At 51.4% G+C, this 54,852-nt stretch carries 49 protein-coding genes, 5 tRNA genes and 3 rRNA genes (1 of these 57 running past the window's edge); 34 read left to right on the top strand and 23 right to left on the bottom strand.

The window, feature by feature from the left end; translation table 11 throughout:
• The 4 genes from EVX52_RS16220 to rrf (EVX52_RS16205) all read left to right on the top strand — a co-directional run.
• Positions 1 to 108: ribosomal RNA gene (locus EVX52_RS16220) — 23S ribosomal RNA — on the top strand; the annotation flags it as partial.
• Positions 109 to 245: 137 nt separating this feature from the next.
• Positions 246 to 361: ribosomal RNA gene (gene rrf / locus EVX52_RS16215) — 5S ribosomal RNA — on the top strand.
• A 49-nt stretch (positions 362 to 410) separates the two neighbouring features.
• Positions 411 to 486 (top strand) — tRNA-Thr (locus tag EVX52_RS16210).
• A gap of 36 nt (positions 487 to 522) precedes the next feature.
• A 5S ribosomal RNA gene (rrf, locus tag EVX52_RS16205) occupies positions 523 to 638 on the top strand.
• Positions 639 to 774: 136 nt separating this feature from the next.
• On the opposite strand, the gene actP is transcribed toward rrf (EVX52_RS16205), so the two are convergent.
• Genes actP through acs form a run of 3 tightly spaced genes read right to left on the bottom strand, consistent with a single transcriptional unit; the run spans position 775 to position 4,767 of the window.
• On the bottom strand, positions 775 to 2,409 hold the full coding sequence (gene actP, locus EVX52_RS16200; protein WP_205952671.1) for a cation/acetate symporter ActP: 1,635 nt from the start codon (positions 2,407 to 2,409) through the stop codon (positions 775 to 777).
• Positions 2,410 to 2,438: 29 nt separating this feature from the next.
• The gene (locus EVX52_RS16195; protein WP_129954186.1) at positions 2,439 to 2,750 is read right to left on the bottom strand and encodes a DUF485 domain-containing protein; all 312 of its coding nucleotides are present in this window, start codon (positions 2,748 to 2,750) and stop codon (positions 2,439 to 2,441) included.
• Positions 2,751 to 2,805: 55 nt separating this feature from the next.
• Complete coding sequence (gene acs / locus EVX52_RS16190) at positions 2,806 to 4,767, bottom strand: acetate--CoA ligase (RefSeq protein ID WP_129991651.1); 1,962 nt, start codon at positions 4,765 to 4,767, stop codon at positions 2,806 to 2,808.
• Between the two features lie 506 nt (positions 4,768 to 5,273).
• Here acs and EVX52_RS16185 point away from each other — a divergent pair.
• The 5 genes from EVX52_RS16185 to EVX52_RS16165 all read left to right on the top strand — a co-directional run bounded on the left by EVX52_RS16185 (position 5,274) and on the right by EVX52_RS16165 (position 10,521).
• Entirely contained in the window at positions 5,274 to 5,852 is a 579-nt protein-coding gene (locus tag EVX52_RS16185; RefSeq protein WP_129954190.1) for a fimbrial protein, read from the top strand.
• 201 nt (positions 5,853 to 6,053) lie between these two features.
• Positions 6,054 to 8,456 (top strand): fimbria/pilus outer membrane usher protein, encoded by a 2,403-nt coding sequence (locus EVX52_RS16180; protein ID WP_240783476.1) that lies wholly within the window; start codon positions 6,054 to 6,056, stop codon positions 8,454 to 8,456.
• A 48-nt stretch (positions 8,457 to 8,504) separates the two neighbouring features.
• Complete coding sequence (locus tag EVX52_RS16175; protein WP_129954192.1) at positions 8,505 to 9,242, top strand: molecular chaperone; 738 nt, start codon at positions 8,505 to 8,507, stop codon at positions 9,240 to 9,242.
• 9 nt (positions 9,243 to 9,251) lie between these two features.
• On the top strand, positions 9,252 to 10,223 hold the full coding sequence (locus EVX52_RS16170) for a fimbrial protein (protein ID WP_129954194.1): 972 nt from the start codon (positions 9,252 to 9,254) through the stop codon (positions 10,221 to 10,223).
• Between the two features lie 25 nt (positions 10,224 to 10,248).
• Positions 10,249 to 10,521 carry a helix-turn-helix domain-containing protein gene (locus tag EVX52_RS16165; protein WP_129954196.1) on the top strand — a complete coding sequence of 91 codons (273 nt, stop codon included), beginning with the start codon at positions 10,249 to 10,251 and terminating at the stop codon, positions 10,519 to 10,521.
• Between the two features lie 25 nt (positions 10,522 to 10,546).
• Here the strand turns inward: EVX52_RS16165 and EVX52_RS16160 are convergent, their stop codons facing one another.
• The 10 genes from EVX52_RS16160 to aspA form a co-directional block, all read right to left on the bottom strand.
• Positions 10,547 to 11,104 carry a FidL-like protein gene (locus tag EVX52_RS16160; protein WP_129954198.1) on the bottom strand — a complete coding sequence of 186 codons (558 nt, stop codon included), beginning with the start codon at positions 11,102 to 11,104 and terminating at the stop codon, positions 10,547 to 10,549.
• Positions 11,094 to 11,969, bottom strand: a complete 876-nt coding sequence (locus EVX52_RS16155; protein WP_129991658.1) for a winged helix-turn-helix domain-containing protein — start codon at positions 11,967 to 11,969, stop codon at positions 11,094 to 11,096. The genes EVX52_RS16160 and EVX52_RS16155 overlap by 11 nt, the downstream gene beginning before the upstream one ends.
• A 249-nt stretch (positions 11,970 to 12,218) precedes the next feature.
• The gene (locus tag EVX52_RS16150; protein WP_129954202.1) at positions 12,219 to 13,244 is read right to left on the bottom strand and encodes a S66 peptidase family protein; all 1,026 of its coding nucleotides are present in this window, start codon (positions 13,242 to 13,244) and stop codon (positions 12,219 to 12,221) included.
• 90 nt (positions 13,245 to 13,334) lie between these two features.
• The gene (locus EVX52_RS16145; protein ID WP_129954204.1) at positions 13,335 to 14,651 is read right to left on the bottom strand and encodes an MFS transporter; all 1,317 of its coding nucleotides are present in this window, start codon (positions 14,649 to 14,651) and stop codon (positions 13,335 to 13,337) included.
• Positions 14,644 to 15,804, bottom strand: a complete 1,161-nt coding sequence (locus tag EVX52_RS16140; RefSeq protein ID WP_129991650.1) for a mandelate racemase/muconate lactonizing enzyme family protein — start codon at positions 15,802 to 15,804, stop codon at positions 14,644 to 14,646. The genes EVX52_RS16145 and EVX52_RS16140 overlap by 8 nt, the downstream gene beginning before the upstream one ends.
• A 223-nt stretch (positions 15,805 to 16,027) precedes the next feature.
• Positions 16,028 to 16,103: transfer RNA gene (locus EVX52_RS16135), tRNA-Phe, on the bottom strand.
• Positions 16,104 to 16,232: 129 nt separating this feature from the next.
• Positions 16,233 to 16,808, bottom strand: a complete 576-nt coding sequence (locus EVX52_RS16130; protein ID WP_129954208.1) for a transcriptional regulator — start codon at positions 16,806 to 16,808, stop codon at positions 16,233 to 16,235.
• Between the two features lie 43 nt (positions 16,809 to 16,851).
• Positions 16,852 to 18,582, bottom strand: a complete 1,731-nt coding sequence (locus tag EVX52_RS16125; protein ID WP_129991649.1) for a protein-disulfide reductase DsbD — start codon at positions 18,580 to 18,582, stop codon at positions 16,852 to 16,854.
• 171 nt (positions 18,583 to 18,753) lie between these two features.
• Positions 18,754 to 20,055, bottom strand: a complete 1,302-nt coding sequence (locus EVX52_RS16120) for an anaerobic C4-dicarboxylate transporter (RefSeq protein WP_129954212.1) — start codon at positions 20,053 to 20,055, stop codon at positions 18,754 to 18,756.
• 134 nt (positions 20,056 to 20,189) lie between these two features.
• The gene (gene aspA / locus EVX52_RS16115; RefSeq protein ID WP_014333637.1) at positions 20,190 to 21,626 is read right to left on the bottom strand and encodes an aspartate ammonia-lyase; all 1,437 of its coding nucleotides are present in this window, start codon (positions 21,624 to 21,626) and stop codon (positions 20,190 to 20,192) included.
• Between the two features lie 374 nt (positions 21,627 to 22,000).
• On the opposite strand from aspA, the gene EVX52_RS16110 reads away from it, so the two are divergent.
• From EVX52_RS16110 to EVX52_RS16095, 4 genes are all read left to right on the top strand, one after another.
• Entirely contained in the window at positions 22,001 to 22,492 is a 492-nt protein-coding gene (locus EVX52_RS16110) for an FxsA family protein (protein ID WP_014333639.1), read from the top strand.
• Between the two features lie 216 nt (positions 22,493 to 22,708).
• Complete coding sequence (locus EVX52_RS16105; protein ID WP_009636718.1) at positions 22,709 to 23,002, top strand: co-chaperone GroES; 294 nt, start codon at positions 22,709 to 22,711, stop codon at positions 23,000 to 23,002.
• 53 nt (positions 23,003 to 23,055) lie between these two features.
• Positions 23,056 to 24,702 carry a chaperonin GroEL gene (gene groL / locus EVX52_RS16100; RefSeq protein WP_129954214.1) on the top strand — a complete coding sequence of 549 codons (1,647 nt, stop codon included), beginning with the start codon at positions 23,056 to 23,058 and terminating at the stop codon, positions 24,700 to 24,702.
• 298 nt (positions 24,703 to 25,000) lie between these two features.
• Positions 25,001 to 25,345 (top strand): DUF4156 domain-containing protein, encoded by a 345-nt coding sequence (locus EVX52_RS16095; protein ID WP_129954216.1) that lies wholly within the window; start codon positions 25,001 to 25,003, stop codon positions 25,343 to 25,345.
• 192 nt (positions 25,346 to 25,537) lie between these two features.
• On the opposite strand, the gene epmB is transcribed toward EVX52_RS16095, so the two are convergent.
• Positions 25,538 to 26,566, bottom strand: a complete 1,029-nt coding sequence (epmB, locus tag EVX52_RS16090) for an EF-P beta-lysylation protein EpmB (protein ID WP_129954218.1) — start codon at positions 26,564 to 26,566, stop codon at positions 25,538 to 25,540.
• Between the two features lie 38 nt (positions 26,567 to 26,604).
• On the opposite strand from epmB, the gene efp reads away from it, so the two are divergent.
• The 3 genes from efp (at position 26,605) to EVX52_RS16075 (ending at position 27,654) form a co-directional block, all read left to right on the top strand.
• Complete coding sequence (gene efp, locus EVX52_RS16085; protein WP_013573742.1) at positions 26,605 to 27,171, top strand: elongation factor P; 567 nt, start codon at positions 26,605 to 26,607, stop codon at positions 27,169 to 27,171.
• 114 nt (positions 27,172 to 27,285) lie between these two features.
• Positions 27,286 to 27,399, top strand: coding sequence for an entericidin A/B family lipoprotein (locus EVX52_RS16080; RefSeq protein WP_370278348.1), 114 nt, complete (start codon positions 27,286 to 27,288; stop codon positions 27,397 to 27,399).
• A 120-nt stretch (positions 27,400 to 27,519) separates the two neighbouring features.
• Positions 27,520 to 27,654, top strand: a complete 135-nt coding sequence (locus EVX52_RS16075) for an entericidin A/B family lipoprotein (RefSeq protein WP_129954222.1) — start codon at positions 27,520 to 27,522, stop codon at positions 27,652 to 27,654.
• Positions 27,655 to 27,730: 76 nt separating this feature from the next.
• Here the strand turns inward: EVX52_RS16075 and blc are convergent, their stop codons facing one another.
• The 5 genes from blc to frdA form a co-directional block, all read right to left on the bottom strand.
• On the bottom strand, positions 27,731 to 28,255 hold the full coding sequence (gene blc, locus EVX52_RS16070) for an outer membrane lipoprotein Blc (RefSeq protein ID WP_129954224.1): 525 nt from the start codon (positions 28,253 to 28,255) through the stop codon (positions 27,731 to 27,733).
• 124 nt (positions 28,256 to 28,379) lie between these two features.
• Positions 28,380 to 28,739 (bottom strand): fumarate reductase subunit FrdD, encoded by a 360-nt coding sequence (frdD, locus tag EVX52_RS16065; RefSeq protein ID WP_129954226.1) that lies wholly within the window; start codon positions 28,737 to 28,739, stop codon positions 28,380 to 28,382.
• Between the two features lie 9 nt (positions 28,740 to 28,748).
• Positions 28,749 to 29,159, bottom strand: coding sequence for a fumarate reductase subunit FrdC (frdC, locus tag EVX52_RS16060; RefSeq protein ID WP_129954228.1), 411 nt, complete (start codon positions 29,157 to 29,159; stop codon positions 28,749 to 28,751).
• Between the two features lie 11 nt (positions 29,160 to 29,170).
• Positions 29,171 to 29,953, bottom strand: coding sequence for a succinate dehydrogenase/fumarate reductase iron-sulfur subunit (locus EVX52_RS16055; protein WP_238483323.1), 783 nt, complete (start codon positions 29,951 to 29,953; stop codon positions 29,171 to 29,173).
• The gene (gene frdA / locus EVX52_RS16050; RefSeq protein WP_129954232.1) at positions 29,898 to 31,697 is read right to left on the bottom strand and encodes a fumarate reductase (quinol) flavoprotein subunit; all 1,800 of its coding nucleotides are present in this window, start codon (positions 31,695 to 31,697) and stop codon (positions 29,898 to 29,900) included. Before frdA ends, EVX52_RS16055 begins: the two co-directional genes overlap by 56 nt.
• 283 nt (positions 31,698 to 31,980) lie before the next feature.
• On the opposite strand from frdA, the gene epmA reads away from it, so the two are divergent.
• Positions 31,981 to 32,958, top strand: coding sequence for an elongation factor P--(R)-beta-lysine ligase (gene epmA, locus EVX52_RS16045; protein WP_129991647.1), 978 nt, complete (start codon positions 31,981 to 31,983; stop codon positions 32,956 to 32,958).
• A 96-nt stretch (positions 32,959 to 33,054) separates the two neighbouring features.
• Here the strand turns inward: epmA and mscM are convergent, their stop codons facing one another.
• From mscM to rsgA, 3 genes are all read right to left on the bottom strand, one after another.
• Complete coding sequence (mscM, locus tag EVX52_RS16040; RefSeq protein WP_129991646.1) at positions 33,055 to 36,423, bottom strand: miniconductance mechanosensitive channel MscM; 3,369 nt, start codon at positions 36,421 to 36,423, stop codon at positions 33,055 to 33,057.
• A gap of 46 nt (positions 36,424 to 36,469) precedes the next feature.
• On the bottom strand, positions 36,470 to 37,438 hold the full coding sequence (gene asd / locus EVX52_RS16035; RefSeq protein ID WP_129954238.1) for an archaetidylserine decarboxylase: 969 nt from the start codon (positions 37,436 to 37,438) through the stop codon (positions 36,470 to 36,472).
• A gap of 181 nt (positions 37,439 to 37,619) precedes the next feature.
• Positions 37,620 to 38,657, bottom strand: a complete 1,038-nt coding sequence (rsgA, locus tag EVX52_RS16030) for a small ribosomal subunit biogenesis GTPase RsgA (protein WP_129954240.1) — start codon at positions 38,655 to 38,657, stop codon at positions 37,620 to 37,622.
• Positions 38,658 to 38,783: 126 nt separating this feature from the next.
• Here rsgA and orn point away from each other — a divergent pair, with 126 nt between their 5' ends.
• The 4 genes from orn to EVX52_RS16010 all read left to right on the top strand — a co-directional run bounded on the left by orn (position 38,784) and on the right by EVX52_RS16010 (position 39,980).
• The gene (orn, locus tag EVX52_RS16025; RefSeq protein WP_129954242.1) at positions 38,784 to 39,329 is read left to right on the top strand and encodes an oligoribonuclease; all 546 of its coding nucleotides are present in this window, start codon (positions 38,784 to 38,786) and stop codon (positions 39,327 to 39,329) included.
• 303 nt (positions 39,330 to 39,632) lie between these two features.
• Positions 39,633 to 39,708, top strand: a tRNA-Gly gene (locus EVX52_RS16020).
• Positions 39,709 to 39,767: 59 nt separating this feature from the next.
• Positions 39,768 to 39,843: transfer RNA gene (locus EVX52_RS16015), tRNA-Gly, on the top strand.
• Between the two features lie 61 nt (positions 39,844 to 39,904).
• Positions 39,905 to 39,980: transfer RNA gene (locus EVX52_RS16010), tRNA-Gly, on the top strand.
• Positions 39,981 to 40,293: 313 nt separating this feature from the next.
• Here the strand turns inward: EVX52_RS16010 and queG are convergent.
• On the bottom strand, positions 40,294 to 41,448 hold the full coding sequence (gene queG, locus EVX52_RS16005) for a tRNA epoxyqueuosine(34) reductase QueG (RefSeq protein ID WP_129991645.1): 1,155 nt from the start codon (positions 41,446 to 41,448) through the stop codon (positions 40,294 to 40,296).
• On the opposite strand from queG, the gene nnr reads away from it, so the two are divergent.
• The 13 genes from nnr to rnr all read left to right on the top strand — a co-directional run.
• Entirely contained in the window at positions 41,447 to 42,961 is a 1,515-nt protein-coding gene (gene nnr, locus EVX52_RS16000; protein WP_129991644.1) for a bifunctional ADP-dependent NAD(P)H-hydrate dehydratase/NAD(P)H-hydrate epimerase, read from the top strand. The genes queG and nnr overlap by 2 nt on opposite strands.
• Positions 42,962 to 42,971: 10 nt before the next feature.
• Entirely contained in the window at positions 42,972 to 43,439 is a 468-nt protein-coding gene (gene tsaE, locus EVX52_RS15995) for a tRNA (adenosine(37)-N6)-threonylcarbamoyltransferase complex ATPase subunit type 1 TsaE (RefSeq protein WP_129991643.1), read from the top strand.
• A gap of 7 nt (positions 43,440 to 43,446) precedes the next feature.
• Positions 43,447 to 45,219, top strand: coding sequence for an N-acetylmuramoyl-L-alanine amidase AmiB (gene amiB / locus EVX52_RS15990; protein WP_129954250.1), 1,773 nt, complete (start codon positions 43,447 to 43,449; stop codon positions 45,217 to 45,219).
• A gap of 31 nt (positions 45,220 to 45,250) precedes the next feature.
• Complete coding sequence (gene mutL / locus EVX52_RS15985; protein ID WP_129954252.1) at positions 45,251 to 47,170, top strand: DNA mismatch repair endonuclease MutL; 1,920 nt, start codon at positions 45,251 to 45,253, stop codon at positions 47,168 to 47,170.
• Entirely contained in the window at positions 47,163 to 48,104 is a 942-nt protein-coding gene (miaA, locus tag EVX52_RS15980; protein WP_129954254.1) for a tRNA (adenosine(37)-N6)-dimethylallyltransferase MiaA, read from the top strand. Before mutL ends, miaA begins: the two co-directional genes overlap by 8 nt.
• Before the next feature lie 113 nt (positions 48,105 to 48,217).
• Positions 48,218 to 48,526 (top strand): RNA chaperone Hfq, encoded by a 309-nt coding sequence (gene hfq / locus EVX52_RS15975; RefSeq protein ID WP_095923701.1) that lies wholly within the window; start codon positions 48,218 to 48,220, stop codon positions 48,524 to 48,526.
• A gap of 98 nt (positions 48,527 to 48,624) precedes the next feature.
• Positions 48,625 to 49,929, top strand: a complete 1,305-nt coding sequence (hflX, locus tag EVX52_RS15970; protein ID WP_129954255.1) for a ribosome rescue GTPase HflX — start codon at positions 48,625 to 48,627, stop codon at positions 49,927 to 49,929.
• A gap of 33 nt (positions 49,930 to 49,962) precedes the next feature.
• Complete coding sequence (hflK, locus tag EVX52_RS15965) at positions 49,963 to 51,249, top strand: FtsH protease activity modulator HflK (protein WP_129954257.1); 1,287 nt, start codon at positions 49,963 to 49,965, stop codon at positions 51,247 to 51,249.
• A gap of 2 nt (positions 51,250 to 51,251) precedes the next feature.
• Entirely contained in the window at positions 51,252 to 52,250 is a 999-nt protein-coding gene (gene hflC, locus EVX52_RS15960) for a protease modulator HflC (RefSeq protein WP_013573766.1), read from the top strand.
• 94 nt (positions 52,251 to 52,344) lie between these two features.
• Positions 52,345 to 52,545, top strand: a complete 201-nt coding sequence (locus EVX52_RS15955) for a DUF2065 domain-containing protein (RefSeq protein ID WP_129954259.1) — start codon at positions 52,345 to 52,347, stop codon at positions 52,543 to 52,545.
• A gap of 144 nt (positions 52,546 to 52,689) precedes the next feature.
• Positions 52,690 to 53,988, top strand: coding sequence for an adenylosuccinate synthase (locus EVX52_RS15950; RefSeq protein WP_013573768.1), 1,299 nt, complete (start codon positions 52,690 to 52,692; stop codon positions 53,986 to 53,988).
• Between the two features lie 227 nt (positions 53,989 to 54,215).
• Complete coding sequence (nsrR, locus tag EVX52_RS15945) at positions 54,216 to 54,641, top strand: nitric oxide-sensing transcriptional repressor NsrR (protein WP_129954261.1); 426 nt, start codon at positions 54,216 to 54,218, stop codon at positions 54,639 to 54,641.
• Between the two features lie 41 nt (positions 54,642 to 54,682).
• Positions 54,683 to 54,852 carry the start of a ribonuclease R gene (gene rnr, locus EVX52_RS15940; protein ID WP_129991642.1) on the top strand. Its footprint extends 2,329 nt past the window's final position, so 170 of the gene's 2,499 nt are visible here — the first part of the coding sequence; the start codon lies at positions 54,683 to 54,685; its stop codon lies beyond the right edge, outside the window.

The raw sequence follows: 54,852 nt of genomic DNA, 5'->3' as shown, positions 1-54,852 counted from the left end.
TTAAGCCACCTGAAGGGACGTTTAAGACTAAGACGTTGATAGGCTGGGTGTGTAAGTGCAGCGATGCATTGAGCTAACCAGTACTAATGACCCGAGAGGCTTAACCTTACAACACCAAAGGTGTTTTTGATTTGAGAGACAGGTTCGAGAGAGTAGATTTTCAGCGGAATGTTCCTAGATTGGTTCGTATGGCGGCGCGGGGTGAGAAACCCTGATGCGCTGCGGTACGGATGAAACAGAATTTGCCTGGCGGCACTAGCGCGGTGGTCCCACCTGACCCCATGCCGAACTCAGAAGTGAAACGCCGTAGCGCCGATGGTAGTGTGGGGTCTCCCCATGCGAGAGTAGGGAACTGCCAGGCATCAAATTTGTAAAGTTTGCTTTAAGTAAACTGTTATAAGAATAAGCGTGCTGATATGGCTCAGTTGGTAGAGCGCACCCTTGGTAAGGGTGAGGTCCCCAGTTCGACTCTGGGTATCAGCACCAGTAATAAGCGTAGAGTTCGGTAAATTACAGAATTTGCCTGGCGGCACTAGCGCGGTGGTCCCACCTGACCCCATGCCGAACTCAGAAGTGAAACGCCGTAGCGCCGATGGTAGTGTGGGGTCTCCCCATGCGAGAGTAGGGAACTGCCAGGCATCAAATAAGACAAAAGCCCTGCACAATGTGCAGGGCTTTTGTCTTTTCTGCGTTTGATAAGCCTTTGATTAAAGATGCGATATTCAAAAAAGCCAATCCCTCAGGATTGGCTTTTCTTATTTCTGCGCTTATACATTAGTGATTTGAACTTTGGGAAATCCCGATACCAGTTTGGGACCGCACAAATTGAGGATAGAAGCGTTCTCTCTCTTTCTGTCCTTCAAGTGAATTGTCTGTAATTGAGAAGAACCAGGTACCAACAAAAGCAACAATCATTGAGAACAGCGCAGGGTATTCGTAAGGATAAATCGGCTTGGTATGCCCTAAGATCTGAACCCAGATTGTGGGCCCGAGAATCATTAGTATGACTGCCGTAAGCAATCCGAGCCATCCACCTATCATAGCCCCCCGCGTTGTCAGCTTAGACCAGTACATCGAGAGCAGAATAATGGGGAAATTGCAGCTAGCAGCAATAGAGAAAGCTAATCCTACCATGAAGGCAATGTTCTGTTTTTCAAAAAGAATGCCCAATGCAATAGCAACAATACCCAGTAGGAAAACGGTGATTTTCGAAACCCTTAACTCATCCCGTTCTGTCGCTTTACCGTCTTTGATGACACTGGCATACAGATCATGAGATACGGCTGAAGCACCTGCCAACGTTAAGCCTGCGACAACCGCTAAGATCGTTGCAAAAGCCACGGCAGAGATAAAGCCGAGGAAGAAGCTCCCACCGACCGCATCCGCTAAATGCACGGCAGCCATATTATTGCCGCCGAGTAATATGCCGCTGGCGTCTTTAAACGCCGGGTTTGAGCTGACCAGGACGATAGCGCCGAAACCGATAATAAAAGTCAAAATGTAGAAGTAGCCGATAAAACCAGTGGCGTAGAACACGCTTTTTCTGGCTTCTTTGGCATCATTCACGGTGAAGAAACGCATCAGGATATGCGGTAAACCGGCGGTGCCAAACATCAGTGCGAGCCCCAGAGACAGCGCAGATATCGGATCTGAAACTAATCCTCCCGGACTCATTATTGCAATCCCTTTAGAATGGACAGCAACCGCCTGAGTGAAGAGCGTATTGAAGTTGAAGCCTACAGATCTCATGACCATGATCGCCATGAATGTCGCGCCAGCCAGCAACAGAATAGCTTTGATGATTTGTACCCAAGTTGTCGCCAGCATCCCGCCAAACAACACGTAGAGCACCATCAGGATACCTACCAGGATCACCGCGACATGATAGTTAAGCCCAAACAATAGCTGGATTAACTTACCGGCACCGACCATTTGTGCGATCAGATAAAGCGCGACAACCACCAGCGAACCGCAAGCTGAAAGCAGCCGGATAGGTTTTTGTTTCAACCGATATGACGCGACATCGGCGAAGGTATATTTCCCTAAGTTACGCAGGCGTTCGGCAATCAGGAATAAAATAATCGGCCAGCCGATCAGGAAACCGATGGAATAAATCAGGCCATCATAACCTGATGTATAAACCAGTGCGGAGATACCCAGGAAAGAAGCGGCAGACATGAAATCGCCGGCAATCGCCATACCGTTTTGCAGGCCAGTGATGCGGCCGCCAGCGGTATAGTAGTCCTGACGAGAGCGGGTACGCTTTGCTGCCCAATAAGTGATGTATAAGGTCGCGCCAACAAACAGCACAAACATGACGATAGCTTCAACGTTAAGAGGCTGACGTTTAACTTCCCCGGCGATGCCCTCCGCAGCAAATAAACTGGACGGGAAAACGAGGGATAACATCAATAACAGAAACGTGCCGCAGCGTGCCATCATGGCTGCACCTCGCGGATAATGTCTGCTGTCAGACGGTCAAATTCGCCATTTGCACGAACGACATAAATCCCGGTCAGTACGAATGAAATAACGATCAGCCCAACGCCTACGGGAATGCCACGGGTAATGGTGGCACCGTCATAAAGAGGTGTTCCCAGCCACTGCGGATCGAACGCAATCAATAAAATGAAAGCGACATACAGAACCAGGGTGATGCCTGACAGTAGCCAGGCAAAACGACTGCGTTTTTGCACCAGTTCCCTGAAGCGCGGATTACTTACAACTCTCTGATAAATGAGATCATTCATCTCAGTGACTCCTGTGAGGCATTGATAGAGTTCACCGCGCCAGGGCGGTGAAAAATTATGACGGCACTTTCATTGATTGTTTTTCTTCCAGCAATTTATCGACTACGCCTGGATCCGCCAGCGTAGAGGTATCTCCCAGATTGCTTGTGTCTCCGGCTGCAATTTTGCGCAGAATGCGACGCATAATTTTGCCGGAACGGGTTTTTGGCAACGAATCTGTCCAGTGAAGAATGTCAGGTGTGGCAATGGACCCTATCTCTTTACGCACCCAGTTGCGTACTTCGGTATAGAGTTCCGGTGACGGTTCTTCGCCGTGATTCAGTGTGATGTAGGCATAAATAGCCTGACCTTTAATGTTATGTGGAATACCCACAACGGCAGCTTCTGCGATTTTAGGATGAGAAACTAATGCTGACTCAATTTCAGCCGTCCCAAGACGATGGCCAGAAATATTAAGCACGTCATCAACACGGCCGGTTATCCAGTAATAACCATCTTCGTCACGGCGCGCACCGTCACCACTAAAGTACATATTTTTAAATGTAGAAAAATAGGTCTGCTCGAAACGCTCATGGTCACCGAAAAGAGTTCGTGCCTGGCCTGGCCACGAATCAGTGATCACCAGATTACCCTCACACGCCCCCTCCTGCGGAACGCCTTCGTTATCTACCAGAGCAGGCTGAACACCGAAGAACGGACGTGTTGCCGACCCTGCTTTGAGCTCAGTGGCACCCGGCAGCGGGGTTATCATGAAACCGCCGGTTTCTGTTTGCCACCAGGTGTCGACGATCGGGCATTGGCTGTTACCGATAGTTTTGTAGTACCACTCCCACGCTTCCGGGTTAATCGGTTCGCCAACCGACCCCATGACCCGCAGTGACTCACGGCGGGTGCCTTCAATAGCTTTATCCCCTTCAGCCATGAGTGCACGGATCGCCGTAGGTGCGGTATACAGGATATTCACCTTATGCTTATCAATTACCTGTGCCATACGGGCTGGTGTCGGATAATTGGGGACACCTTCAAACATCAGGCTGATGGCCCCGCATGCCAACGGGCCGTAGAGCAAATAACTGTGGCCCGTTACCCAGCCGACATCGGCCGTACACCAGTAGATGTCGCCGTCATGGTAGTCAAAGGTGTATTTGAACGTCAGGGCGGCATAGACCAGATACCCTCCCGTGGTATGCAATACGCCTTTCGGTTTACCCGTAGAACCGGAGGTATAAAGAATGAAAAGCGGATCTTCTGCTTTCATTTCTTCGGGCGGACAATCTGCAGAAACGCCTTCAATCGCATCATGCCACCAGATGTCACGCCCCTCTTTCCATTCCCCCTGTTTGCCGGTACGTTTGAAAATGATGGAATGTGTGATGCTGGTAACCGCCGGATTCTTCAGCGCATCATCCACATTTTGTTTCAGTGGAATGGTACGTCCGGCGCGCAGGCCTTCGTCAGCGGTAATGACCAGCCTGGCGTTGGAATCTATAATGCGACCGGCAACGGCTTCCGGGGAGAAACCGGCGAAGATAACGGAATGTACGGCACCGATACGGGCACAGGCCAGCATCGCGACAGCGGCTTCCGGTACCATGGGCATGTAAATAGCGACAACATCCCCTTTTTTAATGCCCAAACTCTTTAAGACATTCGCGAACTGGCAAACATCATGATGAAGCTGTTTGTAGGTAACGTATTTGTTTTCAACTTTTGGGTCATCACCTTCCCAAATCAATGCGGTCTGCTCACCTTTGTCGGCTAAATGACGATCCAGACAGTTGGCTGCGAGATTCAGGGTGCCATCCTCAAACCACCGGATATCGACATTTCCCGGCGCAAATGAAGTGTTTTTCACTTTTGTGAAAGGTTTAATCCAGTCGAGTACTTTGGCCTGTTCCCCCCAAAATGCATCAGGGTCCTCAACAGACTGTTGATAATATTGCTGATATTTCTCAGGTGTGATCAGGGTACGCTCTGCCACAGAGGCAGGAATAGGGTGCTTATAAACATGGCTCATGGTTTTCTCCTTTAATTTGTTAATGATATGTCAATCAAAGGTTAAGTGTAGTTTGCGGTATGGCTTTGTTTGTTTTCTGGGGGGCAGATCACGCAAGCGGAGAAAAAACAGCAGGATATATTCATCCGACATGCGGAGCAGTCCACATAAGTCTGGAGAGAAGAGAAATAGCGGGAAAGGTTAAAAATAATGATTTTTAATGTAATTAAAGAGTTAAATAAAGCTTAACCTGAGCTCTGACAGGGGGATTTTCTTATCGATTACGGAACATTTAATATCAAATATTTTAACTTCTGAGTTAATTTCCTTTCATAAACCTCATGTTTAAAGATTAATCTGAGATTAAAATTCTTAATATTGCCAATTGACAAATTATTATAACGTTAAATTAAAAATATCAGTATATTGATCTGGCAAGAGAGGGGTGCTCTCTTCGGTACAGCGAAAAATATCGCTTAAAAGCTGCTTAACGCTTAATAGCTACCGTTAAATCTCAAGGACTCATTATGTTTAACGCCAAAAAAAAGACACTGATTATCGCTTTATCTGCCTTTATTTCTGTATCGGCTTTTGCGGATGATACTACACCTCCGACAGGAACCGATCAGGGTTCAGGCCGTATTCACTTTACCGGGACGGTGATTAATGCACCTTGCTCAATTGCAGCAGGTGATGAAGACATTAATGTAAACATGGGACAGGTTGCGAATAAGGTGCTCGAAAGCGGCAATAAATACTCTCAAAATGTGAATTACACTATTCATTTGCAGGATTGCAATCTGACCGCACAGACTGCGGGCGCAGTGGAATATCCGGCGATGTCCAAAGTTGCCGTTTCTTTTGCCGGTACGCCTGACAGCAGTGCCTCCGAATTACTGGCTAACACCGGCAGTGCAAAGGGTGCGGGCATCCGCCTGATTGACGCCAACGGTGACCTGCTCAAAGTGGGTGACACCTCGAAAGATATAAACCTGGTCACAGGGAATAATGAGTTGGTATTTGCCGCCCGTGTGGAAGCTAACTCTCAGCCTGTTTCAACAGGTACGATCGTTTCTCAGGCGACTTACGCGCTGAATTACAAATAAATATCGCTGCTATTTAGGGGAGTTCTCTCCCCTTTATTTTTTCGGTTGTGCCCGCACCGGGGAATGGTGTGGATGACTATTTTCGTAAGAAGTGATTTTATTATGTCGTTTGCGATGAATAGAACATCGGCTGAAATGAAGAGTGCCTTATGGTTTATTTTTCTTCTGTCGGGATGCTTTATTTCAGTCAGAAGCTTCGCAGTGGAATTTAACGTTAACTTCATTGATTCTGCCGATCGCAATAATGTCGATCTTTCACGATTTCAGGTTGCTGATTATATCGCGCCCGGCGAATACCTGCTGGATGTGGTGCTCAATGGTCGCACGCTCGGCGAACAAAGCGTGATTCACTATGTTCCCGCTGCGGATAAGAAAAACAGCCGTCTGTGTTTACCGCCTTCACTGGTAGATAAATTCGATCTCACCAAATACGCGCGCGAAAAACTGACTTTGTGGCATCACGGCAAATGCACATCACTCGATCAGCAGCAGGAAGTCACTGCACGTTACGATCAGGAAAGACAAACGCTGAACATCAGCATTCCGCAGGCCTGGCTGACCTTTCATGATCAAAACTGGGTGCCGCCTTCGCAGTGGGATGATGGCGTCAACGGTGCATTACTCGATTACAATCTGCTCGGCAGCAAATACATGCCGCAGTCTGGCGACAGCACCACCAGTTTCAGCAGTTACGGCACCACCGGTTTTAACTTCGGGCCGTGGCGTGCCCGTGCCGATTATCAATATTCTTCGTCGCGTACAGCAGGCACGCCGGCCAGTGATAAGTTCACCTGGACGCAGACTTATTTGTACCGCGCACTGCCTTCTATTGGCGCACGCCTGACCGGCGGGCAGACCTATTTCAGTTCAGATATTTTCGATTCATTCCGTTTTCTCGGGGTTTCGCTCAACAGCGATCAGCGTATGTTGCCGCCGTCGCTGCGAGGGTATGCGCCGCAGGTTACGGGCATCGCCAAAACCAATGCCAAAGTGAGCATCAGTCAAAACGGGCGGGTGATCTATCAGACCAACGTGTCACCGGGTCCCTTTGTCGTTCAGGATCTGACCGAAGCGGTACAGGGCGCACTGGACGTCAAAATTGAAGAAGAAAATGGCAGCGTGACGACTTATCAGGTGACCACCGCGACCATTCCGTTTTTGACCCGCAAAGGTCAGGTACGTTTCAAAACCGCAATGGGCAAACCGACCACCGGCAGCAGCAATCACGTCTTACAGCCGGGTTTTTACAGCGGCGAAATGTCCTGGGGGGCGCTGAATGATTTCTCGTTGTATGGCGGTCTGATCACCACCACCGGGAATTATCAGGCGCAGGCCATCGGTGTTGGGCAAAACTTGCAAAAACTCGGCGCCGTGTCTTTTGATGTTACGCGTTCCTCGGCAACCGTGCCGGTGGCAGGGAAACAAACCGGACTGAGTTACCGCGCCAACTATTCCAAGCGGTTTGACTCGACCGGCAGTCAGATTACGTTTGCCGGATATCGCTTCTCGGAGAAAACGTTTATGTCGTTCAGCCAGTTCCTGGACAAGGTAAATGGTGACGGTTACTCCCGCGATGACAAACAAACATACACCGTGACGGCCAATCAGTACCTGTCCTGGCCCGCCATCACGCTCTATCTCTCGGCGACGCACAAAGTCTACTGGAATGAGAGTGCGAGTAATAATTACAGCGTATCGGTCAGCAAGATTTTCGATATCGGCCGCTTTACCGGCATCTCAGCCACCTTTTCCGCCAGCAAGCTGAATTACCGTGATACCGATGAGAACCAGATGTTTCTGTCGTTCAGTTTGCCGCTGTCGTCAGGGCAGCAAATCAGTTACGACGCCCAGCAGGATTCGCAAAGTGGTTTCTCGCAAACGGCGTCGTATTACAACAGCCAGGATCCGAACAATAGCTGGCGTGTGGGCGCGGGCGGGAGCAGCCCGGATCTGCAAAAAGGCAACGGCGTGTTCCGCGCCAACTACCAGCACATGTCGCCGTACGGCCAGTTTGGCGCGAACGGCAGCGTGAAAAATAACGATTACCGCTCGGTGAACGCCAACTGGTATGGCTCGTTTACCGCGACGGCTGCGGGTGCAGCATTGCATCAGAGCAGCGCAGGCAGCGAGCCACGCATGATGGTGTCGGCTGGCGTAAAAGGCATTCCGATCAGCGACGGTGCGTCAGTCACCAACGATTACGGTATTGCAGTCGTGAACGGCGTGTCCAGCTACCAGACCTCCGATATCCGTGTTGATGTGAACCACTTGCCGGACGACGTGGAAGTTTACAACTCGGTGGTCAGCAAAACCCTGACGGAAGGTGCAATAGGCTTTCGCAAAATCCGCGCCATTAAGGGCGAACGGCTGATGGCAGTGATCCGCCTTAAAGATGGCAGTTACCCGCCGCTGGGCGCTGCCGTAACGGACAACAGTTCAGGTTTTGAGGCGGGGCTTGTCGGCGACGGCGGTCTGGCTTATCTGGCCGGGGTCTCAGGAGAGAAATCTTTGACCGTCCACTGGGGAGACGAACAGCAGTGTCAGATTCAGGTACTGCCGCAGCCCGTTACCCGCTCAGGGCAGGTATTGCTGCCATGCACTTAATCTTTGAACAACAATTTCACCCAAACAGCTCAGGGAAGGAATAACAGGATGAACAAGCATTTATTACGGTTTTGGGCAACATTACTGCTGATGACGGGGGCCGCTTATCCGGTTTTTGCTGCCGTTAATCTGGACCGGACGCGCATCATTTATAACGCCAGTGATAAATCCGTCAGCGTAATGCTGGAAAACCAAAGCAAAGATTTACCGTATCTGGCGCAGGTCTGGCTGGAGAATGCACAAGGCGAAAAAATCACTTCGCCGCTGGTGGCGTTACCGCCAATGCAGCGTATTGATGCAGGTCAGAAAAGCCAGATCCGCATTCTGCAGTTACCTGAAACCGCCGGTCTGCCGAAAGATCGCGAATCCCTTTTTTACTTTAACGTGCGTGAAGTGCCGCCAAAAAGTGATATGGCAAACGTGATGCAGGTGGCGATCCAAAGTCGGGTGAAGCTGTTTTTCCGTCCGGCGGAAATAAGAAGTCTGGTGAAAGGCAACTGGCAGGAGCAACTGCAGGTTAGCCGTCTCAGTGACGGATTAAAACTGACCAATCCGACGCCGTTTTATATCACCGTTGGCTATCTGGGCAAAGATAACAAAGGCAATATTCCCGGTTTTGACAGTGTAATGCTGGCACCGCTTTCCACGGAAAATCTTATTGGTGGTCAGTATGTTAGCCAGCAATACAGCCTGGGTTACATGGATGATTACGGCGGATTGCAGGTAAATGAGTACCGCTGCCAGACCCAACAATGTCAGCGCATCAGCAAAGACGCGAAACATTAAGGAGTGGTGATGGCTGGTATTTGCAGATTTCAGGCAGGCCGGATGATATTGCTCCTGCTGCTGTTATTTTTTTCCCGTAGCGTGCTGGCGCTCGATTGTGTCGAGAAAGGTAGCGGAATAGTCGACAAACCGGCCATTCCTGTCGGGCAATTGGCGATCCCGGCCAACGTGCCGCCAGGAACGAAAGTCTGGGAATCCAATGACATCAATGTCACGGCCTATTGCGACAATGTGCTGGGCTCGATCATCGACGTCGTACACTTCTACTTTAATCCTAAATCCCAGTCGATTGGCGAGGGGTTACTGCTTGGTGTCAGTTATAACGGGCAGGATCTGGAGCAGAACGAACAGCGACTGAGCACCAACAGCACACCCATCAAGAAAGGGCAGAATGTGACGGTGAATGTCACATTCCGTTTGTATATCAAAGTCAGCGGGAATGCGCCTTCCGGCGGGCATTATCAGGGAGCTGATCAGTTCACGGTATTCCAGCTCGATGGCAGCCGCGGTATCAACAAAACGCCGGGTGCAAAAAACCTCAAATACAACTTATCGGGTTTACAGGGGATCCGTTTTCTGGCCTGTGGCTCTGATCTGAAAGTTTATCCTGAGTCACAGATTGTCGATTTCGGTGCAATTCAAAGTACAACGTTGTCCCGATCGTCCGGCGTTTCACTGCCGTTTGCTATTAAAGCGGTAAAACAAGGGTGCCTGGATAACTTCTCACTGCAGGCGGAATTTTCTACCGCCAGCCCGTTGCTGGATAACACGGCAATTGACCTCGCCAATGGCGCGAAGCTGATGCTCTACAACGACCAGGATAAGGCCATCACGTTCAACCGCTACGATAACTTTGCGGAACTAAACAATGTGAATGAAGTGACTAAAAACTTTACAGCAAAACTGAGTGCGATCCCGGGAAAAACACTTTCTCTCGGGCAGTTTGATGCGTCGGTGATCGTCAAGATCAACTATTACTGACGCCAGCTTAAAAAGGGAGAACGATATGCTAAGAACGGCAAAATTGCGGGCGCAGGCACTCGAGGAACCGGTTTATTCGGCTCAGGCGCCGGAACTTATCGCAGAAACTCAAATTCACGCCTTGCTGCAAACACTGCGTGAAGATGCAGGGCTGAGTAAAACAGAGCTGGCCAGGCGGCTTGGCGTCACGCCACCCGCCATTACCCGCCTTGAAAAGCGGCCGGCGCAGGCCAGTTTTTGCACCTTGTCTCGTTATGCGCAGGCCTGCGGGTTTCAACTGTACCTTTACTATAAATAGATGACGTGCTGGCATCAGGTTGTATTTAAATACCTTTTTTGAAGACGCACAGCGTAACCGGAGACTGATTGCTTTCAATCAACAGGGTGTTATCGTCATATTTCTTCAGTGCCAGTGTATCAGTGTGGCCGGTCAGAAAAAAACTGTTCATCAGCAGAAGAGACGACATTTTCCAGTCCATATTGTCTACACTGTCGATATTTATCTGGGTACTGGTGAGCGAATATGTGCCGGAGGATTTGCCTTCGTGAATGTAGTCATAATAAATATTCCTCAGCAGTGTTTTTCGTTGTGTAATATTCCCTTGTTTGTCATATAAATAACCTGTTCCACTCAGTGAAACTAAAATTTTGTGTCCGTCAAGAAAACTGAAGTAGAGAGTCGTTACCATTTTGGCTCTCTGATTATCATATTGTGCTTCTACAATCATATTTCCACGACACGGGATGTTAACCGGAAATACCTTCCTGTCATTCTTCACCCAATAACCTTGTAAGATTAAAATCAATATTACGATTGCAGGAAGTAAAGGCAGGATAATAATCTTATTTTCCCGGATGTTGAATTTTTTATCACTGGTCATGCGTGGTCCTGTCATTTGTATAATAGCTTATGCAAATGTCAGCCTTGTGATTATCGTCTGTAATGCACTGCGCCATGAAATCCCGGACTGAACCCGTATTGACAGGCGAAGTAAAACGCTCGCTTTGAAAAATGAAAATGTTCCCCGGTTTACATTTAATATTATTTTTATGCAGAAAACTCTCTGCCAGCTGAATAAACTCGAGCTTGCGGGATACAATTACAGGCACAGTTGAATACAAATCACAGACACCTATTTTGGCAACTTTCAGCTCCGTTTTCGGATCACGCACTTCATAGTACAGAATGAGAAATGCACTCAGAGTCAGGGCTGTCGTCACCAGGAGGCTTATCATCAGATCATGGCGGAGCTTCTTTTTAGGCTTGTCGGATTCTTTTTTTACCGTTAGGGGCAGTACTGCCGGCACGCTGATTTCTCCCTCCGGCATCGCTTCTGTCAGCCCAACTTCCGGCGCTGTTTTGAACTCCCTGTTATGAACGGGTTCCGGAGAAAGGTCATGTGTGAAATATGGTTCAATAATGATTTCTTTGCGAATAGTAAAGCCAACCTTAGGAACGGTAACGATGAATTCGTCAGGATAACCTAATGTCACCATCGCTTTGCGTAATTTACTGATGCAATGGTTAAGATTGTTATTACTTGCTGTCAGTCCATAGTCTTCCCAAACTTTTTTGAAAAAAATCTCACGCTCTACAACAATACCCTGCTGTTCTATTAACAATAATAATATTCTGCGAGCAGGGTTAGAAACGGCAATCTGGTTTTCTGAATCACCCGGTAATGAAAGTGAGTTATCTTCAGGGTTGAAGACTATATGATTTTCAATCAGATAATTCATGTGTATTTTACGCCTCCCTATTGAGAATATCCTGCTCACACACATGTTCATGTAATGAGAACAATGTGTGCCCTGCGCATATGTTTCATTTATATCCCACGCGACAGGGCAGCCAGTATAAACCGTTCAATTCTAAAAACAGATTTCTGTCGTAAATGTTTACAGAGCAATGGTGTGTCATCTGAGGGTAGGAGGCACAGGGCGAAGGAATATAAATCACCTACAGATTTTTAGTAGTACGTGATTTTTTTATAATTACCGCAGATACTGGCTAACAATGTCAATGTGTCGCTCAGCGAAGTCAACAGAGATACGGGCTCCCAGCGGAAGCGTTAACATCGGATGGGTATGACAGCAGTCGAAGCCATCAACCAGCGGAATATCTTGCCCGTTAAGCACTTCCAGCAGTACGTCAGCAGGTTGCCTTGCAGATCCTGCATCATCGAACAGTTCATGTTTACCGAGCAGAATGGCACTTACACGGTCGAAAATCCCGTTCAGTTTCAGCATAGAAAAAGAGCGTTCAACGGTAGCGATATCATGCAGGCTGTCTTCGATAAATAAAATATCGCCCTGACGGATTTCAGGCATATAAGGGCTGCCCCAGATGCCCGACATCGTATTCAGATTACCCCCGATGACACGCCCCTCAATACGGCCTTTGCCCAGGAAACGGCAGGTATTGGCGTATAACGTTTTTGCCCTGACCGGTATGACATCATTCCAGTTGAGCTTTTCGTCCGTCCAGTGCTGCGGTAAAGCATAACGGTAAGGCTCTGAGTGGTGCGTCATCAGAATGTCCGAAAAAGACGCGTAGGTTTCGTTAACCAGTGGCGGGAATTCGCCAAAAGAAGCCACCAGCGCCGGGCCGTAAAAGGTGATTAACCCGGTTTGCGCATAAATTCCGGCCAGCAAAGCAGTCGTGTCGGAATAACCAATGATGATTTTCGGGTCGGCACGCAGCGCATCATAATCCAGATAAGGTAAAAGGGAGTTTGTGTTGTTACCGCCAATTGTCGACATCACACAACGCACCTGCGGATCACGGATCAACTGATTCAGTTCTTCAGCGCGAGCCTGAATGGAGCCGGAACGATAGTGATCATATTGGCCGGTCATTGTGCCCGCTTTCAGCACAAATCCTTTGTCTTCAAGGAATTTCTTCCCGCGCAAATAACGGTTGGGCGCGGTGGCAGTCACCGGTGATGAGGCAGAGAAAAAACCAATAGTGTCGCCGGCTTTTAATGCAGGGGGGAACAGCGTAAGTTCTGACGAAAGCATTTTACATCCTATAAATCTGCTCAATGTTCAACCCGCAATGTATCAATTCAATTGCAGGTTGAACAGGGCATACAGGATAAAACCGGAGGATTAATGACCGGTTGCGATTTCTTCCGGCGGTGCTTTTTTGCCAAATAATTCCGTCACTTTGCTCTGGCGTACCAGAATAGCCATTGCAATCACTCCAACGATCGCCAGACCGCTTGAGAGGATGAAGGCTGTCTGATAACCCCCGCCGTACTGGATTAAAAATCCGGTGATACTCGGGGATAAAATCCCGGCCAGATTCGCCAGTAAATGCACAAAACCGCCCGCCGTTCCGATACGGTGCGCCGGAACGATATCCTGCAACAATGACCAGCATGCCTGTGGCGTCATATAAGCAAAAATACTGGCGACTGTAATCAGCGCTACGGCGCCTGCGGTGTTGCGGGTATAAGCCGTCATCAGCACACAACCGGCAGCCACAATCAGACCTGCGAAAATCACCGCTTTACGTGAGAAGAGAAAATTCCCGCTACGTCGGAAAAGAATATCGGCGACGATCCCGCCCCCGATGAAACCCGCGGTTGCACCCAGCCAGGGCAAAATACCGATAATACTCATGCTCTTAATATCGAGATGCTGGAAATCAGTGAGATAGCTTGGTAGCCATGACAGGAAGAAATACTGGATATAGTTGAAACAGAAAAAGGCCGCAGCCACACCCAGCACCGGTTTGGAAAATACGTAATACCACAGGCTGTGTGCATCTTTTTCTCTGATATCGTTGGTGATCGGTGTTGCGGGGCGATCACGGGTAATCAGACGTTTTTCCTCCTCTGATACTTGCGGATGCTGTTCTGGTTTATCACGAAAAAAAGTCATCCACGCTGCAAGCCAGACAAAGCCCAGCGCGGCAATCACCACGAAGGCAATACGCCAGCCAAAATGCAGACCGACCAGCCCGACAATCGGCGCGGCGATGGCCGCCCCCAACGGTTGACCCGCGTTGGTAAAACCGACCGCGCGGCCCACTTCTTTGCGCGGAAACCAGTTAGAAATCGACTTGTTGGTGGTGGTCCCCATCGGGCCTTCGCCGATACCAAACATGACGCGCACGACCAGCAAATGCGCGAAACTGTTCACCAGCGCGGTTGCACCGCAAAATATTGACCAGAATGCGGCAGCGAAGGCGAAGACTTTGCGCGGACCAAATTTGTCTGCACTCCACCCGCCAATAAAGCAAAACAGGCAGTAGCCGATAAAGAAGGCGCTGAACAAAATCCCCATTTGAGCATCATTGATGTGCAGGTCACCCTTGATCAGGGGGGCCATTACCGATAGCGCTGCGCGGTCCAGATAATTGAGCATGCCGGCAAAGAACAGTAACAGGGCGATCACGACACGATAATTGGATTTACGCATGAGCGGCTCCGGCAGTCAGAGAAAGGGTTTTCGAGCTGATGAGATACTTCTTGATGACGGAAAGTGACGGCTCAAAGCCCAGCCCCGGTATGTCCGGCAACCGCATATAGGGTTCGAAATTCAGTTGTGAATAAAGCGCGTCTTGCCACTGTATGTAAGGCACTTCCAGGCTTACACTGTCATCGAGCATAGCGACCAGTTGGGCTGTGGCCATCAGGCCGGCACCATAATAAAAACAGTGCGGCACAACCCGGATTTGGTATTGCTCAGCCAGAGTAAATACTTTCAACATGGCAGTGATACCGCCGACTTTACTGACACTGGGCTGTGCGATATCGATTGCGCCGCGTTCGAAATGTTCGGCGAAGCCTTGCACGCCTGCTGCATTCTCGCCAGCAGCAATACGCGTTCCTTGTTTTCGAACTTCCGCCAGGCCGGCTAAATCATCCGGTGGCCAGACCGGCTCTTCCAGCCAGCCCAGATTAAGAGACAGCAAAGCCTGTGCCTTTTTCACTGCCTCCTCCACGGTCCAGGGGCAGTTCACATCGATCATCAGTTCAGCATCTGCAGGTAATATTTCTCTGGCAGCGGCAATGGCCGGATAAGCCGTTTCATGCAGCTTAATGGCGCGGAATCCCGCCCGATAAGTACTCAGCACTTTTGCCGCTACCCGTTCAGGATGGTTACCATAACTGACCAGGCTGGCATAAATGCCGATTTTTTGACGTTTTGCGCCCAGCATTTGCCAAAGCGGCTGTTCCCGCCATTTCGCCAGTAAATCCCACAGCGCAATATCAACAGCGGAAAGGGCAAATATCACGGGACCGGTTCGCCCGAAAGCATGAAAGTTAACCTCGGCCTGCTGCATCAGTACGGCAATTTCCTGCGGGCTTTGCGGGCAGGTTTGGCCGAGGAAAAAACGCCCAACCAGATCGTTCAGCGCAGTTTCGGTCATGGGATTACAAAGATGTCCGAAACCTTCTCCCCAACCGTGCAGACCTGTGTCAGTCGTGATTTTTACCAACAACGTTTCCATCCTGCTGAGTTCGGGAGACGCTGCGTTATAAGCCTCGGTCTGAGTCCCTTGTATTTTTTCCCTGCCGCTGCTGAACGGGATAGCAACGCGCAATACCTCAATCCTGATTATTTTCATGAGATGTTCCTGTTTTTGTAGGGCTGTGAGGATACTTATCAGCCTAAGTAAACAGTCTAAAACGCGGGAATATGGCCGTTAACGGACGTCGGCCTAACTTTTAAGCAGGATTAATCGGGAATTTTGGGCAAATGAATAAAGAAGTGAGAAGCAAGTCACGAAAGTGAGACTTTGACGTTTAGCGGAAAGCAAAAAACCCGCCATAGGCGGGTTCTTCTAAATATGGTGCCCGGACTCGGAATCGAACCAAGGACACAGGGATTTTCAATCCCTTGCTCTACCGACTGAGCTATCCGGGCAACGGGGCGCATTAAACCGTATCGGGCATGTGCCGTCAACGGCTTTGTCGTCTAAAACACATAAAAGACGTTTGTTTGCTGACTTTTCATGCAAAAAGGATGAAATCGTCGGGTAGCGAAAGGGGTAAGTCAGGAAAGTGCACCATGTTCACGGCAGCGGGCGATATTTAGAACATCCTCTGCCAGACGGCGTGCGACTTCCACATCGTTTAGCTGGCGCTTCACCAGCAGTTTACTCAGACACCCTTCGAGGATCAGTTCCATCTGCTGAGCGACCATTTGTGCATCATCCGAGCCCATTTCCTGTAAAAGCGACAAGGTGTAGTCGTAGGAGGCTCGTTTTTGCTGCTGAGCCAACTGATGAATAGGTGCATCGCTGTCAGGGAAAAACGTACAGGCTGCGATAAACAGACATCCCGGATAGCGCTGCTGCCGTACCTGCTCATCCAGTACCTTATAACGAGCCAGCAATTTCTGTGGCGCGGAAAGCGATTCATCCAGCATCAGCTGACGACGCCAGATATCAATCTGCTCACCGTGATAACGCAGGCTGTCATAAAGCAGGGCTTCGGCATCCGGCCAGAAACGGCGTAATTCGATGAGCGGAACATCAACCAGCTCGGCGACAGTTTCCAGTGACAATGTTGCAAGGCCACGTTGTTCCAGGAAATTAAGGGTTTTATCGAGAACTTGTTCACGTAGCACGTTTGCCTCCTCACAATTCGCGTACTTCAAAATGTAGTGTCGTTTACGGGCGGGCTTTCTGCAAATGCGTGCTGAATTCCTTCGCATTCATAAAACCCGTAACCCGCGACTGTGGCAACTCATGACCATCCGGCCCGAAGAATATAATTGTCGGCAGGCCAAGAACATTCAGACGAGTTAGTAACGCTTTCTGCTCAGGAGAATTTTGGGTGACATCCGCCTGGAGTAATAAAGTGTCCGACAGTTCATTCTGCACTTCTGGTGCCGGGAAGGTATACTTTTCGAACTCTTTACAGGCTACGCACCAGTCGGCGTATAAATCCAACATGACACGTTTTCCCTCCGCGCCCTGAAGGGCGGTATCCAGTTGCGCCACGTTATGAATTTTCTGGAAACTGAGTGCATGTGTCTGTGTCATTGTATTTTCCGCGGGTGCAAATGCCCAGTCCTGCAACGGCCGGCTGATGATCAGTACTGCAGCAAGAAACACAATTTGCAGGATGCGTACCACCCCAAGGTGACTTTTCAGGCTGAGCAGCAATGCCCAGCCGAAGAAGGCCATGCCGAGCAGGCTCCACAAACGCAACCCCCAGACATCGCCAGTCACACGTTCGAGCAGGAATACCGGCAGCGCCAGAATGACAAAGCCAAACCCTTCCTTAACATATTGCATCCACGGCCCGCTTCGGGGCAGCAATTTATTGCCGAACATCGTGGCGATGATAAGCGGAATACCCATACCCAGCGCATAGAGATAGAGCGTGCCTGCACCAGACAGCAGATTGCCGCTCTGGGCGATATACAGCAGGATAGCGCTGAGTGGCGCGGTGGTGCAGGGAGAACAAATCAGTCCGGCCAGTGCGCCCATAATAAAGACGCCGGGCAGTGAACCGCCTTTTTGTTCATTGCTCCACAGCGCGAGACGGGTCTGCACCGAAGAAGGCAATTGCAGGCTGAAGACGCCAAACATCGACAAGGCCAGCGCAATGAATATCATCGAAAGTACAATCAGCACCCACGGGCTCTGTAACGCGGCCTGGAACTGTAAACCGGCTGCGGCGACGACCATGCCGAGCAGCGTGTAAGTCAGCGCCATGCCCTGCACGTAAACCAGCGACAGCAGGAAAATGCGTTTCATGCTGTGAGGGCGCTTACGCCCGAGTATGATGCCGGAAATCAGCGGATACATCGGCAGAACACAGGGCGTAAAGGCAATCCCAATGCCGATCAGCAATGCCCACAGCGGAGAAAACGGCAGTGGTGTGGATAGCTTTTCGGGTGTCGCGATAACCGGTGCGATATCCGGTGCAGGCATGATGACACGCGTCGGTTCGGCGACGGCATTCAGCGGCACTTCACGGGTTTCCGGCGGGTAGCAGAATCCTGCGGCGGCGCACCCCTGGTAAGTCACACGAACAGTCGCATCAGCGCTGGCCTGTCGCAACGGAACCGTCAGGTTCAGGGCATTTTCATAAACTTCGCTGTCACCGAAAAATTCATCATGATGATCACGTCCTTTTGGCATCAGGAATGCTGCCAGCCGGGCATTTTTGGGCTCCAGCTCAATTTTGCTGCGATACAAATAGTATCCGTCACGGATTTGCCAGTTCAGTTTGAGATCGTGCCCTTGCTGCTGAAAATCAAAGCTGAATGCCTGATCGACGGGTACAAACTGCGCCGCGGCGGGTTTGCCAAATAAAGAGGCATTCGCCTGAAACGGCAAAAGACACAGGCTGCAAAGCAGGAAGAAAATTCGAAGAATGCGGTGATCCATGCGGAGTACAGTTCTCTTTGTCGCGGCAGATGAACAGCCACTGAGTGAATCGACAGAAGATGCGCACGGCGTCATGCCATCGCGCGTTGATGAATTGTGAGTATACCCTGACCAATCGCTGAGCAGAAAGTCCCGCAGTGCTTAACAGGGGCCGCAGCCCCCGGAAAACTGTCAGAGAATAATACTGCCGAAACCGAATCCGAAAAGTACCGCGAGGAATACGCCAATGGTGCCGGGGATAAAGAACGGATGGTTGAAAACGAAGCGCCCGATGCGGGTGGTGCCGGTGTCATCCATCTGCACGGCGGCAACCAGTGTCGGGTAAGTGGGCAGAATGAACAAACCTGACACGGCAGCAAATGAACCTACGGCAGTCAGGGGGGATACACTCAGCGCCAGGGCCATCGGCAGCAGGGCTTTGGTGGTGGCGGCCTGCGAATACAACAGCGCTGAACTGAAGAAGAAGATCACTGCCAGCAGCCACGGATGTACCTGGATCAATCCGCCCGCCGTTTCTTTGATCCAACTGAGATTGGCCTGCACAAAGGTGTCACCCAGCCAGGCCACACCGAGAATACAAATACAGGCGCTCATGCCGGATTTGAATGTGCTGGATGTCAGAATGGCGTCGGTATCAATACTGCACAGCAAGGTGATTAGTGTGGCGACACTGAGCATGATAATCAGGATGGCACTGTTAGTGGTCATCACAGGTTGCGCGACCCAGCCCAGGCTAGGGCTGTTAATGACCGCATAAGCGACCACCGTCAGGACGCCGAGCAGGAACAGCAATACCGAAAGTTTGGCGCCGCGTTTGATTTCCAGCGCTTTATTACCACGCAGTTGGATCAGGCCTTCTTCATACCGTTTGAGATAAACCGGGTCATTGGACAGTTTCGAGTCAAAGCACGCGCTGACAATCAGTGACATCAGGATCACTGCGGCCAGCGTGGACGGAATCATCACCATCAGCAGATGCAAATAACTGACGCCGTGACCTTCCATGGTGGAAGCCATGTACACCACTGCGGCAGAAATCGGCGAGGCAGTAATTGCTATCTGGGCAGCAACTACGGCGGTGGAAAGCGGGCGACAGGGTTTAATCCCTTGCTCTTTGGCGACTTCAGAAATAACCGGTAATGCTGACAGTGAAATGTTGCCAGTGCCCGCCATAATCGTCAGAAAATAGGTGACAACAGGTGCGAGGAGGGTGATGTGTTTGGGATTTCGGCGCAGCAATTTTTCGGTTTGTTGCACCAGATAATCCATCCCGCCAGCCACCTGCATGGTCGAGATCGCGGCGATCACGGCCATGATGATGGAGATGACGTCAAAGGGGATAGTTCCCGGTTTAACGCCTATCAGGGCGAGCACCAGAACGCCAAGCCCGCCCGCGAAACCAATGCCGATGCCGCCTAAGCGCGCACCGAGGAAAATCGCCGCCAGTACGATAATAAATTCGATAATTAACATGGTTGTCCGTCCCTATTCCCCGCATTCCTTAAGGAATTGATAATTAATTGTTGTGTAATTGTTGTGTCGTGCAAAGTAAAAAGGCCCGCTGTTCCGCAGAACAACGAGCCTCAAAAGGTCAGCAGTGAAATCTGTTACTGTTCATTTTCATCGGTATAGCGTTTGGCTTTGTAGGCCGGATGTTTCAGGTTTTCGATAGAGAAAATATCGTCCAGCTCCGCCTCTGTCAGCAGGCCACGTTCGAGCACCACCTCTCTGACGCTCTTACCGGTTTCAGCACAAATCTTGCCGACGATATCGCCGTTGTGATGGCCGATGAACGGGTTAAGGTAGGTGACGATGCCGATTGAATTGAAAACGTAGAATTCACACACTTCTTTGTTGGCAGTAATACCGTTGATGCATTTTTCCAGCAGATTGTAACAGGCGTTAGTCAGGATATGCACTGACTCAAACATCGCCTGACCAATTACCGGTTCCATCACGTTCAGCTGCAACTGGCCTGCTTCAGCCGCCATCGTGACGCAAACGTCGTTACCGATGACTTTAAAACACACCTGATTCACTACTTCAGGGATCACCGGGTTCACTTTGGCCGGCATAATGGATGAGCCCGCCTGCAATTCCGGCAGGTTAATTTCGTTTAAACCCGCGCGCGGTCCGGAAGAAAGCAGACGCAGGTCATTACAGATTTTAGAAAGCTTCACGGCCAGGCGTTTCAGTGAGCTGTGGACCATCACGTACGCGCCACAGTCTGAGGTCGCTTCAATCAGATCTTCTGCCGGTACGCAGGCCAGATTGCTGACTTCTGCCAGCTTTTCTACCGCCAGTTGTTGATAACCTTCTGGTGTATTCAGGCGTGTACCGATTGCCGTCGCCCCGAGGTTGACTTCGAGCAGTAATTCGCCGGTGCGCATCAGGTTGCGGGTTTCTTCTTTGAGCAGCACGTTAAACGCGTGGAATTCCTGACCGAGCGTCATCGGAACGGCGTCCTGCAACTGTGTGCGGCCCATCTTGATGATGTTTTCAAATTCTTTCGCTTTACGCTCAAAACCATCCCCTAACTGGGAAATAGCATCAACCAGCTTTAGCAAAGACGCGTACACGGCGATACGAAAACCGGTCGGGTAGGCATCATTGGTCGACTGGCATTTGTTCAGATGATCATTTGGATTGAGGAACTGGTAATCGCCTTTCTGGTGTCCCATCAGTTCAAGACCGATGTTCGCCAGCACTTCATTCGTGTTCATATTTACCGAGGTTCCCGCGCCGCCCTGATACACGTCGATAGGGAACTGGTCCATGCATTTGCCTTTATCAAGCACTTCGTCGCACGCCTGAATAATGATATCCGCAATATGGCGTGGAATGGTGCGCAGTTCTTTGTTAGCAAGAGCCGCAGCCTTTTTCACCATCACCATGCCACGAACAAACTCAGGGACATCGCTGATCTTGGTGTTGCTGATGTAGAAGTTTTCAATCGCCCGCAGGGTGTGAATGCCGTAATAAGCTTCTGCCGGAACTTCGCGCGTGCCCAGCAGGTCTTCCTCGATACGAATGGTGTTTGACATGAGAACCTTCTCTTCGGTACAGAATGTGTTATGCGATGTTTAAAATTATGTTACTTGCCGTGATAAATTTAAAACGATCAACCGTTGTTTTAGCAACGAAGGCGATCATATGCTGCTCCAGATGAATTGCACGTACTAAGATCACTATCCTGCCCTATTAGTGTGCATGTTTTTAGTATCTGTGAGAATTCTCACAATTCATTTACCGGCTCAATTAAATCAAGCCCGGTGCTTGAAATGATAATGAATGAGCACCATCTCAGTGTAGTCAGCCTGCATTTCTTTGATAGCGAAGATCCCAAGCAGGCCCTTATTCAGGGTTTTGGAATGCCGCTGCGACAGCGCTTCCGGAGCCAAATTACAAGGAGAATGCGGTGCGCTGGTTACCGTTACTACTGTTATTCCTGCTGGCTTACATTGAAATCACCTTATTTATCAAGGTGGCTGCGGTGGTGGGCGTCGCAACAACGTTGCTGCTGGTCGTTTTCACCTCCTGTGTGGGCGTGTCCCTGGTGAAGAATCAGGGGATGAAAACGTTTATGCAATTGCAGCAAAAACTGGCGGTTGGGGAAAGCCCGGCGGCTGAGATGGTCAAAAGTGTTTCGCTGGTCATTGCCGGGTTTCTGCTGTTGGTACCGGGCTTCTTTACCGATTTCCTCGGTTTGCTGCTCTTACTACCGCCGATCCAGAAACGACTGACGCTTAAACTGATGCCTCATTTGAATATTGTGCGTTCCGGTGGTAACTGGGGAAGCAGTGCGCCAACAGGGAATACCTTTGATGGCGAGTTCCAGCGGACGGATGAAACGCAGGAACGTCTGGTTTCACCTAAAAAAGATGACGACACAGAGCACCGCGATCGCTAATCTCTGTGGCCTTAATTGTTAAAAGATTGTTGGGAAGCACTGCGGAGGTCAATTTTTAGTCATCCGTGCAGCGAAAGAAAAAGAGAAATTTTTTTCTGTTCTTCCCCTTGAAGGGTGAGGTATCGCCCCCATTAAACAAACCACGAGGCCGGGCAGGAATCTGCCAGGCATTCAATCCTAAAAATAGATATGGACCCGCTCACAGGAGAGTTATCAATGAAAATTCGTCCATTGCATGACCGCGTTATCGTCAAGCGTAAAGAAGTAGAATCTAAATCTGCTGGCGGCATCGTTCTGACTGGCTCAGCTGCAGGTAAATCTACCCGTGGCGAAATCCTGGCTGTCGGCCATGGTCGCATTCTGGAAAACGGTGAAGTTAAAGCGCTGGACGTGAAAGTTGGCGACATCGTCATTTTCAACGACGGTTACGGCGTGAAAGCTGAGAAGATCGACAATGAAGAAGTGTTGATCATGTCCGAGAGCGACATTCTGGCCATTGTTGAAGCCTGATTGTCCCCCGACCCACTTTTTTCTGAACAGAACGAATTTAAGGGAAATTAAAAATGGCAGCTAAAGAAGTAAAATTCGGTAATGACGCCCGTGTGAAAATGCTGCGTGGCGTAAACATCCTTGCTGATGCAGTAAAAGTGACCCTCGGTCCTAAAGGCCGCAACGTGGTTTTGGACAAATCTTTCGGCGCACCTACCATCACTAAAGACGGCGTGTCCGTTGCACGTGAAATCGAACTGGAAGACAAGTTCGAAAACATGGGCGCACAAATGGTGAAAGAAGTCGCGTCCAAAGCGAACGATGCAGCGGGTGACGGTACCACTACTGCAACTGTTCTGGCGCAGGCAATCATCACTGAAGGTTTGAAAGCTGTTGCTGCTGGGATGAACCCGATGGATCTGAAACGTGGTATCGACAAAGCTGTCGTTGCTGCGGTTGAAGAACTGAAAAAATTGTCTGTACCTTGCGCTGACTCTAAGGCTATCGCACAGGTAGGGACGATCTCCGCTAACTCCGACGAAACCGTAGGTAAACTGATCGCTGAAGCGATGGAAAAAGTCGGTAAAGAAGGCGTGATCACGGTTGAAGAAGGTACTGGCCTGCAAGACGAGCTGGACGTTGTTGAAGGTATGCAATTCGACCGCGGTTACCTTTCCCCATACTTCATCAACAAACCAGAAACCGGTTCTGTTGAACTTGAAAGCCCGTTCATCCTGCTGGCTGACAAGAAAATTTCTAACATTCGCGAAATGCTGCCAGTGCTGGAAGCCGTTGCTAAAGCCGGTAAACCACTGCTGATCATTGCTGAAGACGTTGAAGGCGAAGCCCTGGCGACTCTGGTCGTGAACACCATGCGTGGCATCGTGAAAGTGGCTGCGGTTAAAGCTCCGGGCTTCGGCGATCGTCGTAAAGCCATGCTGCAAGACATCGCAACCCTGACCGGTGGTACAGTTATCTCTGAAGAGATCGGTCTGGAACTGGAAAAAGCGACCCTGGAAGATATGGGTCAGGCTAAACGTGTTGTGATCAACAAAGACACCACCATCATCATTGATGGTGTGGGTGAAGAAGCCACTATCCAGGGCCGTGTTTCTCAGATCCGTCAGCAGATCGAAGAAGCAACTTCTGATTACGATCGTGAAAAACTGCAAGAGCGTGTGGCTAAACTGGCAGGCGGCGTAGCCGTTCTGAAAGTGGGCGCAGCGACTGAAGTTGAAATGAAAGAGAAAAAAGCGCGCGTTGAAGATGCCCTGCACGCAACCCGTGCTGCGGTAGAAGAAGGCGTGGTTGCCGGTGGTGGTGTGGCGCTGGTTCGCGTTGCTCATACCCTGGCTAACCTGACTGGCGACAACGATGATCAGAACGTGGGTATCCGCGTTGCTCTGCGCGCAATGGAAGCTCCACTGCGTCAGATCGTTGTAAACGCAGGCGAAGAAGCTTCTGTTATCGCCAATACCGTTAAAGCAGGCGAAGGTAGCTTCGGTTACAACGCTTACACTGAACAGTACGGCGACATGATTGCAATGGGTATCCTGGATCCAACTAAAGTGACCCGTTCTGCTCTGCAGTACGCGTCTTCTGTAGCTGGCCTGATGATCACCACTGAGTGCATGATCACCGACCTGCCTAAAGACGATAAAGTCGATATGGGCGGTGCTGGCGGTATGGGTGGCATGGGCGGCATGGGCGGCATGATGTAATCATCCCCCCCTGCGTTCATCCGCAGGTATGCGAAATCAGCGGGCTTTTTGCTCACTGACTTCATATACTGAAAAAACCCGGTCTGAAAAGGCCGGGTTTTTTTGTTTGACCCTTTTTTATCAGGTTCAGTAAGATAACTCTCATTGTCTCCGGCCTTTAACGTGTAGACTCGTTTCTACGTGGTTTTCGGATTTTTACCGTTACCGCCAGCTTAGGTATACGTGGCAACGGATGCCTAAGAAAGCCAGGTGTTTTCTGATAGGCTTTATGTGATTACAAAAACAAATGGGGAAAGTGATGCGGATTAAAATGTTACTGGGCCTGTCAGCTATCGCGCTGCTTGCCGGGTGCAGTACCACTCATCAACTGGATGCAGCGGGTCAGCAGGTGAAATTCACAGACGACAAACCAGGCGCAAATTGTCAGTTGCTTGGCCAAGTCACCGGTGCCCAAAGCAACTGGTTCTCCGGTACCGGCGGTGACGGCAGCTCCATGCGTGGCGCAGCTAATGACCTGCGCAACAAAGCGGCAGCGATGGGCGGCAACACCATTTATGGTGCTAACAGCCCGTCCCAGAATTTCCTGTCCAGCTTTGCACCGGTTGACAGCAAAATGGTCGGTCAGGTTTATAAGTGCCCATAGTCGTCGCCTGAGCGATAAAAATATTAAAGGGATGCCACTGGCATCCCTTTTTGCATTCCCCCCTTCATACTTTAAGCCGCAGGTGAGTGGGCTACGTTCAGTCACCCGAATCACTTACCTGAGTAAGCTCATCGGGACTCCATCCCTTGCCGCCTTGCTGCAACTTGAATTATTGGGGGGAGGAAGGATGTGTTAAGACTGCTTCAGGCGCAGATCCAAAATGGTTTTGCTCGGCTCGCCGCCAATCTCACGGGTCAGTTTCGGCACCATATAACCTGACACTTTACTCATCAGTTGTTTCATAATGACGCGCGCTTCGTCGTCGTTCACCATGAAATGCGCCGCACCTTGTACTTTATCCAGCACGTGGATGTAGTAAGGTAAAATACCCGCGTCAAACAGCGCGTTGCTCAGTGTGGCAAGCACTTCGGCAGAATCATTTACCCCCCGCAGCAACACGCTCTGATTAAGCAACGTCACGCCATGGCGTTTCAGCTTCGCCATACTGGCGCGTAATGCATTATCGATCTCATTGGCGTGATTAATATGCGTTACCATCAGCACCTGAAGGCGTGATTTTTCCAGGCGCTGGCAGAAGGTATCCGTGATACGTGCAGGAATAACCACCGGCAAACGGGTATGAATACGCAGCCGCTTAATGTGTGCGATGCCTTCCAGTTCACCGATTAACCAGTCGAGTTCATGATCCTTGGCCATCAGCGGATCACCACCGGAGAAAATAATTTCATCGAGTTCGGGGCGTGTGCGGATATAATCCAGCGCCTGAACCCAGTTGGCCTTATTTCCCTGGTTGTCCTGATACGGGAAATGACGGCGGAAACAGTAGCGGCAATTTACCGCACATCCGCCTTTCACCAATAACAGGGCGCGATTGCTATACTTGTGCAACAGACCCGGAACAACGCTGCGTTGTTCATCAAGCGGGTCAGTGGTAAAGCCCGGCGCGGCGATAAACTCCTCGTGCGCGGTTAATACCTGAAGCAATAAAGGATCCTGTGGATCGCCCGGCTGCATACGTGCCACAAAGGCGCGGGGCACGCGAAGCGGGAACAAACGACGGGCTTCACGCCCACTTTGCAATTCTGCATTGTCGTTAAGTGCCAGAAGAGTAAGCAGTTCATCCGGGTCAGTGATAACATCGCCGAGTTGATACAACCAATCTTCTCTAAATGGCGTGTTTAGGGTTACAATGTTTGCCATTTTTTTGGCTAATACCAGTTTAAAATTAGAGGGCCATCATGGCGACTTATTCTAGCAACGATTTCCGTCCGGGTCTTAAAATCATGTTCGAGGGCGAGCCTTACGCTATCGAATCCAGTGAATTCGTAAAACCAGGCAAAGGCCAGGCTTTCGCACGCGTTAAAATGCGTCGTCTGCTGACCGGTTCCCGTGTAGAAAAAACGTTTAAATCTACCGACTCATGCGAAGGCGCTGACGTTGTAGATACCAACATGAACTACCTGTACAACGATGGTGAGTTCTACCACTTCATGCACCCTGAGACTTTCGAACAGCATCAGGTTGAAGAGAAGACGGTTTCTGACGCCTCTAAATGGCTGCAGGACAACGCAGAATGTATCGTAACGCTGTGGGATGGCCGTCCTATCGCGGTTCAGCCACCAAACTTCATCGAAGCGGAAGTTGTTGATACTGACCCGGGCCTGAAAGGTGATACCGCAGGTACAGGCGGTAAGCCAGCTACCCTGAGCACTGGCGCCGTGGTTAAAGTGCCATTATTCGTGCAGATCGGCGAAATTGTCCGTTGTGACACCCGCTCTGGCGAATACGTTTCCCGCGTTAAATAAGTTTTCGATACTTATTTATTACGCCGGATGAAAGCTGCCGCAGAGTAAATCCTGCCGCAGCTTTCCAGCCCCAACTTTTTGAATTGGATTGTGTTTACCATGTTGAAGAAGATAATGTTTATCGTAGTTTCAGTGACGTTGCTGGCTTCGTTATCCGGCTGCAACACGGTTCATGGTTTCGGTGAAGACATCCAACATCTGGGTGGTGCGATTTCCAAAGCAGGCTGATTTCTTCAGCCTCGTTTTTTACCAAATGTCCTAAAATCCTGCCTGTTGCCTTCTATATCCGGAAAGTTAGCTACACTAACAGTGTCGTACTTTACATTCTCTTATAGGAAGGAAATTTATATGCTGAAGAAAAGTATCCTCGCTATCTTATCTGTTGTTGTCCTGTCTTCCGCGTTAACCGCCTGCAATACCACGCGTGGTGTAGGGGAAGATGTATCTGCCGGTGGGCAAGCGATCCAGAAAAGCGCGCAATAGCGGGCGGGTAATAGTAAAGTAAGTTGATGTCTGCCTGCACATTGATGCAGGCAGTGTTGTTTTTACGGCACGGGAATTAAGGCTGTTTCACCCACACCAGTTTGCTGGTATCGAATCCGTAGCCTTGTGCTGTTTGCAGAAGTTGCTGCTTCACGCGGTCATCCAGTGTTGGCGTACGGGAGAGGATCCACAGGTAGCTTTTATCCGGCCCGCATACCAGCGCGTACCGGTAATCCTTATCCAGCTCAATGACATTATAGCCGCCATAGAACGGGCCGAAGAATGACACCTTGAGTGCCGCCCGCGCCGGCGATCCGGTGAAGTAACCTTTGCCCTCACTTTCCTGCCATTTATTCTTTTGCGGATTAAACCCGCGATTAATCACTTTTACCCCACCATCATCACGCAAACTGTAATTAGCGGTGACGCGTTCCAGTCCGCTTTCAAAACTATGATCCAGTCTGGCGACTTCATACCAGGTACCGAGATAACGGGTGAGTTCGAAATTATTGACGACTTTGACGTCAGCAGGCGGCGTTACGCTGCACGCGACCGACAGAAGTGCTGTGATGATAACGCTGAGTTTTGACCAGATACGCATAGACCTTCCTTCCTTAGTATGTTCTCTAAGTGTAGGTAACAAAAAAGAAAAAGGGAAAATCAGTGCAGAAAGAATGAAAACAGCGGCCAGAGAGATGACCGCTGGAAAGGGGGATCTTTGCGGATCAGAGGCGGATCAATACGATAAGGGTCACGATACTTAAGATCGCCGCCAGACCGTAAAATACCCATTTACCGGCCGGAACGTGGATCTTCAGGTCGTGCATGGCATGGTGGATCCGGTGCAGCCCGCACCACAAAGGCAGAACGATCATCAGCAGCAGGAACAGACGCCCGATCCCGCTTTGTGCAAATGCCAGTACGCGCGGATAGCTCAGTGCGTCACCGGGGAAGAAGCCCAGCGGCAGCAGGAAGCACACCAGCAAGATCATCACCGGTGCGAAAATCGCGCTCCACATACCGCCCGCGCCAAACAATCCCCAGAACACCGGCTCGTCTGAACGTTTAGGAAGAGTATTTTTCATGTCGCCTCCTTAAAGAAACAGTGCAATGACAAGCACAACCAGCGTCACGACGATTGTCACGCCCCAGAAACCGGCAATCACCGGTTCCGGCCCCATTTTTTTGCCTTTCACTATCACAATAGAGGCTTTCGGTGCCAGTTCGAACCAGGTCTTGGTGTGCAACAACGCCGCAAGCAGGGCGATCAGGTTAATCAGCAAGACCACCGGGTTTTGCAGAAAATTCACAAAACCCGCCCAGCTTTCAGGCCCGTTACGTAACGAAAAAATCCCTGCCAGCAGTAAGAGACTGAACCACACGGCCGGCACCGCCGTGCCCTCACGCAGCATATAAAAACGGTAGAACGGTAAGCTTTTCCACCAGCTGGCTTTCATCTCACGCACGTAGGGCTTACGTTTGCTGCCCGTACTTTGAGTTGTCATATTTTCCTCCCTCATTGCGGTCTCAGCCTCGCGATCATGAAGTCTTTGGAGCTTTCGACTTTGCCTTGCTGAATGGCGGCTGCGGGGTCGACGTGCTTCGGACAAACTTCGGAGCAATACCCGACGAACGTACAACTCCAGACACCGTTCTGAGTGTTTAGCTGCGGCATACGTTGTGCCTTGCCGTGGTCCCGGTTATCAAGGTTATAGCGGTGCGCCAGCGTAATAGCGGCCGGACCGATGAATTCCGGGTTCAGACCAAACTGCGGGCAGGCGGCGTAACACAAACCGCAGTTGATACAGCCGGAGAACTGATGGTATTTCTCCATTTGCGCCGGAGTTTGCTTACCCGGGCCTTCACCCACCGTGCGGGTATTGCCGATAATGTAAGGTTTGATGGATTCCAGGCTTTCGATAAAGTGGGTCATATCGACCACCAGATCACGCTCAACCGGGAAATTCGCCAGCGCTTCCACCTGCATACCGTCCGGATATTCCCGCAGGAAGGTTTTACATGCCAGCTTCGGCACGCGATTGACCATCATGCCGCATGAGCCGCAGATTGCCATCCGGCAGGACCAGCGATAGGAAAGATCAGCGGCCAGATGATCTTTGATATAGCCCAGAGCATCGAGCAGCGACGTTGTTTCATCGAAAGGCACGTCATACACCACCGGATGCGGCGCGCTGTCCGTTTCCGGGTTGTAGCGCATGATTTCAACCTTCAGGCTGCGTATTTTAGCCACGTGATTGCTCCTTATCTTTTTTATCGTGAGTCTCAGATTCCCCGCCATACACGCGTTTTGCCGGTGGCAGCGTGGTAATTTTCACGTCGCCATATTCCAGACGCGGGGCGGAGTCTGGCTGATAAAAGGCCAGAGTATGCTTGAGGAAATTCACGTCATCGCGTTCAGTACAGCCTTCATCCAGACGCTGATGCGCGCCGCGGGATTCGCGGCGGTGCAGGGCGGAATGCGCCATGCATTCGGCCACTTCCAGGCCATGCCCCAGTTCGATGGTGTACAGCAAATCCGTATTGAAAACGCTGGAGGTATCCTGAATCTTCACCCGCTTAAAGCGTTCTTTCAGTTCAGCCAGTTTATTGATGGTTTTTTGCATCAGTTCGGTGGTGCGGTAAATGCCGCAACCTTCTTCCATCGCCAGACCCATTTCGTCGCGGATGGCTGCCCAGCTTTCGTCGCCTTCCTGTGCCATCAGCGCGGCGATACGATTTTCGATATCACGAACCTGTGCGTCGAGCGCATCGTTGTTGCCGGTGTCTTTAGCTTGTACGGCGCGTTCTGCTGCTTTTTCACCGGCCATACGGCCGAACACCACCAGTTCGGCCAGCGAGTTTGAGCCGAGACGGTTTGCGCCATGCAGGCCGACGGACGAACACTCACCGACCGCAAACAGACCCTTGATGCGGGTTTCACACTGCGCATCGGTTTCGATGCCGCCCATGGTGTAGTGTGCGGTAGGACGAACAGGGATCGGATCAGTAATCGGATCGACGCCGACATAAGCTTTAGCCAGTTCGCAGATGAACGGCAGACGTTCACGGAGTTTTTTCTCGCCGAGATGGCGTAAATCCAGGTACACCACGTCACCACGCGGTGTTTCGATAGTCCGGCCGGCCCGCCATTCGTGCCAGAACGCCTGCGATACCTTGTCGCGCGGGCCCAGTTCCATGTATTTATTTTTCGGTTCACCCAGCGGCGTTTCCGGCCCCATACCGTAATCCTGGAGATAACGGTAACCGTCTTTATTGACCAGAATACCGCCTTCACCCCGGCAACCTTCAGTCATCAGAATACCGGAGCCCGGAAGGCCGGTCGGATGATATTGTACGAATTCCATATCACGAAGAGGGATGCCATGACGGAACGCCATGCCCATACCGTCGCCGGTGACGATGCCGCCGTTGGTGTTATAACGGTAAACACGGCCAGCGCCGCCGGTTGCCATGACCACGGCGTTGGCCCGGATTTGTACGCGGGTGCCTTCCATCATATTAATCGCGACAACGCCCCGAACCTGGCCTTCATCGACCAGAATATCGAGAACGAAATGTTCGTCGAATCGCTTGATTTGCGGATATTTCAGCGAGGTCTGGAACAATGTATGCAGCATGTGGAAACCGGTTTTATCCGCTGCAAACCACGTACGTTCGATCTTCATCCCGCCGAAGCGGCGGACATTGACGGAACCATCATCTTTACGGCTCCAGGGGCAACCCCACAGTTCTAGCTGGGCCATTTCAGTCGGGCATTGATGCACGAAATGATCCACCACGTCTTGCTCACACAGCCAGTCGCCTCCGGAAACAGTATCCTGGAAGTGAAAATCAAAGCTGTCGTGATCTTGTGTCACTGCGGCAGAACCGCCTTCGGCAGCGACCGTGTGGCTGCGCATTGGGTACACTTTCGAAATCAACGCGATATTCAGGTTGGGATTGGCTTCCGCTGCGGCTATTGCTGCGCGTAAACCCGCCCCACCTGCACCTATAATTGCAATGTCGGCGTTAAAGGTTTGCACTGCATTCCTCCACTATCATCAATGAGATCGGGTTTGAAACACCCGCGAAAAGCTCTTCATATTCGAAGAGTTAGTGAACCCCGATGACATACAGGCGCTGTCCCGATGGCTGATATTCTTATTGTTTGTAAGGGAATTATGATACCAAAGGGGTAGAAGCGGTAATTTGATGTGAATGCAGGTTTGGGCTTTCTCTGCTTTTTGCTTCGCAAAATGAGATAATTGTTTGCCTGCGGGGATGCGGGTAGACTGCATGACTTTTCTGAATTCGGAGTAAATCACCATGAGCGAAACAGCAAGCTGGCAACCCAGTGCTTCTGTCGCCAATTTGTTGAAGCGTGCGGCAATCCTCGCTGAGATCCGACGTTTCTTTGCCGATCGCGGCGTACTGGAAGTTGAAACGCCAGCGATGAGTCAGGCCACGGTGACCGACATTCATCTGGTACCGTTTGAGACGCGTTTTGTCGGGCCGGGTGCGGCTGACGGCATGACGCTGTATCTGATGACCAGCCCGGAATATCACATGAAACGTTTGCTGGCAGCGGGCAGCGGGCCGATTTACCAGATGGGCCGCAGTTTCCGTAATGAAGAAGCCGGACGTCATCACAACCCGGAGTTCACCATGCTGGAATGGTACCGTCCGCGTTATGACATGTACCGCCTGATGAATGAAGTGGATGATCTGCTCCAGCAGGTACTCGATTGCGACAGTGCTGAAACCTTGTCTTATCAGCAGGCATTTACCCGCCATTTAAGTATTGATCCCCTCTCTGCCGATAAAACTGAGCTGCGCGAAGCGGCGGCAAAACTGGATTTATCCAATATTGCCGACATCGAAGAAGACCGCGACACCCTGTTACAGTTGTTATTTACGATGGGCGTGGAGCCGCATATTGGCCGCGATAAGCCGACATTCGTCTATCACTTCCCGGCGACGCAGGCATCTCTGGCAGAAATCAGCACGGAAGATCACCGCGTGGCCGAGCGTTTTGAGGTGTATTACAAAGGTATTGAGCTGGCAAATGGTTTCCGTGAACTGACAGACAGTCGTGAACAACGTCAGCGTTTCGAGCAGGACAACCGTAAACGCGCGGCACGCGGCCTGCCGCAGCTTCCCATTGATAACAATCTGCTGGATGCGTTAGCGCACGGCATGCCGGAGTGTTCTGGTGTGGCGCTGGGCGTTGACCGTCTGATTATGATTGCACTGGGTGCCGCCAGCCTGAGCGATGTGCTGGCCTTCCCGGTGACGCGCGCCTGATCCTGATTCTGCTGTTCAGCCCTGACCTCAGGGTCAGCACTTTGTCAGCAATCTGAAAGGGCAGAAGGATCTGCCTTTTTGCTTTTCTTTTGGCTTTTATAAGTCGCCCGGTGAGCGCGAACTGTTTCCGCTGCGACCACTGCCGCTGCTGCTGGTAAAGGTCGCGTTATTGCCATTTTGCGCGCGGTGCAGTGTTTCCATACGCACCTGGAATGGCGGGAACGGCAGCGTAATGCCATGCTCGCGGAATCCGGACAGGATCAGCTGATGGATTTCATGGCGCAGCGGCATACGGTGTGCCATTTCAGCGGCATGCATACGCAGCTCGAAAATCTGAATCCCCTGCTGGAGATCCACCAGATAGGCTTCCGGCGCAGGCATGTCCAGCACCAGCGAACAGCGGTGCGCGGCACCGAGCAGAATTTCGGTCACTTCTTCACTGTTCGCTTCCGACGGCGCAGGGACGGTCAGCACCACACGGGTAACGGAATCTGACAACGACCAGTTGATGAACTGCTCGGTAATAAAGGCCTTGTTGGGCACGATAATCTCCTTACGGTCCCAGTCGGCGATCGTTGTGGCGCGGGTATTGATTCTGGTGATGCTGCCGGTCAGGTTGCGGATCGTCACGGTATCGCCGATACGGATCGGTTTTTCAAACAGGATAATCAGGCCGGAAATAAAGTTAGCGAAAATTTCCTGCAAACCGAAGCCGAGACCGACACCAAGTGCTGCCACCAGCCATTGTAGTTTTGCCCATTCGATCCCGATCAGCGAGAAACCTGTCAGGCCGCCAATCAGCAGCAACACATATTTGGTCACGGTCAGCACGGCATAACCGGTGCCCGGCGTCAGATCCAGATGTTGCAACAGCGCCAGTTCCAGTAGCGCGGGCAGATTACGCACCAGTTGCGTCGTGATAATCAGCACCAGAATGGCGATCAACACCGATCCCAGTGTGATCGGCTGCATGCTCTCTACGCCCTGAACCGTAGACGCCACCTGCCAGAGATGAATATTTTCCAGGAACGAGAAGGCCGAGTGGATCTCAGACCACAGGAAGATCACCGAGATCAGGGCGATCAATGTCAGCAGGGAACGTACCAGTCGCAGTGATTGCGCGGAGATAGCATCCAGATCCACCACGGGTTCTTCAATCTCAACCGTCCCTTCATTACTGGTACTGACCTGATGGGCCTCGTCCTCACCGCGGGCACGCTGATTCAGCATTTCTGCCCGGCGCTGCTTGGCGCGTTCGAACGCAATACGACGGCGCTGGATCAGCATCCAGCGCCGGATAATGTGGTAAATCACCAGTAATACGAACCAGATGGCTACCGAGGTTTCCAGGCGTGCCAGCAGCGCCTGTGAGGTCGCGAGGTAGCCCATCAGCGAAGCCAGTGCGGCCACAACGGGCGCGCCCAGCAGCATCCACCATAAGGCTTTGTTGATGACGTTTTCGCTGTTGCCTTTTTTATCGTGATACAGCGGAATTCCCGCGCGTTTCAGGCTGTGGGTGACCAGCGCGACCACCAGACACAAAATAACAAAGCACAGCCGCCCCAGCGTATTTGAGAACTCCCGATCGTTAAGATTATCGAAGGTAATCAGCGCCATAATTAACGGCACCAGCACCCAGATCGACAGCGCATAGTAGCGAAGGGCACGTGATACCGCACGTTGCGGCCAGCCGAAGTGGGCGACAAATAACCCTTGCGGATGCGCCAGCGCGGCACTGACCATAAATGCCCACAGGATTGGCAGGGTTGCGGTGACACCATCGCCGATCGCAACTGCAATCGGGTACGGCCACGCGCTTTGCAGCCCGAAGCCCAGCGCTGCCCACAGCACCGGCAACGGCATGGCGACCAGAATCGACCAGAACACGGTGCGCAGGGTCAGCGAGAAATGATCCTGTGTGACCTTACCCACTTTACTGCTGGCACGTGCCAGGAACGCGTAATAATGTTTGCGCGAACTGATGCTGATAATCACCAGAATCAGTGCTCCAAATAATGGCAGCAGCGTTTCTTTGCTGGTGACCATCATCATGGACGCACCGCCAAGCTGACTGAGTGAATCCAGTGAAAGCAGACGTTTCAGATCATGCGCGACCTGCACCGGGTAAGAAATGCCGATGGCGCTGACGTCTGCCACCCAGAACAGATAACGGTGGGCGGCGTCATGAACATCATTCAGCGCTTCCACCAGCTGGCTGTTCGCCACTTTCAGCTTGGTGAGTTCAAGAATTTGGGTATCGCAACCTGAAAGCAGGGAATTGAGCAAATCACGCTGCGTCCGCAACTGTGCATCCAGAATTTTTTGCTGAGCCGCAGTTAGCGGTTTTCCGTCATCCTGCCTTGCCTGGCGATAAATAGCCTGCTTATCCAGTAAATCTTCATAGTGCAGGCGCTGCACGCGCAACTGGCCCATATCGCGGTCAAGCTGTTGCGGTTTCGGCATATCCGGCAGACGCGCAACCTGCGCCCGCAGTGTTTCGCCAAGTAAATTAGACGCGCCAAGCCACTGTGCCTGTTCGCGAATGGTATTAATCGCCTGACGTACCTGTTGAGTTTGTGCAGCGGCCTGACGCTGCTGAGATGAGATCAGGTCCATCCGCTGCGCCTGCTGATTCAGTGCCAGCGACAACTCACGGTTGGCCTGCAACTGCTGACTGATAGAGTGCGGCAATTCACCACTCTGTTCGGCCAGCAGCTCGGTTTTTTCCAGCGCCTGTTCAGCTTCCCGCTGGCGTTGGTTATTCAGTGTATTGCGTAAGGCCTGTAATTGCTGATCAAGAAAGTCGGCGCGTTTTTTGTAGAGATCTGTGCGCATTCGCGACAGTTCCTGCCGGTTATTGGCAGAAAGCTGAGCCAGTTCCAGTTCATCAACCTTGGCTTTACGCGCTGCAGATTCGGCCTGAAGTGCGCTGAGCTGGGCCTGTGCCAGCGGTGAGGAGATTGCCGTCGCGGTCGCCGCCTGTATGCGCTGATCGATGTCGCTCAGCGCGTTGCGGGCTTCGGATTGCTGTTGCGGGATCAGACTCAGTGAGTCGCTGATGTCGCGGGAGCGGTCCTGCTCCTGACGCAACTGGCGGGTTTCTTCCAGCTGCTGACTGCTGACTTGCAGAATTTGTTGCTCGAGCTGAGCCGTGGAGATGCTGTCATCCAGCGCGGGCGGCTTGTCAGGCTGATTTTGCAATTCCTGGCGCAGGGCCTGCGTCAGTTTTGGAAAGTCATCAATGACCTTTTGATATTCCGCCGAGCGCCCGGCTGAAACGCTGGCTTCATTCAGCCAGTTGAGTGCGCTTTGCAGCGCCTCAACCACCTGCGTCTGATTGGCCATTTCTTTATTGGCTTCCGCCTGTTTCAACTCTTGTTTGAGCTGATCTTCAGTCGGTGCTGCACCCGCCATCAATGGCAGGGACAGCAGTAAACTCATCAGCAAGGCGGGGAACAGGCGCACTCGGTCATATCCTTTTTTCAGTTCTGTATGTCAGTTCAGCGCGAACTTAATAATCTTTCGGAGCCTGCGGTTCAGCGGTTGCGACACCTGCTGGCGCTTCTTTAGTGACAGAGGATTCTGCTACCACAGGTTCCGCTGCTGCTGCCGGAGCACGCAGAGCTTCGGCGAACGGTTCGCCCATGCGGGTCACCGTGCCATTACTCAGATTCGGCATGAAGCGAACCTGATTAGCGGCAAACAGGTTGATCACCGTGGAACCCAGTTTGAAACGGCCCATTTCCTGACCTTTTTCCAGCGCGATGGCACCTTCTTCACCGGCTGCCGGATAAGTCCAACGCTTGATAATGCCTTCGCGCGGCGGCGTGACGCAGCCTGCCCAGACGGTTTCAATGCTGCCGACAATCGTTGCGCCAACCAGAATCTGTACCATCGGCCCGAATTCAGTATCAAAGACGCAGATGACGCGTTCGTTACGGGCGAAAAGATTGGGTACATTCGCGGCGGTCAGCGGGTTGACTGAAAATAAATCTCCCGGGACATAAATCATTTCACGCAGCACGCCGTCGCACGGCATATGCACCCGGTGATAATCACGTGGTGCCAGATAAACAGTGGCAAACTGTCCGTCTTTGAATTGCTCTGCCAGCAAATAGTTACCTGCCAGCAATGCTTCTAAACTGTAGAAATGACCTTTAGCCTGGAACAGTTTGCCCCCGGTAATTGCCCCTAACTGGCTGACTGCACCGTCGGCTGGCAGGCAAAGCATATCCAGACCACTGACCACCGGACGTGCGCCCTCGCGCAGCGGACGCACGAAGAATTCGTTAAACGTGGCATATGATTTGAGATCCGGATTTTGTGCTTCTTTCATGTCGACGTTATAAAAACGGGCAAATGCTCTGATCACCCAATGTGTCAGCGTGGCAGCACGCTTATCTGCGCCCCAGCCAGCCAGACGGGTCAGTCCTTGTTTAGGAAGTAAATATTGAAGTTTGATTTTGATACTGTCCAGCACGGGGAAAACCTCTTGAATGATATGAATGACCGGCGTACCGGCCATTTTGCAGGCGCCCCCGAATGGTATTCAGGGGCATGCAGTGTTGTATGGCGGAGGATTGTAACGGGGTGAAATCAACGGTTCAACTTCCGTTAACGTTACCCGATTGCCATTAACATATTAATTCAACAAATTAGTATTAAAGTGCATCGAAGTTTTTACGTGTTTTTACGTCTTCCATGCTTTCCAGAATACGGTGGTAATTGTCGAAACGTTCTTCGGCTATTTCACCACGGTCTACGGCATCACGGATTGCACAGCCCGGATCACTGCCATGCTTGCAGTCGCGGAATTTACAGTAGCCGAGGAAAGGGCGGAATTCGACAAAGCCCTGGGTGATCTGCTCTGGCGCAAGGTGCCATAAACCGAATTCACGCACGCCCGGGGAGTCAATAACGTCACCGCCATGCTGGAAGTGATACAAACGCGCCGCTGTCGTGGTGTGCTGACCCAGGCCTGAGTTATCGGACACTTCATTCACCAGAATTTGTTTTTCATCCGGTGGCAGCAGGGCGTTCAGCAGACTGGATTTACCCACGCCGGACTGACCGGCGAAAATACTGATGCGGTCAGTCAGCGCCTTTTCAAACGCAGGCATACCTTCACCGGTCTGGCTCGACACTTCGAGGACGCGGTAATTTATTTTGCGGTAGATATCCATCATGCCCTGAACGAATTGACGGCCTTCGTCGTCGAGCAGATCGATTTTATTGAGCACAATCAGCGGCTCAACTTCAACCGTTTCGCACGCCACCAAGTAACGATCAATAATATTAAGCGACAGTTCCGGCAGGATGGCGGAGACAATCACGATCTGGTCAATGTTTGCGGCAATGGGTTTGACGCCATCATAGAAATCAGGGCGTGTGAGAACGGAAGTTCGTTCATGGACCGCCTCGACGATACCTTTCACACTGGTATTTTCGCCGGCGCGCCATACCACGCGGTCACCGGTCACCAGAGAACGGATGGTTCGGCGGATATTGCAACGGTGCTGGCTGCCGTCGGCCGCTTCAACGTCCGCATGCATCCCGAAACGGCTGATGACGACGCCGTCCTGCGGTTCGCCATGCAGAGAATCGTCCAGCTCTTTGCGTTTGTCCGTCTGTGTCAGACGACGCTGATGGTTAGTCTGAACGCGACGTTGTTGCCCTTTAGACAGTTTTGATTTAGTCACTGCGCCTCACTTGACTGGCTTTAATCGCTCGGTGCGACCAAAACGACTATGATACCAGCTATTTTATATTAATTGCCCGAATGACGGAGAACTCCGTCAACTCTCTACTTTGTAACAGGACACATCATGGCCGCTAATGACTCGAATTTAATTTGGATTGACCTGGAAATGACCGGTCTGGATCCTGAACGTGACCGTATTATTGAGATTGCGACGCTGGTGACCGACGCGCATCTGAACATTCTGGCCGAAGGCCCGGTCATGGCAGTCCATCAGTCTGACGCGCAGCTGGCGCTGATGGATGACTGGAATGTGCGCACCCACACCGGCAGCGGTCTGGTTGATCGCGTCAAAGCCAGTCCGTTTGATGACAATGCCGCCCAGCAAAAAACTATCGACTTCCTGCGAGAGTGGGTTCCTGCGGGCAAATCGCCGATTTGCGGCAACAGCGTCGGCCAGGACAGACGTTTTCTGTTTAAATATATGCCGGAGCTGGAAGCCTATTTCCATTACCGTTATCTGGACGTCAGCACGCTGAAGGAACTGGCGCGTCGCTGGAAACCGGAAGTGCTGGGTGGTTTTAAGAAGCAAAATACTCATCAGGCGCTGGATGATATCCGTGAATCTGTGGCTGAACTGGCGTACTACCGCGAACATTTTATTAATCTTTAATCTCCGTCATCCTTCAGGCTGCAGATGCGTTGGCTGCACTCTCTCACCTGAATCACTGACCGATTTGTTGTGAGTTTGCCGCCTTCCTGCAACGTGAATGATTTAGGCGATTTATTTTAAAAAAGTTAAAAAGGCATACGGAGCACAAAATCATCGCGTTTCGCTGATTAAATCGTCGCTTTGATGGTTTAATCGGCACTTGAACGAAAAAAACGTTTTTTTGCTTTCAGGGGCTTGCGGCAAAAAGGATTTCTCGTATAATGCGCACCCCGTACCGATGAAGAATTTCGTTGAGTGCGCAGAGCGGGAATAGCTCAGTTGGTAGAGCACGACCTTGCCAAGGTCGGGGTCGCGAGTTCGAGTCTCGTTTCCCGCTCCAAATTTTTAAGCTTTTGAGATTTAAAGATTTAAGACGTAAATAATGCAGTGCCATGCGACGCGGGAATAGCTCAGTTGGTAGAGCACGACCTTGCCAAGGTCGGGGTCGCGAGTTCGAGTCTCGTTTCCCGCTCCAAAATTTCAAAGCCTGTACATTTATGGCAAATGCCAGTACAGCAGATGTCAGACATCTCAATGCGGGAATAGCTCAGTTGGTAGAGCACGACCTTGCCAAGGTCGGGGTCGCGAGTTCGAGTCTCGTTTCCCGCTCCAGTTTTCTTCTTCAGTTCAAAATCATTTCTTAATAGTGTCTTCCTGCATTTTCTGTGCATAAATGACCTGATCATTACACGATTTGTAGTAATGTTTTAAACAGACTTATCCACAGGATTAGGCGTTTTTTTAAACTGTCTGTTTTTTGTGCTTGGTATATTGATAAAATTTAATGCCTTGATTTTAAATAAAATTAATTTATAACGAAACGTTATGACGATCACTTGCTCTTTTTTTTGCACTTGATTGGCAAAGCATTTTTATTTTTATGCACAGAAAATATCGCTTTTCCAATTAACGCTTTGGGGAAGGGTTATGCATCCCTTGGCAGACCCTTTTCAACCGCACGGATCAGGCGCTTTTGCTGTGAAGATTGCACTTCCACCTGATGTTCACTTCTTCTTTCAACCTGCTGTGCAATCGCCCAACTGATATGTTCATCCAGCAACGCATTCTCACCTTCCCGCGATTGCAGTGTATTAAGCACCTCACGGGAGTACGGGGCATTGCCCAACGCCACCGCAATATTGCGCAACCAGCGCAAATGTCCGATACGCCGGATTGGCGAGCCTTCCGTGATGCGCAAAAACTTTTCTTCCGTCCAGCCAAATAATTCAATCAGTTCAGGGGCATGAAGTGCGGCGCGCGGGCTGAAATCGTCTTCTCCGGTCAGTTGTGAATAACGATTCCAAGGGCAGATCAGCTGACAGTCATCGCAGCCGTAGATACGGTTACCCATCAGCGGACGGAATTCTTCCGGAATTGCGCCTTCCAGTTCAATGGTCAGATAGGAAATACAGCGGCGGGCGTCGACAGTATAAGGGGCAACGATCGCACCGGTCGGGCAGGTTGTCATGCAGGCTACGCACTTTCCGCATTTCTCTTCCTGAGGCTGATCCACGGGCAGAGGCAAATCAATCAGCAGTTCGCCGAGAAAGAACCACGAGCCGGATTCACGGTTAAGAATAAGTGAGTGTTTACCAACCCAGCCCAGACCGGCTTTCGCCGCCAGCGGGCGTTCCATCACTGGTGCAGAATCTACAAAAGGGCGGAAAGTCACGGTCTGATCAGCATGCTCAGTACAATATGCCTGAATCATATCGCCGAGTTTTTTCAGGCGCTGGCGCAACACTTTGTGATAGTCGCGTCCGAGGGCATAACGGCTGACATAACCCAGCTGCGGATTATTCAGGGTCTTGGCAAAAGCGGCCTTGGCAGGCAAATAGTTCATCCGCACGCTGATCACCCGCAGCGTACCAGGCAGTAATTCATGCGGACGGGCGCGTAACATACCGTGGCGCGCCATCCAGTCCATCTCGCCATGATATTGTTTATTAAGCCAGTCTTGCAGTTTAGGCTCTTCCACAGATAAGTCTGTATCGCAGATACCCACCTGCTGGAAGCCTAGCGATTGGCCCCATTGCTTGATATGTTGAGCCAGTTGAACGAGATCGAGAGGGAGTGTCATGACGAACCAACGTGAAAAACGAAACGAGGCGAGTTTACCACATTCCGTATTTTCTGCTGACTGGCTACGACAGGCTGAGCGACAGGCGGCGCAGGAAACGGGGATTTCTCTGTTTACACTGATGCAACGCGCGGCAAAAGCCGCTTTTTTACTGGCGCAGCGTAAGTTTCCGCAAACCCGTCACTGGCTGATTTTATGTGGTCACGGTAATAACGGTGGTGATGGCTTTGAAGTTGCACGACTGGCGAAAAACGCAGGGCTACGCGTAACACTGCTGACTGTTCAGGGGAGTAAGCCGCTGCCTGAAGAAGCAGAGACAGCGCGTGAGGGCTGGCTGAAAAGCGGCGGCACGGTTAACCCGGTGGATTCACCATGGCCGCAGGATGCGGATCTGATTATCGATGGTCTGCTCGGTACCGGTTTATCTTCCGCGCCACGCGCGCCTTACGCCGCACTGATTGACGACATCAACTCAGCGTCTTTACCTGTGATCTCTTTAGATATCCCTTCGGGACTGGATGCGCAAACCGGTCAGGCCGCGGGCAAGGCGGTGCATGCTACGCACACGATCAGTTTCATCGCTCTGAAACCCGGTTTGCTGACCGGGCAGGCACGTGACTATACGGGGAAATTACACGGCGATGCGCTGGGGCTTGAAAGCTGGCTGGGCGGACATCTGGCACCCTTACAGAGGCTGGATGCAACTCAGTTGGGCCAATGGTTGCACCCGCGACGTCCCTGTTCCCATAAAGGGGAATATGGCCGTTTGTTGGTGGTGGGTGGCGATACCGGCTTTGCGGGCGCGATCCGTATGGCTTCAGAGGCTGCGCTGCGTACCGGGGCCGGGCTGGTGCGAGTACTTACTCACAAAGAACATGCGGGACCGCTACTGACTGCCAGACCGGAGCTGATGGTGCAGGAACTCACGGCTGCGTCGCTGGATGCAGGGCTTGAGTGGGCAGAGGTAGTCGTTATCGGTCCCGGTCTGGGTCAGAGAGAATGGGGCAAACAGGCCGTGGAACGTGTGGCAGACTGGGATAAACCAGCCTTATGGGACGCCGATGCGCTTAACCTGCTGGCAATCAACCCGCGGAAACGGCAAAATCGTGTACTGACGCCTCATCCGGGCGAAGCGGCAAGATTGCTGGGTTGCAGCGTGAAAGATATTGAGAGTGACCGCTTACTTTCCGCCAGGAAGCTCACTGAGCGATATGGTGGCGTGGTAGTGCTTAAAGGTGCAGGCACGCTGATTGCCAGCGAACGTGGCGAGATGGCGATAGCGGATGTCGGCAATGCCGGAATGGCATCCGGCGGCATGGGCGACGTACTTTCTGGTATTATTGGCGGATTGCTGGCTCAGAAACTTAATGTATATGATGCGGCCTGCGCGGGCTCAGTGCTTCATGGCGCTGCCGCAGACGAAATTGCCCACCGGCAGGGAACGCGCGGTATGCTGGCAACTGATCTTTTAGCGGTGATTGCCCCGTTAGTTAATCCAGACCTGAAGAAATAGATATCACTGAATGAATCAACTTAATATCTCTTTACCCGACGAAGCGGCAACGCTGCAACTAGGTGCTTCACTGGCGAAAGCCTGCGAAGGCTCAGCGGTTATCCATCTTTATGGCGATCTGGGAGCCGGTAAAACGACCTTCAGCCGGGGGTTTCTTCAGGCATTAGGCCATCAGGGTAATGTGAAAAGCCCGACTTACACTCTGGTAGAGCCTTATCAGCTGGATAAGATTGCCGTTTATCATTTTGATTTATATCGCCTTGCTGATCCGGAAGAACTGGAGTTCATGGGGATCCGCGATTATTTCGCACAGGACGCCATTTGCCTGGTGGAATGGCCACAGCAGGGTGCAGGGGTATTGCCTGAACCGGATATTGAACTGACGCTGGATTATTCCCCAACCGGGCGCACCGCAAAGTTGGCGGCGGTTTCTGAATCCGGCATAAAATTGCTGCATCGTGTTCAACAGCAAGGATGATCACGCGATGAACTCACGTTTTACCTCTCTTTATATTTCAGCGACGATGATGACGTTGTTATCGGCGCTGATGTTGTTTGCCGTGCTGGCCTCGCCGGTTTTTGCGGCTGGCATGAAAAACATCAATGTTTCCAATGGTGCCACGCAATCTACCGTCACGATTTCATTTGATGGTTCACCGGATTACTCTTTTTTTCCGCTGCACAACCCTGAACGTGTGGTCATGGATATCCGGCAGGACGGCGTGATGAAAGGCCTGCCGCTGAATTTTAACGGACAGAATCTGGTGACGCGTGTACGTGCCAGTACGCCGCCCAATGCGCAGAGTCAGCGTCTGGTATTTGAACTGAATCAGAAAGTCCGAACCAACGCCACAAAACAGAAAGATGGAAACCAGTACACCGTGGTGCTGACCATGAACGCCGCTGCTCCGGCACGTCGGAGTGCACCGGTTGCCGTGGGGACCAACACGTCCTCGCCAAATGCGGGCAGAATGGTTACGCCTTCCGCGAAATCAAATCCGTTTACCCATGATCAGACCAAAGTCGTCGCGACGACGGTGGCGCCGGATAATTCACGTTCTTCTACCGTGTCGACCAGTGACAGCAGAATTATTGTCGCTATTGACGCCGGTCATGGCGGGCAGGATCCGGGCGCAATCGGCGCTGGCGGGCTAAAAGAAAAAAATGTCACTATCTCAATTGCCCGTAAATTACAGGCGATTCTTAATGCAGACCCGATGTTCCAGCCGGTATTAACCCGCGACGGGGATTACTTTATTTCGGTCATGGGCCGTTCCGATGTAGCGCGTAAGAAAAATGCTAATGTGCTGGTTTCTATTCACGCTGATGCCGCGCCGAGCCGCAGTGCGCGCGGTGCATCAGTCTGGGTGTTATCGAATCGTCGTGCTAACAGTGAAATGGGGAACTGGCTGGAGCAACACGAGAAACAGTCAGAACTGCTCGGCGGCGCTGGGGATGTGCTGGCAAATACCGCTTCAGACCCGTATCTCAGTCAGGCGGTGCTGGATTTACAGTTTGGTCATTCACAGCGCGTGGGCTATGACGTTGCGACCCGTGTATTGCGCGAACTGCGCTCTGTTGGCTCTTTGCATAAAGCGAAGCCGGAACATGCCAGTTTAGGTGTTTTACGTTCGCCTGATATTCCTTCCCTGCTGGTGGAAACCGGCTTTATCAGTAATTCAACTGAGGAGCGGCTGCTGGGCAGCAGCGCGTACCAGGATAAAATTGCGAGGGCTATCCACATCGGCCTGCGTAATTATTTCCAGTCGCATCCGATACAAAATGGCCCAAAGGTCGAAAACCGTCCGCTGCTGGCCTCATCAGCAGCGGCGGCAGACAGTAGCGCGACAGCCAGTACTGCCGCTAACCAGCCTGGCCCGATTGAAGTGACTGCCGGTGCAGCCGGTGCCACGCAGATCCACAAAGTGACCCGGGGTGAAACCCTGACCGGGATCGCGAACAGCTACGGCACGACAAACGCGGCGCTGCGCGATCTTAATAAACTGAAAAAAGACGGTGTCTGGGTCGGTCAGCGATTGAAAGTCCCTGCGGGAACCCGCACATCTTCAACAGCCGCCGCACCTGCTTCGACAACAAAAACGTCGAAGAAGCCCGCGAAACATAAAGTGAAACGCGGCGATACGCTGTCGGCGATCGCCAGCCAATATGGTGTCAGCATGAATGACATCAAAACCGCAAATCATATGAAGTCTGGCGAGGTACAGCTCGGCCAAACCTTAACTATTCCTCAGTCATAGGCGGTAAATGACCGCTGCCACAGGAGCCGCTATGCCAATCAAGGTACTGCCGCCACAACTTGCTAACCAGATAGCAGCGGGTGAAGTTGTCGAAAGACCGGCTTCCGTGGTGAAGGAACTGGTGGAGAACAGCCTTGATGCGGGCGCGACGCGTATTGATATTGATATCGATCGTGGTGGTGCCAAACTTATCCGCATTCGCGATAACGGCTGTGGGATTGGCAAAGACGATCTGGCTTTAGCGCTGGCACGTCATGCCACCAGTAAAATTACCTGTCTTGATGATCTGGAAGCCATTCTGAGCCTCGGATTCCGCGGCGAAGCGCTGGCAAGTATCAGCTCTGTATCGCGCCTGATCCTGACATCACGCACCGCTGAACAGCATGAAGCCTGGCAGGCGTATGCCGAAGGGCGTGATATGGCGGTAACCGTCAAACCGGCGGCACATCCGCAAGGCTCGACGGTTGAAGTGCTGGATCTGTTTTACAACACGCCCGCCCGCCGCAAATTCATGCGTACTGAGAAAACCGAATTTACCCATATCGATGAAGTTGTCCGGCGGATTGCACTGGCGCGCTTTGACGTTTCTGTCAACCTCAGCCACAACGGTAAACTTATTCGTCAGTATCGTGCGGTGAAAGACCCGGCACAGTTCTCCCGTCGTCTGGCCAGTATTTGCAGCCCGACATTTGTCGAGCACGCACTGGCCGTGGAATGGAGTCATGGTGATCTGGCGATCCGTGGCTGGGTGGCGGATCCGGCCGGTTCACGCAGCCTGAGTGATATGCAGTATTGCTATGTGAACAACCGCATGATGAAAGATCGCCTCATTAATCACGCGATCCGCCAGGCGTATCAGGATCAGCTCAAAGACGATCAGCAGCCCGCGTATGTGCTTTATCTGGATGTCGATCCGCATCAGGTGGATGTGAATGTGCACCCTGCCAAACACGAAGTGCGTTTCCATCAGTCGCGGCTGGTGCATGATTTTATTTATCAGGCGGTGATGTCCGTATTGCAGCAGACGGGGGCTCCCGTGCTTGATGAACCACAACTTCAGGCAGATACACCGCGCTGGCAGCAGGAAAACCGTCAGGCTGCGGGCGGCAATCATTTCTCGCAACCGGCAGAACATAAAACGCCGGCACCGCGGGAAAATAATCCGCCACGTGAAAATGTATTTCCTGAAACAGCCCGCGTCAGCCAGCCCCGTGAACCTGCTTACCGCAACACGGAGCCCGCTTACAATCCCTCAGAAAGCCAGGCTTACGGACGTTTGTTGCAACCTGCGCCGGCGTCGTTTTCTTTACAGGAACCGGCACCTGCTGCGGCACCGCCCGCTAAGCCAGCCATTCCGGCGGCCCGTACACTGACGGAACCGGCACTGGAATCACACAGCCAGAGTTTCGGGCGTGTGCTGACGGTATGTTCCTCGGAATATGCGTTACTTGAGCGCGGCAAAAATCTGGTATTGCTGGCATTACCGGTTGCTGATCGCTGGCTGAAATGGGCGCAGCTGACACCACCCGAAGAGGGGTTGCGACCACAACCGTTATTAATTCCGCTGAAGCTGACGCTGAAAAAAGAAGAGACGACCGTGCTGGCACGGCATCAGGCGCTATTACAGCATTTTGGTTTAGAAATGCTCAGTGAGTCACAGCGTGTGACGGTTCGCGCGGTACCTTTACCATTACGCCAACAAAATTTACAAAAGTTGATACCTGATCTGTTAGGTTATCTTGCTGTTCAGCAGGAGGTGACTTCTGATGCGGTAGCTATGTGGTTTGCCCGCCACTGCGGCTGCGAGCATGAGGTCTGGACAATTTCACAAGCCATACAATTACTCACGGATGTTGAGCGTCTTTGCCCGCAATTGGTGAAATCGCCTCCGTCCGGCCTTCTGCAACCTCTTGATTTACAGCCCGCACTGGCGGCTTTTAAGCATGACTGATTCTGAAAAACACGCAGTTCCCCCGGCCATCTTTATTATGGGGCCGACCGCATCCGGTAAAACAGCACTGGCGATATCGCTGATGAAACACCTGCCTGTCGAGCTTATCAGCGTCGATTCTGCCCTGATTTATCGGGGGATGGATATTGGTACGGCGAAGCCCACGGCAGAAGAACTGGCGGAGGCGCCGCATCGGCTGATCGATATCCTCGACCCGGCACTGGCTTATTCGGCGGCTGACTTTCGTCAAGACGCATTGCGGGAAATGGCAGAAATAACCTCGCGCAATAAGATCCCGTTATTGGTAGGTGGGACTATGCTTTATTTCAAGGCGTTGCTTGAAGGTCTTTCCCCGTTGCCACCGGCTGATCCTGCCGTGCGCGAACGTATTGAAAAGCAGGCGGCGGAACAGGGCTGGGAGGCGTTACATGACCAGTTGCGTGAAATCGATCCCGTTGCGGCTATGCGAATTCATCCGAATGATCCACAGAGACTGTCCAGAGCACTGGAAGTTTTTTTTATTTCGGGTAAAACTTTAACGGAACTGACTAAAATTTCGGGTGAAACATTACCCTATCGTGTCCATCAGTTTGCGATTGCGCCGACCCGCCGTGAACTTTTACATGCGCGGATCGAGGAACGTTTTAGCCAGATGTTGTCCAATGGTTTTGAAGACGAAGTCAAAACGCTGATAGCCCGGGGCGATTTGCATACAGATTTGCCTTCCATTCGTTGTGTGGGTTATCGCCAGATGTGGTCATATTTGTCTGGTGAATTCGATTACGATGAAATGGTTTATCGTGGTGTTTGCGCGACACGACAGCTGGCCAAACGTCAGATGACCTGGTTACGAAGTTGGGAGGGTGTCGAATGGCTCGATTCTGAGAAGCCAGAAGAAGCCTTAAACCGTGTAATTCAGGTTGTTAGTGCATAGGTTGGGTGATTGTGTACAATTGATCAGTACTCAGCGCGCAATTTTTTATGTGATTTATTTTCGAGCTGATAGGCTCAAAGTTACAAACAACAAACTAATAAGGAAAAGATAGAATGGCTAAGGGGCAATCTTTGCAAGATCCGTTCCTGAACGCATTGCGTCGTGAACGTGTTCCGGTTTCTATTTACTTGGTGAATGGTATTAAGCTGCAAGGCCAGATTGAGTCTTTTGACCAGTTTGTCATTCTGTTAAAAAATACGGTTAGCCAGATGGTGTATAAACACGCTATCTCCACCGTAGTGCCTTCCCGCCCGGTGTCACATCATAGCAATAATCCAGGTACGGGCAGCACCAACAATTATCACCATGGTAGCACTCCGTCTGCGCAACAGCCGCAGCAGGAAAACGATGACGCTGAATAAAGCGCAACGTTGGTCAACCACGAAGGGGTTCATAAGTATTCCGATTATGCTTATGCACCCCCGGCTGGCGAATTTTTTCCCAATGAGAGGTCGCAAGCTTGTTTGACCGTTATGAAGCCGGTGAGCAGGCCGTACTGGTTCATATCTATTTCTCGCAAGACAAAGACACGGAAGACCTGAGCGAATTTGAATCGCTGGTATCTTCTGCAGGTGTAGAGGCGTTGCAAGTCGTCACCGGGAGCCGCAAGGCACCGCACCCAAAATACTTTGTCGGTGAAGGAAAGGCCCAAGAAATCGCAGATGCCGTCAAAGCAACGGGCGCCTCTGTCATCCTGTTTGATCACGCCTTGTCTCCCGGCCAGGAAAGAAACCTGGAAGCCTTATGCGAATGTCGCGTTGTCGACCGCACCGGATTGATATTAGATATTTTTGCCCAGCGGGCCCGGACACACGAAGGTAAGTTACAAGTAGAACTGGCGCAATTACGCCACATCGCTACCCGACTGGTTCGCGGCTGGACCCACCTTGAACGACAGGGCGGCGGCATTGGTGCGCGTGGCCCGGGTGAAACCCAGCTCGAAACTGACCGCCGTTTACTGCGCGACAGAATCACTTTGATCCTCAGCCGGCTTGAAAAAGTGGCTAAGCAGCGTGAACAGGGTCGCCGTTCACGTGTTCGTGCAGATATTCCGACGGTGTCGTTGGTGGGGTATACCAACGCCGGGAAATCTACACTTTTTAATCGTATTACTCAGGCCGATGTTTATGTGGCCAATCAGTTGTTTGCTACGCTCGATCCTACACTGCGCCGTATTATGGTGGCAGATGTCGGGGAAACCGTGTTGGCGGACACCGTAGGGTTTATTCGTCACCTGCCCCATGATTTGGTTGCGGCTTTTAAGGCAACATTGCAGGAAACCCGACAGGCATCTCTGTTACTCCATGTAATTGATGCAGCGGACATCCGGGTTCAAGAAAATATTGACGCGGTGAATACGGTGCTGGCAGAGATCGAAGCAGATGAAATTCCTGCGCTGTTAGTGATGAACAAAATAGATATGCTGGATGACTTTGTCCCGCGTATCGACCGCAACGAGGAGAATTTGCCGGTCAGGGTCTGGCTCTCAGCCGTGACAGGTGAAGGTATTCCGTTGCTTTTTCAGGCATTAACGGAGCGACTCTCTGGCGAAATCGCGCAGCATGAATTGTGCTTGCCGCCGGAAGCAGGCCGCCTTCGTAGCCGTTTTTACCAGCTTCAGGCCATTGAAAAAGAATGGATTGAAGAGGATGGCAGTATTGGTCTGGTGGTGCGAATGCCCATCGTTGACTGGCGTCGCCTCTGCAAACAAGAGCAGGAACTGGAAAGCTATGTCCGCAACCAGAGCCTGTCTGATTTAGCCTGAAGAACACCAATCATAGAATAATGGAGCTATAACATGGCGTGGAATCAGCCCGGTAATAACGGACAGGACCGCGACCCCTGGGGCAGCAGCAATAATAGCGGCAACTCTGGTGGAAATTCTGGTGGAAATAACGACAACAAAGGCGGCCGTAATCAGGGGCCACCTGACCTGGATGATATCTTCCGTAAGCTCAGCAAAAAACTGGGTGGTTTCGGCGGAAAAGGTTCAGGTAACAACAACAACGGTACGCCAACCGGTTCCGGTCATGGAATGAGTGGCACCCGGATTGCTGGCATCGCGGTCGCTGCGGTGGTGGTTATCTGGGCTGCAACGGGTTTCTATACCATCAAAGAAGCTGAGCGTGGCGTGGTAACCCGTTTTGGTAAGTTTAGCCATCTGGTTGAACCGGGCCTGAACTGGAAACCAACCTTCATCGATCAGGTGCGTGCGGTGAACGTAGAATCGGTACGTGAACTGGCTGCGTCTGGTGTAATGCTGACATCCGATGAGAACGTTGTGCGCGTTGAAATGAACGTGCAGTACCGCGTGACGGATCCTGAAGCCTATCTGTTCAGCGTCGCCAACCCTGACGACAGCCTGAGCCAGGCAACGGACAGCGCACTGCGTGGTGTTATCGGCAAATATACGATGGATAAAATCCTGACTGAAGGCCGTACCACCGTGCGTAGTGATACCCAACGTGTACTGGAAGAAACCATTCGTCCGTACAAAATGGGTATCACCATCCAGGACGTCAACTTCCAGACTGCGCGCCCACCTGAAGAAGTGAAAGCTTCCTTCGATAATGCGATCGCTGCCCGTGAAAGAGAGCAACAGTCTATTCGTGAAGCAGAAGCTTATGCGAACCAGATCCAGCCTCTGGCAAACGGTGAAGCACAGCGCTTGCTGGAAGATGCTAAAGCTTATAAAGATCGTACGGTTCTGGAAGCACAGGGTGAAGTGGCCCGTTTCTCCAAACTGTTACCTGAATATAAAGCTGCGCCTGAAATTACCCGCGAACGTCTGTATATCGAAACCATGGAAAAAGTGCTCAGCCACACCCGTAAAGTGCTGGTGAGTGATAAAGGGAATAACCTGATGGTCTTGCCGTTGGATCAAATGTTGCGCGGAAATAACGCTGCTGCAAATGATACCAGCAAGAATGATGAAACAGGTCTGTTGCCTTCCGTTCCTGGGTTGACCAGCAGTAATAGTAAAAGCAGTGCCGATAACAGCAGTTCCCGTTCGTCTGGCAGTGTCATGGACCAGCGCCGTGCAAATGCACAGCGTGACGATACACTTCGCGTAGGGAGAGAATAACAATGCGTAAGTCATTTTTACTTATCGTCGTTGTGGTGCTGGTGGCGCTTTATGCCTCACTGTTTGTGGTCCAGGAAGGTCAGCGTGGCATCGTGTTGCGTTTTGGCAAAGTTCTGCGCGACAGTGATAACAAACCGCTGGTTTATGCACCGGGCCTGCATTTCAAAGTTCCATTCGTGGAATCCATTAAAATGCTCGACGCGCGTATCCAGACCATGGATAACCAGGCTGACCGCTTCGTGACCAGCGAGAAGAAAGACTTAATCGTCGATTCTTACCTGAAATGGCGTATCAGTGATTTTAGCCGCTACTACCTGGCAACGGGCGGCGGTGATGTGTCTCAGGCAGAAATCCTGCTGAAACGTAAATTCAGTGACCGTCTGCGTTCTGAAATTGGTCGCCTTGACGTAAAAGACATCGTGACCGATTCCCGTGGTCGTCTGACCCTGGATGTGCGTGATGCATTGAACACCGGTAGCGTAGGCGATGAGCCTGAAGCGACCACTGAAGCCGATGATGCGATTGCCTCTGCAGCAAAACGTGTTGAGCAGGAAACCAAAGGTAAACAACCTGCGGTGAACCCGAACAGCATGGCGGCATTGGGTATTGAAGTAGTGGATGTACGTCTGAAACAAATCAACTTGCCGGAAGAAGTGTCCAGCGCGATTTACGATCGTATGCGTGCTGAACGTAATGCGGTGGCATTGCGTCACATCTCCCAGGGTAAAGAAGAGGCGACTAAAATCCAGGCGGCTGCGGATTACGAGAGAACACGTACCGTTGCTGAAGCAGAACGTACTGCCCGTATCACCCGTGGTGAGGGGGATGCCGAAGCGGCGAAACTGTTTGCTGACGCGTTCAGCCAGGATCCTGACTTCTACGCATTCATCCGTAGCCTGCGTGCTTACGAGGCCAGCTTCAAGAGCGGCAACGACGTCATGGTGTTAAGCCCTGACAGCGATTTCTTCCGCTTCATGAAGTCACCTGAAAAAAATAAATAATTGCTTCTGCAATTTCCAAAAGGTCCCTTAGGGGGCCTTTTGTCTTTTCTGAAACCCTCTCTTTTAAGAAGGGATGTTGCGAGACTGACTCATCATGAATTCGACAATCTGGCTGGCGCTGGCATTAGTTTTGGTTCTTGAAGGCCTGGGACCAATGATTTATCCAAAAACGTGGAGAAAAATGATCCTTTCGCTGGCGAATCTTCCGGACACGGTTTTACGCCGTTTTGGCGGTGGTCTTGTGGTTGCAGGCTTCGTAATTTACTACATGTTGCGTAGTCGTGTGGGAGGGTGAGGTTTTGTTACATGCGGTGTGTCACGTCTCGCTGAGACCGGTAGCACGCAATTAAAATTTTTCCCGCAAACGTGTGCTAAAAGTGCTGGAAAGCACAGAATGAGATGTTAGAATCCTTTTTTAAGCAACCTGGTGATTCTTGAGATGGGTAAGAACGTCGTCGTACTCGGCACTCAATGGGGTGATGAAGGGAAAGGCAAGGTCGTAGACCTGCTTACTGAACGGGCTAAATATGTTGTGCGCTATCAGGGCGGTCACAACGCCGGTCACACTCTGGTTATCAACGGTGAAAAAACCGTTCTTCATTTAATTCCGTCTGGCATTTTGCGTGAAAACGTGACCAGCATCATCGGCAACGGTGTTGTTCTGGCTCCTGACGCCTTAATGAAAGAAATGGGCGAACTTGAAGCTCGTGGCATCCCTGTACGCGAACGTCTGTTACTGTCTGAAGCTTGCCCGCTGATCCTGCCTTACCATGTCGCACTGGACATGGCGCGTGAGAAAGCGCGTGGCGATAAAGCGATCGGTACGACCGGTCGTGGTATTGGCCCGGCTTATGAAGATAAAGTGGCTCGTCGCGGTTTGCGCGTAGGCGATCTCTTCAACAAAGAAACTTTCGCTATCAAGCTGAAAGAAATCATCGAATACCATAACTTCCAGCTGGTTAACTACTACAAAGTAGAAGCCGTTGATTTCCAGAAAACGTTGGATGATGTGATGGCGATTGCCGACATCCTGACGGCTATGGTTGTTGACGTGTCTGAGCTGCTGGACGGCGCGCGTAAGCGTGGTGACCTGATCATGTTCGAAGGCGCGCAAGGCACGCTTCTGGATATCGACCACGGGACTTATCCGTACGTCACCTCTTCCAATACCACTGCTGGCGGCGTTGCCACCGGTTCGGGCATTGGTCCACGTTATGTTGATTATGTGCTGGGCATTGTGAAAGCCTACTCTACCCGCGTGGGTGCAGGTCCGTTCCCGACTGAACTGTTTGATGAAACCGGCGAGTTCCTGCGTAAGCAAGGTAACGAGTTTGGTGCGACCACTGGCCGTAGCCGTCGTTGTGGCTGGCTGGACATCGTAGCGGTGCGTCGTTCTGTGCAGATCAACTCCCTGTCTGGTTTCTGTCTGACCAAACTGGATGTGCTGGACGGTCTGAAAGAAGTGAAGCTGTGTGTCGGTTACCGCATGCCTGATGGCCGCGAAATGACCACCACGCCGCTGGCTGCTGAAGGCTGGGAAGGTATCGAGCCAATCTACGAAATTATGCCAGGCTGGACCGAAACCACCTTTGGCGTGAAAGAAGTGGAAAACCTGCCACAGGCAGCGCTGAATTACATCAAGCGTATCGAAGAACTGACTGAAGTGCCGGTTGATATTATCTCTACTGGCCCGGATCGTAGCGAAACGATGATTCTGCGTGACCCGTTTGATGCATAACAGCCAGAGCTGATTGTGTAAAGACGTCATAACCGGGCAAAATTGCCCGGTTTGTTTTTTTCTGACTCCCTTCGCTTGTTTACTTTCTATAAACCATCCACTATCTAAATGATTAGCTGCAAAGTTCGCGGCTGGTTTATCATCAAAGTGTCATAATAAACAATCATCTTCACCCTGTTGTCATTGCTGACGTGGAAAGACCGGGTAATAGCTACCCAGAGGTATGTGTGCAGTTAACGAGTTTTACTGATTATGGTTTGAGAGCCTTGATTTATATGGCGTCATTGCCGGACGATCAGATGACCAACATTTCGCAGGTCACCGAGGTTTACGGTGTATCGCGTAACCACATGGTGAAAATCATTAATCAGTTGAGCCGTGCTGGTCTGGTCACAGCCGTTCGCGGAAAGAACGGGGGTATCAAGCTGGGCAAGCCCGCAGAGACCATTCGCATTGGCGACGTGGTGCGCGAGCTGGAACCTCTTTCGCTGGTCAACTGTGCCAGTGATTTTTGTCATATCACGCCTGCATGCCGGCTAAAACAAGTCCTGCACACTGCTGTAGAACATTTTCTTGATGAGCTGAATCAGTACACTTTGGCCGATATGGTCAAAGATAACTCAACGCTCTACCAATTATTGCTTGTTGAATGAAAGACTTTCAACAAACTGCTGATGACAACGGAGGAACCGCTATGTCACAAGATCCATTCCTGGAACGAGAAGCAGAAAAATACGAATCACCTATTCCCAGCCGTGAATTTATTCTGGAACACCTCGCCAAACGTGAAACCCCAGCCAGCCGGGAAGAAATTGGTAACGAACTTAATCTCTCCGGAGAAGAAGCACTGGAAGCCCTGCGTCG

The sequence above is a fragment of the Rahnella sp. CFA14(1/10) genome (assembly GCF_004195095.1).
Taxonomy (GTDB): Bacteria; Pseudomonadota; Gammaproteobacteria; order Enterobacterales; family Enterobacteriaceae; genus Rahnella; species Rahnella perminowiae.
Note: the sequence above shows the minus strand (reverse complement) of the source record. Positions and strands in the feature narration are given on the sequence as shown.

Bases quoted from the DNA above. Each gene is read 5' to 3' on its own strand.
- EVX52_RS15950 (WP_013573768.1), top strand. From the start codon at position 52,690: ATGGGTAAGAACGTCGTCGTACTCGGCACTCAATGGGGTGATGAAGGG.
- orn (WP_129954242.1), top strand. From the start codon at position 38,784: ATGGCCGCTAATGACTCGAATTTAATTTGGATTGACCTGGAAATGACC.
- EVX52_RS16095 (WP_129954216.1), top strand. From the start codon at position 25,001: ATGCGGATTAAAATGTTACTGGGCCTGTCAGCTATCGCGCTGCTTGCC.
- aspA (WP_014333637.1), bottom strand. From the start codon at position 21,626: ATGTCAAACACCATTCGTATCGAGGAAGACCTGCTGGGCACGCGCGAA.
- EVX52_RS16140 (WP_129991650.1), bottom strand. From the start codon at position 15,804: ATGAAAATAATCAGGATTGAGGTATTGCGCGTTGCTATCCCGTTCAGC.
- frdC (WP_129954228.1), bottom strand. From the start codon at position 29,159: ATGACAACTCAAAGTACGGGCAGCAAACGTAAGCCCTACGTGCGTGAG.
- actP (WP_205952671.1), bottom strand. From the start codon at position 2,409: ATGTTATCCCTCGTTTTCCCGTCCAGTTTATTTGCTGCGGAGGGCATC.
- EVX52_RS16170 (WP_129954194.1), top strand. From the start codon at position 9,252: ATGGCTGGTATTTGCAGATTTCAGGCAGGCCGGATGATATTGCTCCTG.
- EVX52_RS16075 (WP_129954222.1), top strand. From the start codon at position 27,520: ATGCTGAAGAAAAGTATCCTCGCTATCTTATCTGTTGTTGTCCTGTCT.
- EVX52_RS16175 (WP_129954192.1), top strand. From the start codon at position 8,505: ATGAACAAGCATTTATTACGGTTTTGGGCAACATTACTGCTGATGACG.
- blc (WP_129954224.1), bottom strand. From the start codon at position 28,255: ATGCGTATCTGGTCAAAACTCAGCGTTATCATCACAGCACTTCTGTCG.
- EVX52_RS16185 (WP_129954190.1), top strand. From the start codon at position 5,274: ATGTTTAACGCCAAAAAAAAGACACTGATTATCGCTTTATCTGCCTTT.
- EVX52_RS16055 (WP_238483323.1), bottom strand. From the start codon at position 29,953: ATGGCGGGGAATCTGAGACTCACGATAAAAAAGATAAGGAGCAATCAC.
- EVX52_RS15955 (WP_129954259.1), top strand. From the start codon at position 52,345: ATGAATTCGACAATCTGGCTGGCGCTGGCATTAGTTTTGGTTCTTGAA.
- groL (WP_129954214.1), top strand. From the start codon at position 23,056: ATGGCAGCTAAAGAAGTAAAATTCGGTAATGACGCCCGTGTGAAAATG.
- EVX52_RS16105 (WP_009636718.1), top strand. From the start codon at position 22,709: ATGAAAATTCGTCCATTGCATGACCGCGTTATCGTCAAGCGTAAAGAA.
- EVX52_RS16195 (WP_129954186.1), bottom strand. From the start codon at position 2,750: ATGAATGATCTCATTTATCAGAGAGTTGTAAGTAATCCGCGCTTCAGG.
- EVX52_RS16125 (WP_129991649.1), bottom strand. From the start codon at position 18,582: ATGGATCACCGCATTCTTCGAATTTTCTTCCTGCTTTGCAGCCTGTGT.
- hflC (WP_013573766.1), top strand. From the start codon at position 51,252: ATGCGTAAGTCATTTTTACTTATCGTCGTTGTGGTGCTGGTGGCGCTT.
- epmB (WP_129954218.1), bottom strand. From the start codon at position 26,566: ATGGCAAACATTGTAACCCTAAACACGCCATTTAGAGAAGATTGGTTG.
- frdD (WP_129954226.1), bottom strand. From the start codon at position 28,739: ATGAAAAATACTCTTCCTAAACGTTCAGACGAGCCGGTGTTCTGGGGA.
- tsaE (WP_129991643.1), top strand. From the start codon at position 42,972: ATGAATCAACTTAATATCTCTTTACCCGACGAAGCGGCAACGCTGCAA.
- queG (WP_129991645.1), bottom strand. From the start codon at position 41,448: ATGACACTCCCTCTCGATCTCGTTCAACTGGCTCAACATATCAAGCAA.
- hflK (WP_129954257.1), top strand. From the start codon at position 49,963: ATGGCGTGGAATCAGCCCGGTAATAACGGACAGGACCGCGACCCCTGG.
- EVX52_RS16080 (WP_370278348.1), top strand. From the start codon at position 27,286: ATGTTTATCGTAGTTTCAGTGACGTTGCTGGCTTCGTTATCCGGCTGC.
- EVX52_RS16150 (WP_129954202.1), bottom strand. From the start codon at position 13,244: ATGCTTTCGTCAGAACTTACGCTGTTCCCCCCTGCATTAAAAGCCGGC.
- epmA (WP_129991647.1), top strand. From the start codon at position 31,981: ATGAGCGAAACAGCAAGCTGGCAACCCAGTGCTTCTGTCGCCAATTTG.
- EVX52_RS16145 (WP_129954204.1), bottom strand. From the start codon at position 14,651: ATGCGTAAATCCAATTATCGTGTCGTGATCGCCCTGTTACTGTTCTTT.
- acs (WP_129991651.1), bottom strand. From the start codon at position 4,767: ATGAGCCATGTTTATAAGCACCCTATTCCTGCCTCTGTGGCAGAGCGT.
- EVX52_RS16165 (WP_129954196.1), top strand. From the start codon at position 10,249: ATGCTAAGAACGGCAAAATTGCGGGCGCAGGCACTCGAGGAACCGGTT.
- efp (WP_013573742.1), top strand. From the start codon at position 26,605: ATGGCGACTTATTCTAGCAACGATTTCCGTCCGGGTCTTAAAATCATG.
- EVX52_RS16120 (WP_129954212.1), bottom strand. From the start codon at position 20,055: ATGTTAATTATCGAATTTATTATCGTACTGGCGGCGATTTTCCTCGGT.
- amiB (WP_129954250.1), top strand. From the start codon at position 43,447: ATGAACTCACGTTTTACCTCTCTTTATATTTCAGCGACGATGATGACG.
- nnr (WP_129991644.1), top strand. From the start codon at position 41,447: ATGACGAACCAACGTGAAAAACGAAACGAGGCGAGTTTACCACATTCC.
- EVX52_RS16160 (WP_129954198.1), bottom strand. From the start codon at position 11,104: ATGACCAGTGATAAAAAATTCAACATCCGGGAAAATAAGATTATTATC.
- miaA (WP_129954254.1), top strand. From the start codon at position 47,163: ATGACTGATTCTGAAAAACACGCAGTTCCCCCGGCCATCTTTATTATG.
- mutL (WP_129954252.1), top strand. From the start codon at position 45,251: ATGCCAATCAAGGTACTGCCGCCACAACTTGCTAACCAGATAGCAGCG.
- hfq (WP_095923701.1), top strand. From the start codon at position 48,218: ATGGCTAAGGGGCAATCTTTGCAAGATCCGTTCCTGAACGCATTGCGT.